This window comes from Micromonospora cynarisoli (assembly GCF_030518815.1).
Classification (GTDB): Bacteria; Actinomycetota; Actinomycetes; order Mycobacteriales; family Micromonosporaceae; genus Micromonospora; species Micromonospora wenchangensis.
This window is the reverse complement of record NZ_CP130426.1, coordinates 6,176,091-6,233,761: the sequence shown is the minus strand read 5'-3', so window position 1 is coordinate 6,233,761 and position 57,671 is coordinate 6,176,091. Positions and strand designations below refer to the sequence as shown.

General features: G+C 69.4%; 46 protein-coding genes, 1 pseudogene and 1 CRISPR repeat array (2 of these 48 cut by a window edge). Of the genes and pseudogenes, 24 read left to right on the top strand and 23 right to left on the bottom strand.

What is annotated here, in order from left to right:
- Window positions 1-62, bottom strand: the start of a protein-coding gene (locus Q2K16_RS27460) for a GNAT family N-acetyltransferase (RefSeq protein ID WP_302741031.1). 601 nt of this gene lie to the left of the window's left edge; the window shows 62 of its 663 coding nt (coding positions 1-62); the start codon lies at window positions 60-62; its stop codon lies beyond the left edge, outside the window.
- Window positions 63-258: 196 nt separating this feature from the next.
- On the opposite strand from Q2K16_RS27460, the gene Q2K16_RS27455 reads away from it, so the two are divergent.
- Complete coding sequence (locus tag Q2K16_RS27455) at window positions 259-459, top strand: DNA repair protein (protein ID WP_302741030.1); 201 nt, start codon at window positions 259-261, stop codon at window positions 457-459.
- A gap of 176 nt (window positions 460-635) precedes the next feature.
- A complete protein-coding gene (locus tag Q2K16_RS27450; RefSeq protein ID WP_302741029.1) occupies window positions 636-1,154 on the top strand; it encodes a hypothetical protein in 519 nt (172 codons plus the stop codon).
- Window positions 1,155-1,290: 136 nt separating this feature from the next.
- Here Q2K16_RS27450 and Q2K16_RS27445 read toward each other — a convergent pair whose 3' ends face one another.
- A complete protein-coding gene (locus Q2K16_RS27445; RefSeq protein WP_302741028.1) occupies window positions 1,291-2,019 on the bottom strand; it encodes a Clp protease N-terminal domain-containing protein in 729 nt (242 codons plus the stop codon).
- A gap of 157 nt (window positions 2,020-2,176) precedes the next feature.
- Here Q2K16_RS27445 and Q2K16_RS27440 point away from each other — a divergent pair, with 157 nt between their 5' ends.
- The 9 genes from Q2K16_RS27440 (at window position 2,177) to Q2K16_RS27395 (ending at window position 15,105) form a co-directional block, all read left to right on the top strand.
- Window positions 2,177-3,028, top strand: a complete 852-nt coding sequence (locus tag Q2K16_RS27440; RefSeq protein ID WP_489671815.1) for a DUF72 domain-containing protein — start codon at window positions 2,177-2,179, stop codon at window positions 3,026-3,028.
- Window positions 3,029-3,360: 332 nt separating this feature from the next.
- A complete protein-coding gene (locus Q2K16_RS27435) occupies window positions 3,361-3,963 on the top strand; it encodes a DUF4956 domain-containing protein (RefSeq protein ID WP_302741026.1) in 603 nt (200 codons plus the stop codon).
- Window positions 3,960-4,793, top strand: coding sequence for a polyphosphate polymerase domain-containing protein (locus tag Q2K16_RS27430; RefSeq protein ID WP_302741024.1), 834 nt, complete (start codon window positions 3,960-3,962; stop codon window positions 4,791-4,793). Before Q2K16_RS27435 ends, Q2K16_RS27430 begins: the two co-directional genes overlap by 4 nt.
- Window positions 4,784-6,916 carry a CotH kinase family protein gene (locus Q2K16_RS27425; RefSeq protein ID WP_489671814.1) on the top strand — a complete coding sequence of 711 codons (2,133 nt, stop codon included), beginning with the start codon at window positions 4,784-4,786 and terminating at the stop codon, window positions 6,914-6,916. Before Q2K16_RS27430 ends, Q2K16_RS27425 begins: the two co-directional genes overlap by 10 nt.
- Window positions 6,917-7,552: 636 nt before the next feature.
- Complete coding sequence (locus tag Q2K16_RS27415) at window positions 7,553-8,872, top strand: MFS transporter (protein ID WP_302741022.1); 1,320 nt, start codon at window positions 7,553-7,555, stop codon at window positions 8,870-8,872.
- A complete protein-coding gene (locus Q2K16_RS27410; RefSeq protein WP_302741020.1) occupies window positions 8,869-10,686 on the top strand; it encodes a prolyl oligopeptidase family serine peptidase in 1,818 nt (605 codons plus the stop codon). Before Q2K16_RS27415 ends, Q2K16_RS27410 begins: the two co-directional genes overlap by 4 nt.
- Before the next feature lie 246 nt (window positions 10,687-10,932).
- On the top strand, window positions 10,933-12,900 hold the full coding sequence (locus Q2K16_RS27405) for a RiPP maturation radical SAM C-methyltransferase (protein ID WP_302741019.1): 1,968 nt from the start codon (window positions 10,933-10,935) through the stop codon (window positions 12,898-12,900).
- Between the two features lie 11 nt (window positions 12,901-12,911).
- Complete coding sequence (locus Q2K16_RS27400) at window positions 12,912-13,595, top strand: DUF5825 family protein (RefSeq protein WP_302741018.1); 684 nt, start codon at window positions 12,912-12,914, stop codon at window positions 13,593-13,595.
- A 478-nt stretch (window positions 13,596-14,073) separates the two neighbouring features.
- The gene (locus tag Q2K16_RS27395; RefSeq protein ID WP_302741017.1) at window positions 14,074-15,105 is read left to right on the top strand and encodes a glycoside hydrolase family 11 protein; all 1,032 of its coding nucleotides are present in this window, start codon (window positions 14,074-14,076) and stop codon (window positions 15,103-15,105) included.
- 82 nt (window positions 15,106-15,187) lie between these two features.
- Here the strand turns inward: Q2K16_RS27395 and Q2K16_RS27390 are convergent, their stop codons facing one another.
- From Q2K16_RS27390 to Q2K16_RS27365, 6 genes are all read right to left on the bottom strand, one after another.
- Window positions 15,188-17,638: a ricin-type beta-trefoil lectin domain protein gene (locus tag Q2K16_RS27390; RefSeq protein WP_489671813.1), complete on the bottom strand. Its 2,451-nt coding sequence runs from the start codon at window positions 17,636-17,638 to the stop codon at window positions 15,188-15,190.
- Between the two features lie 327 nt (window positions 17,639-17,965).
- A complete protein-coding gene (locus tag Q2K16_RS27385; protein WP_302741015.1) occupies window positions 17,966-19,201 on the bottom strand; it encodes an RCC1 domain-containing protein in 1,236 nt (411 codons plus the stop codon).
- Window positions 19,202-19,378: 177 nt separating this feature from the next.
- On the bottom strand, window positions 19,379-20,746 hold the full coding sequence (locus Q2K16_RS27380) for a lectin (protein ID WP_302741014.1): 1,368 nt from the start codon (window positions 20,744-20,746) through the stop codon (window positions 19,379-19,381).
- A 429-nt stretch (window positions 20,747-21,175) separates the two neighbouring features.
- Window positions 21,176-23,875 carry a ricin-type beta-trefoil lectin domain protein gene (locus Q2K16_RS27375; RefSeq protein ID WP_302741013.1) on the bottom strand — a complete coding sequence of 900 codons (2,700 nt, stop codon included), beginning with the start codon at window positions 23,873-23,875 and terminating at the stop codon, window positions 21,176-21,178.
- A 458-nt stretch (window positions 23,876-24,333) separates the two neighbouring features.
- Entirely contained in the window at window positions 24,334-26,748 is a 2,415-nt protein-coding gene (locus tag Q2K16_RS27370) for a UvrD-helicase domain-containing protein (RefSeq protein ID WP_302741012.1), read from the bottom strand.
- Between the two features lie 267 nt (window positions 26,749-27,015).
- On the bottom strand, window positions 27,016-30,468 hold the full coding sequence (locus Q2K16_RS27365) for an AAA domain-containing protein (protein ID WP_302741011.1): 3,453 nt from the start codon (window positions 30,466-30,468) through the stop codon (window positions 27,016-27,018).
- 302 nt (window positions 30,469-30,770) lie between these two features.
- Here Q2K16_RS27365 and Q2K16_RS27360 point away from each other — a divergent pair, with 302 nt between their 5' ends.
- Complete coding sequence (locus Q2K16_RS27360; RefSeq protein ID WP_302741010.1) at window positions 30,771-30,989, top strand: hypothetical protein; 219 nt, start codon at window positions 30,771-30,773, stop codon at window positions 30,987-30,989.
- Between the two features lie 83 nt (window positions 30,990-31,072).
- Here Q2K16_RS27360 and Q2K16_RS27355 read toward each other — a convergent pair whose 3' ends face one another.
- The 6 genes and pseudogenes from Q2K16_RS27355 to Q2K16_RS27330 form a co-directional block, all read right to left on the bottom strand.
- The gene (locus Q2K16_RS27355) at window positions 31,073-31,483 is read right to left on the bottom strand and encodes a nitroreductase family deazaflavin-dependent oxidoreductase (RefSeq protein WP_302741009.1); all 411 of its coding nucleotides are present in this window, start codon (window positions 31,481-31,483) and stop codon (window positions 31,073-31,075) included.
- 531 nt (window positions 31,484-32,014) lie between these two features.
- A complete protein-coding gene (locus Q2K16_RS27350) occupies window positions 32,015-32,353 on the bottom strand; it encodes a hypothetical protein (protein ID WP_302741008.1) in 339 nt (112 codons plus the stop codon).
- A gap of 368 nt (window positions 32,354-32,721) precedes the next feature.
- Entirely contained in the window at window positions 32,722-33,384 is a 663-nt protein-coding gene (locus Q2K16_RS27345; RefSeq protein ID WP_302741007.1) for a pentapeptide repeat-containing protein, read from the bottom strand.
- Between the two features lie 76 nt (window positions 33,385-33,460).
- The gene (gene amcA, locus Q2K16_RS27340; protein ID WP_278132250.1) at window positions 33,461-33,646 is read right to left on the bottom strand and encodes a multiple cyclophane-containing RiPP AmcA; all 186 of its coding nucleotides are present in this window, start codon (window positions 33,644-33,646) and stop codon (window positions 33,461-33,463) included.
- A pseudogene (locus Q2K16_RS27335) lies at window positions 33,643-33,992 on the bottom strand (cyclophane-forming radical SAM peptide maturase AmcB); the annotation flags it as partial. The gene amcA (Q2K16_RS27340) and the pseudogene Q2K16_RS27335, both read right to left, overlap by 4 nt.
- 36 nt (window positions 33,993-34,028) lie before the next feature.
- A CRISPR array of direct repeats spans window positions 34,029-34,652; the repeat unit is 37 nt; unit sequence GTTGCGATCCTCGCCCGGCGCGGTGGCCGGGCGCAGC.
- 185 nt (window positions 34,653-34,837) lie between these two features.
- A complete protein-coding gene (locus Q2K16_RS27330; protein WP_302741005.1) occupies window positions 34,838-35,113 on the bottom strand; it encodes a hypothetical protein in 276 nt (91 codons plus the stop codon).
- Window positions 35,114-35,446: 333 nt separating this feature from the next.
- Between Q2K16_RS27330 and Q2K16_RS27325 the strand changes: the two genes are divergently transcribed.
- On the top strand, window positions 35,447-36,103 hold the full coding sequence (locus Q2K16_RS27325) for an HAD family hydrolase (protein WP_302741003.1): 657 nt from the start codon (window positions 35,447-35,449) through the stop codon (window positions 36,101-36,103).
- Here Q2K16_RS27325 and Q2K16_RS27320 read toward each other — a convergent pair.
- On the bottom strand, window positions 36,100-37,434 hold the full coding sequence (locus tag Q2K16_RS27320) for a helix-turn-helix domain-containing protein (RefSeq protein ID WP_302741001.1): 1,335 nt from the start codon (window positions 37,432-37,434) through the stop codon (window positions 36,100-36,102). The genes Q2K16_RS27325 and Q2K16_RS27320 overlap by 4 nt on opposite strands.
- A 484-nt stretch (window positions 37,435-37,918) precedes the next feature.
- On the opposite strand from Q2K16_RS27320, the gene amcA (Q2K16_RS33140) reads away from it, so the two are divergent.
- From amcA (Q2K16_RS33140) to Q2K16_RS27300, 5 genes are all read left to right on the top strand, one after another.
- The gene (gene amcA, locus Q2K16_RS33140; RefSeq protein ID WP_368052517.1) at window positions 37,919-38,101 is read left to right on the top strand and encodes a multiple cyclophane-containing RiPP AmcA; all 183 of its coding nucleotides are present in this window, start codon (window positions 37,919-37,921) and stop codon (window positions 38,099-38,101) included.
- Between the two features lie 322 nt (window positions 38,102-38,423).
- A complete protein-coding gene (locus Q2K16_RS27315) occupies window positions 38,424-39,269 on the top strand; it encodes a hypothetical protein (RefSeq protein WP_302741000.1) in 846 nt (281 codons plus the stop codon).
- A 14-nt stretch (window positions 39,270-39,283) separates the two neighbouring features.
- Window positions 39,284-40,276, top strand: coding sequence for a nucleotidyl transferase family protein (locus tag Q2K16_RS27310; RefSeq protein ID WP_302740999.1), 993 nt, complete (start codon window positions 39,284-39,286; stop codon window positions 40,274-40,276).
- Between the two features lie 227 nt (window positions 40,277-40,503).
- Window positions 40,504-41,010 carry a hypothetical protein gene (locus Q2K16_RS27305; RefSeq protein ID WP_302740998.1) on the top strand — a complete coding sequence of 169 codons (507 nt, stop codon included), beginning with the start codon at window positions 40,504-40,506 and terminating at the stop codon, window positions 41,008-41,010.
- Window positions 41,011-41,143: 133 nt separating this feature from the next.
- Window positions 41,144-42,166, top strand: a complete 1,023-nt coding sequence (locus Q2K16_RS27300; protein ID WP_302740997.1) for an NAD(P)/FAD-dependent oxidoreductase — start codon at window positions 41,144-41,146, stop codon at window positions 42,164-42,166.
- A gap of 15 nt (window positions 42,167-42,181) precedes the next feature.
- Here the strand turns inward: Q2K16_RS27300 and Q2K16_RS27295 are convergent, their stop codons facing one another.
- The 8 genes from Q2K16_RS27295 to Q2K16_RS27260 all read right to left on the bottom strand — a co-directional run bounded on the left by Q2K16_RS27295 (window position 42,182) and on the right by Q2K16_RS27260 (window position 48,962).
- The gene (locus Q2K16_RS27295; RefSeq protein ID WP_302740996.1) at window positions 42,182-43,201 is read right to left on the bottom strand and encodes a tryptophan--tRNA ligase; all 1,020 of its coding nucleotides are present in this window, start codon (window positions 43,199-43,201) and stop codon (window positions 42,182-42,184) included.
- A gap of 40 nt (window positions 43,202-43,241) precedes the next feature.
- Window positions 43,242-43,922 (bottom strand): HAD family hydrolase, encoded by a 681-nt coding sequence (locus Q2K16_RS27290; RefSeq protein ID WP_302740995.1) that lies wholly within the window; start codon window positions 43,920-43,922, stop codon window positions 43,242-43,244.
- 418 nt (window positions 43,923-44,340) lie between these two features.
- Window positions 44,341-45,249, bottom strand: coding sequence for an ImmA/IrrE family metallo-endopeptidase (locus Q2K16_RS27285; RefSeq protein WP_302740994.1), 909 nt, complete (start codon window positions 45,247-45,249; stop codon window positions 44,341-44,343).
- A 416-nt stretch (window positions 45,250-45,665) separates the two neighbouring features.
- Entirely contained in the window at window positions 45,666-46,052 is a 387-nt protein-coding gene (locus Q2K16_RS27280; protein ID WP_302740993.1) for a hypothetical protein, read from the bottom strand.
- Window positions 46,053-46,732: 680 nt separating this feature from the next.
- Window positions 46,733-47,185 (bottom strand): SitI3 family protein, encoded by a 453-nt coding sequence (locus Q2K16_RS27275; protein WP_302740992.1) that lies wholly within the window; start codon window positions 47,183-47,185, stop codon window positions 46,733-46,735.
- A gap of 10 nt (window positions 47,186-47,195) precedes the next feature.
- Window positions 47,196-47,594, bottom strand: a complete 399-nt coding sequence (locus Q2K16_RS27270) for a CdiA C-terminal domain-containing protein (protein WP_302740991.1) — start codon at window positions 47,592-47,594, stop codon at window positions 47,196-47,198.
- Window positions 47,595-47,752: 158 nt separating this feature from the next.
- Window positions 47,753-48,280: a DUF6244 family protein gene (locus Q2K16_RS27265; protein ID WP_302746630.1), complete on the bottom strand. Its 528-nt coding sequence runs from the start codon at window positions 48,278-48,280 to the stop codon at window positions 47,753-47,755.
- Window positions 48,281-48,563: 283 nt separating this feature from the next.
- Window positions 48,564-48,962 carry a DUF5662 family protein gene (locus Q2K16_RS27260; RefSeq protein ID WP_302746629.1) on the bottom strand — a complete coding sequence of 133 codons (399 nt, stop codon included), beginning with the start codon at window positions 48,960-48,962 and terminating at the stop codon, window positions 48,564-48,566.
- A gap of 443 nt (window positions 48,963-49,405) precedes the next feature.
- Here Q2K16_RS27260 and Q2K16_RS27255 point away from each other — a divergent pair, with 443 nt between their 5' ends.
- The 6 genes from Q2K16_RS27255 to yhhB all read left to right on the top strand — a co-directional run.
- On the top strand, window positions 49,406-50,176 hold the full coding sequence (locus Q2K16_RS27255; protein WP_302740990.1) for a DUF429 domain-containing protein: 771 nt from the start codon (window positions 49,406-49,408) through the stop codon (window positions 50,174-50,176).
- Window positions 50,173-51,396 carry a DUF6361 family protein gene (locus tag Q2K16_RS27250; RefSeq protein WP_302740989.1) on the top strand — a complete coding sequence of 408 codons (1,224 nt, stop codon included), beginning with the start codon at window positions 50,173-50,175 and terminating at the stop codon, window positions 51,394-51,396. The genes Q2K16_RS27255 and Q2K16_RS27250 overlap by 4 nt, the downstream gene beginning before the upstream one ends.
- A gap of 61 nt (window positions 51,397-51,457) precedes the next feature.
- On the top strand, window positions 51,458-53,134 hold the full coding sequence (locus tag Q2K16_RS27245; RefSeq protein WP_302740988.1) for a phospholipase D family protein: 1,677 nt from the start codon (window positions 51,458-51,460) through the stop codon (window positions 53,132-53,134).
- Window positions 53,131-56,235, top strand: a complete 3,105-nt coding sequence (locus Q2K16_RS27240; RefSeq protein WP_302740986.1) for a C-terminal helicase domain-containing protein — start codon at window positions 53,131-53,133, stop codon at window positions 56,233-56,235. Before Q2K16_RS27245 ends, Q2K16_RS27240 begins: the two co-directional genes overlap by 4 nt.
- 212 nt (window positions 56,236-56,447) lie before the next feature.
- Complete coding sequence (yhhA, locus tag Q2K16_RS33135) at window positions 56,448-56,675, top strand: YhhA family cyclophane-containing RiPP (protein ID WP_368052516.1); 228 nt, start codon at window positions 56,448-56,450, stop codon at window positions 56,673-56,675.
- Between the two features lie 30 nt (window positions 56,676-56,705).
- On the top strand, window positions 56,706-57,671 hold the 5' portion of the coding sequence (yhhB, locus tag Q2K16_RS27235; protein WP_302740985.1) for a cyclophane-forming radical SAM/SPASM peptide maturase YhhB. 1,212 nt of this gene lie beyond the right edge of the window; only the first 966 of its 2,178 coding nucleotides appear in the window; it begins with the start codon at window positions 56,706-56,708; the stop codon falls past the right edge of the window.

The following is a 57,671-nucleotide window of genomic DNA, read 5'->3' as shown; positions in this document are numbered from 1 at the left end:
GGCGGTGCCGGCCACTGCCCGAGCCAGGTCGCCAGGTGCAGGTACAGCCGCCGGTCCAGCACCGCCCGCCCCTCTCACCCCGTGGGTCGCTTCATGATCCACGGTACGCCGGCCGTCCCGGCCGACGCCCGGTTGCCGGGCGCGCGTCACGGGTAGAGGGGAACCGGACCGTGAGCTGCCTCACCGGAACCTGGTCCATCGACCGTGCGTCATATCTATTTCCATACATGGACACCTTTCTTTGGGACGGTAATGGCCATGCCCATGCAGCCGAATGACCGGTACCAGCAGGACCTCGCCCGACTGTGGAACCCGGCGGGGGGTGCCGGCCGGTCCCCGGCCCAGCCGCGCTACCGGGAGGCCCGGTGCGGTCGCGGCGTCGACGCCCGACTGTCCTGGGGCGAGTTGGACACCCTCCCCGCCGGCACCTCCTCCCGACGCGGCCTCACCGCACACTGACCCGGCACAGCGCGCCCGCGACGACGGCCCCGGTCCGTCCCCCGCGGCCACCGGCGGACGCGCCCGGGCCGGTGACCGACGACCGCGCCGACCGGGGTGTCCGGCCGGGGCGTTCGCACACCTGTCGGGTAGCGTCTTGTGGTCGATTCCGGCCAGCGACAGGAGAAACGCAGCGCATGGGCAAGAAGACGATCCAGGTCTCCGACTTCAGCGGCACGGTGCTGCGTCCCGACGACGAGGTGGTCCGGGTCGTCGTGCTGGAGCACCCCGACCTGGTGGCCGGGCCCGTGCAGTTGGACGCCACCGTGACCGAGGTGGAGAGCATCGACGACGCCGCGCTCGACGTGGCGGTGGTCGAGATCCACGACCGGCACGCCGGTGGGGAACCGCGCCGGGTGGTGTTGACCGCCAGCGAGTTCGACGCGATGGCGACCGACACCCCGATGGCCCAGTTGCTGCGTACCGCCGAGCGGGTCCGCCCGCCGAAGGCCCGCAAGAGCGCCGAGAAGATCGACTACGGCACCCTCGACCACGCCGGCAAGCCGCACCGGGGGCGGGTCACCGAGGAGGAGGCCCGGCTGGTGCGCGAGCAGCTTGACGAGGTCAACAAGCGCCTCGCCGACGCCGGCATCAGGCAGATCGACCCGGCCGACCCGGAGCACGCGCTGCGCTACGGCTTCCCCACCGCTGACTGACAGTCGGCCGGCCGGGCGCGCCCCCGGTGCCGCGCCCGGCCCCGGCCTGCCACGCCGGACGGCCCACGGCCCCGACGGCCCGCGGCACCGTGGCCGCCCCTGGCCGCATCGGTCGGTCGGTGACCCGGCGCGGCCGTCACCTGCCGGCGGCGAAGCCGGCGAGGGCGGCGGCCACGTGGGCCTCGGCCCGTTCCTTGGTCAGGCCCAGTCCGGACAGCACGCCCGTGCCGTCCTCCAGTTCGAGCAGGGCCAGCAGGATGTGCTCGGTGCCGACGTAGTTGTGCCCGAGCCGCAGCGCCTCGCGGAAGGTGAGTTCGAGGGCCTTCTTGCCCTGCGCGTCGTACGGGATCAGGTCGGGGACCTGGTCGGACGCGGCGGGCAGCGCCGCGGTGACGGCCTCCCGGACGGCCTCCGGGCCCAGCCCCTCGGCGACGATGGCCTTGGCGGCGAGGCCGTCGGGTTCGGCGAGCAGGCCGAGCACCAGGTGTTCCGGGCGGATCTCCGCGTTGCCGGCGCCCCGGGCCTCCTCCTGCGAGGCGATCACCACGTTGCGGGCGCGCGGGGTGAAGCGGCTGAAGCCGGCGTTGGGGTCCAGGGTCGCGGCCGCGTCGGCCTTGGCGGCGGAGCGCTTCTGGGCGGCCTGCTTGCTCACCCCCATGCTGTTGCCGATCTCGGTCCAGGAGGCTCCGGAGCGGCGGGCCTGGTCGACGAAGTGGCCGATCAGGTGGTCGGCGAGGTCGCCGAGGTGGTCGGCGACGAGCACTGCGTCACTGAGTTGGTCGAGCGCGTCCGGGCGGGCCTTCTTGATGGCCTGGATCAGCTCGTCGAGGCGGACCGGGTGCGGGAGCTGGGTGGATTCCGTCATGCGTCAACCATAGGTTGACGTATCCGCATCGTCAACCGGAAGTTGACGATCGCGACCTCCGGGGTAGGTGCGCCGGACCGCCCGTGGACGTCGTCGCCCGCTCCGATAGCGTGCGGCGACGGACCGGATCGGGCGGCGTTGCGGGAGGATCGGGAGCATGCGGTTGCACGTCGGCTGCGCGATGTGGACCCACAGGTCCTGGCAGGGGCGGCTGATCGCCCACCCGCTGCCGGTGCACGAGCGGCTGCGGCACTACGCCGGCTGGTGCGACGCGGTCGAGGGGAACACCACGTTCTACGCCACCCCGACCCGGGAGACCGTGGAGTCCTGGGCCCGGCAGACCGGACCCGACTTCCGGTTCGTCCTCAAGCTACCGAAGGCGGTCACCCACGAACGGCGGCTCGTCGACGCCGACGCGCCGCTGCGGGCCTACTTCGACGCGATCGCCCCGCTCGGCGGCCGGACGCACGCCCTGTGGATCCAACTGCCAGGGTCGTTCACCCCGACGGACGTCCCCGTGCTCGCCGACTTCCTGCGCCGACTGCCGGCCGGACACCGGCACGCCGTCGAGGTCCGGCACCCCGCCTTCTTCCGGGAGCCCCGCGCGACGCGACTGCTGGAGGCGGTGCTCGCCGACGCCTCGGCCGAGTGGGTGCCCTTCGACACCACCGCGTTCTTCCGCACCCCGCCGACCAGCGACGCGGAACGGGAGGCGTGGACGAAGAAGCCCCGCCTGCCGTTGCGGACGGCGGCGCTGACGGACACGCCGATCGTCAGGTACCTCGGCCGGGACGCCGAGGCGGAGACCGTGGCGGGCTGGCAGCGCTGGGTCGAGATCACCGCCGGCTGGCTGCGGGAGGGCCGTTCGCCCACCGTGTTCGTGCACACCCCGGACAACGCCGACGCGCCGCTGCTCGCCCGCCGGTTCCACGACGAGGTGCGGGCCCGGGTGCCCGCCCTGGCCCCACTGCCCGAGCCGATCCCGGTCGGGCCGCTCACCCTGTTCTGACACCCGCACCACGTACCGTCGACGGGTCCGGGCCACCGCGCGCCGACCGGAACCGAAAGTTTCGAATCCCCGGCCCGGGACGCCCCGCCGAGCGCGGCCCCGACCAACCACCCCTCCCCCGCCCGGGAGAAGGCGTCTCGTCAGCGTCTCACCACGTCACCCACACAGGACATTTGATTGACGTTTCTCAATGTTATGCCTACAGTTCCGAAAGAGTAACCGAAAGTTTACCGAAAAGATGATCGGCTCCGGCTGTCCGCCGTGGCTTCTCCCCGAGCTGACGCAGGCGGTGCCGGACCGGCACGCCGACCGAGCCAGGAGGAACCAGAGACATGACGCAGGTCGTCCTGTTCGCGATCGACATCTGCGCGGTGGCGCTGCTCGTGTTCGGGCTCTACTTCCCCCGACATCGACGCCGTGACCTCGTCGTCGCCTACCTGGGGGTCAACGTCGGGGTCCTCGCGGTGGCCAGCGCCCTGAGCGCCAGCAACGTCGGCGCCGGACTGGGGCTGGGGATGGCCCTGTTCGGGGTGCTGTCCATCATCCGGCTCCGCTCGACAGAACTGGACCAGCACGAGGTGGCGTACTACTTCTCGGCGCTCGCGCTGGGCATCCTCGGCGCGCTGGGCACCCGCTCGGTCTGGCTCAACGGCGGCCTGATGGCGCTCATCGTCGCGGTGATGTTCCTCGGGGACCACCGCCGCGTGTTCCGGCACTACCGGCACCAGATCCTGGTGCTCGACTCGGCCGTCACCGACCACGTCGCCCTCGTCGCCCACCTGGAACAGCTGCTCAACGCCCGGGTGCACGTCGCCACCGCCCAGCGGGTCGACCTGGTCAACGAGACCACAGTGGTCGACGTGCGCTACTCGGTGGCCCGCCGCACCCCGGCGTCCACCCCCGGTTCGCCGGTGCCGGCGGGAGCACGTCGATGACCCCGCCGCCGTTCGCGTCGGCGCTGGCCGGCCTGCCCCCGGTCGGGCTCGCCGAGCTGATCGACCGGGCCGCGCTACAGAGCCGGGTGGACCGCAAGTACGTCGTCCCGCTGGACGAGCTGCCCGGCCTGCTCGACCGGATCGCCCCGTCCGCCCGGGTGCTGGACATCGGCGGCACCCGCACCTTCCGCTACGAGTCGGTGTACTTCGACACCCCGTCCCTGGCCAGCTACCACTGCGCGGCGTACCGGCGGCGGCGACGGTTCAAGGTGCGTACCCGCACCTATCTCGACTCGGCGGAGTGCTGGCTGGAAGTCAAGATCAGCGGAGCCCGGGGGCTGGTCACCAAGCACCGGCTGCCCTACCGGTCGGAGGACCGTCGTACCGTCGGGTCGGGGCGGGACTTCGTCGACGAGGCGCTCGACCGCGAGTCGGTCCGGCCCGCTCCCGCCGGTGGACCTCTCGAACCCGTGCTGGTGACCGGCTACCGGCGTACCACGCTGCTGCTGCCGGCGACCGCGAGCCGGGTCACCATCGACACCGACCTGCACTGGCAGGACGACCGGCGTGCCCTGGGTCTGCCCGGGGTCGCCGTGGTCGAGACCAAGAGCCGGTCGGCCGCCGGCCCGGTCGACCGGCTGCTGTGGCAGCGCGGCACCCGGCCCGCCCGCATCTCGAAGTACGCGACAGGCCTGGCCGCCCTGCGACCGGACCTGCCGGACGCGCCGTGGCGACGGACGCTGCGCCGCCACTTCCGCGACGCCACCGGGTCGGCGGCACCGGCATCCACCACCGTCCCCCGAGTCACCCAGGAGACATCGTGCGTCTGACCGTTCGCCCGCCCACCCGACGTACCGTCGGAATCGCGGCCGTGGCCATGCTCCTCACCGGGCTCCTCGTGCCGCACACGGCACAGGCCGGCCCCTCCACCGCGACCACCGACCCGCCCCCCGCCCGCGCCGGCGTCACCACCGGCCTGGACACCTCCGCCGCCGACGCCGCCGCCGCCGGTGCGGCGGACGACCTGGTCGGCGACATCGTCTTCTCCCGGCCGAGCGGCACCTTCCAGGGGGAGGTGACGGTCTCGCTGAGCACCGCGATCGGCGGAGCGCAGTTGCGTTACACCACCGACGGCCGGCTGCCCACCGCGCAGTCGCCGGTGTACGCGGACACACCGCTCCGGTTCACCAGGACCACCCAGTTGCGCGTGCAGGCATTCATCGGCCAGACCGCCTCCGGTGCGCCCGGGACCGCCATGTACGTCGCCCAGAACGTCGCCACCGCCCACGACCTGCCGGTGGTCCTGCTCGACTCGTACGGTGCCGGCAAGCCCGGCCGCGAGTACCTCGACGCCACCGCCATGGTCTTCGAGCCGGGCGGCGGTGGCACCACCTCGCTGGCCGCGACCCCGACGGTCGCCACCCGTGCCGGGTTCCACCTGCGCGGCCAGTCGTCGGCGTCGTTCGAGAAGACGCCGTACCGCGTCGAACTGCGCGGCAACGACAACGACGACGCCGACTACCCCATGCTCGGCATGCCTGCCGACTCCGACTGGGTGCTGCGCGGGCCGTTCAGCGACAAGGCGCTGATCCGGGAGGCGCTCGTCTACGATCTCGGGCGCGAGATGGGCATGCCGGCACCGCGGTACCGGTTCGTGGAGTTCTACCTGAACACCGACGCCGCCCCGGTGGCCGCCGGGGACTACATGGGCGTCTACATGCTGGTGGAGACGATCAAGAACTCGAAGAACCGGCTCGACCTCAAACAGCTCGACGAGGACGACCTGACCCTGCCCAAGATCCAGGGCGGGTACATCTGGAGCTTCGAGTGGCTGGCCGCCGAGGAGCCGACGCTGACCTGCACCGGTGCGGCGGCGACCTGCTGGAACTATCTGGAGGTGCGGGACCCCTCACCGTTGCAGGCACCCCAGCGGGACTGGCTGCGCGGCTACGTCCAGGAGTTCCACGACGTGCTCCGGGCGGCGAACTCCGCCGACCCGGTCACCGGCTACCGGAAGTACATCGACGTCGACTCGTTCGTGGACCAGATGGTCCTCAACGAACTCAGCCGGGAGATGGACTCCTACATCCGCAGCGCGTACTTCTACAAGGACCGCGACACCAAGATCTTCGCCGGTCCGCTGTGGGACTACGACCTCACCTTCGGCGTCGGTGGCTACTTCGGCAACGACCAGATCGCCGGTTGGCAGTACCAGCAGACCCGGCAGCCGCTGGCCAACGACTGGTTCCCGCAACTGGTGCGCGATCCGGCCTTCGTCAACCAGCTCCGGTCCCGCTGGCAGACGCTGCGCCGGGGCCTGCTCGCCGACACCGCCCTGCAGACCCGGATCAACGCGCTGGCCGCACCGTTGACCAACGCCGCGCAGCGCAACTTCCAGCGCTGGCCCAACCTGACCGCGCCGATGGTCGGCCCGTTCTACACCCCGACCGCGTCCACCTGGCAGGGCCAGGTCCAGGCCATGCGGGACTGGATGCTGCGCCGGGCGGCCTGGTTGGACTCCGCCGCCGGCTGGGGTGGCCCGGTCACCACGCCACCCCCGTCGCCCACCCCGACCACCCCACCGCCCACCACCACCCCACCGCCGACCACCACCACCCCGCCGCCACCCACCACGACCCCGCCCCCGAGCGCCGCGCGCTGCACCGCGACGTACACCGTGACCAGCCAGTGGACAGGCGGATTCCAGGGCGAGGTACGGGTCACCGCCGGCGCCTCGGCGATCAGCAACTGGACCGTGACCTGGGCGTACGCCAACGGCGAGCGGGTCACCCAGGCCTGGAACGCGACCGTGACCAGCCAGGGTACGTCGGTCACCGCCCGCAACGTCGCCTACAACGGCGCGCTCGCGGCCGGTGCCAGCACCTCGTTCGGGTTCCTCGGCTCGTCCAGCGGCAGCCCCGGCGTCCCGGTGCCGAGCTGCACCACGGGTTGACCCCGGGCCACCTGGCACCGGCCGGTCTCTTCCGCCGGTGCCAGGTGGCATCGGATCGCCAGTCCTCGGCCGCGGTCCCGGTCGCGGCCCGGTTCAGCCGCTCCCGGACCCGGGCGGCGTCCGGGTGGCCGAGGTCGTCGAGATCCCACCGCCCGGAAGGCACCGGCCGACCTGGTGGCGACCAGCCGGGCCATCGTGCCGACCGGGGTGCTGCCCGCCGCGTACTCCCGACGGAGCTGGACGTCGCGGCGGCCATGCTGCGTCGCCCGGCCGGGGACAGGATTCACAGAATCGTCGACCGGAGGACGGCATCATCTTGTGACATCGTCACACGTCACTAATTGACAACGAATCCCACTGGATGGAAAACAGCAGGCACCCGGACCGGTCGGAGGCTCGGCGCGTAGTGCAGATTCTTTGACAGAGGCACACAAGTCACCCATCATCCCCACAACCGAATAACTGCCATAACTGAGCGTATTTGAATCCTTGCTTTCTGCACACGACATTGTTAGCCTCGTGGGCACCCCACTCGACATTGGGGTCTGAATTGTCACCCCGGATCATGCGAAACCTTTAACGGACAGACCTCGCACACAGATTTGGGAAAATCATGGAAACTGTGCGGCCGGGGCTATGACAGCCGCCCCCACCCAGGACGTGAAGCCGGGCGACAATCCCCACCGGGGCGGCGATTTCCACCGTTACTGGATCGCCGGGGCGATCGACCAGATCGGATCTCAGGCCACCGGCATCGTGCTCCCGCTGGTCACCCTGGCCGTGACCCGGTCACCGGCGGCAGCCGGGCTGGTGGGCGCGCTGGCCCTCACCGGTCGACTCGTCGCCGCGCCGGTGACGGGGGTGCTGGCCGACCGGCTGCCGCGCAAACGCATGATGATCGTCTCGCTGCTGGTCGCGGCCGGCGCGATGACCGCGATCCTCGTCTCCGTCGCGGCCGGCGTGCCGACCCTCGGGTTGCTGGCCGCCGCCGCGTTCGTCGAGGGGGTCGCGCAGAGCGGTTACGAGGCGGCCGGTTCCGGCGCCATCCGGCGGCTGCTGCCCACCGACGACCAGAAGGCGCTGGCCCGGCTGGAGGCCCGCAACAACGCCGCCCGGATCGTCGGCCCGCTGCTCGGCGGCGCGCTCTACCAGCTCGCGCGCTGGCTGCCGTTCCTGGCGGACGTGGTGTCCTACCTGTTCGCGGCGGGGCTGGTGGCCACCATCCGCACCGACCTCACCCCCGAGCGCGCCCAGCGCACCTCGTTCCGCACCGACCTGCGGGAGGGGCTGCGGTTCGTCTGGGGGCAGCCGTTCCTGCGCTTCGTGACGATCTGGGCGGCCGGCATCAACTTCACCTTCGGCGCGCTCGTCTACTACGCCATCCTGACCGCCGGCCGGCAGGGCGCACCGGCCGCGTCGATCGGCCTGATCCTCACCATCGCCAGCGTCGGCGGCCTCAGCGGGGCGCTGGCCGCACCGATGATCTTCAGTCGGGTCCGGCCGGTCACCGTCATCGTGTTCGCCTCGTGGGCCATGGTCGGCCTGGTCGTCGCGATGTCCCAGGCCCGGCAGACCTGGAGCTACGGCCTGCTGTTCGGGCTGGTCTTCCTGCTCAGTCCGCTGCTCGGGGTGATCTTCCAGTCCCGGGTGATCGCGCTGACGCCCGACGAACTCCAGGGCCGGGTGGCCACCGTGATGGGCACCGTCGGCGAGGTGCTCCAGACGCCCGCACCGCTGCTGGCCGGGGTGCTGGTCGCCTGGTACAGCCCCGCCACGGTAGCCCTGGTGTTCGCCGCCGCGCTGGCGCTGCTGGCCACGTACACCACCCTCGTCGTGCGTCAGCTCCGCGCCGGCTCCGGCGCGACGGCCGGCACCGGCGACAGCGCCGCCGCCAACCCCGCCACCGCCGACGGCGACGCCGGGGCCAGCCCCGCCCCCGAGGAGGCCCACCGATGAGTCGCGGCCACCGGCTCTTCTACCCGGCACTGCCGGTCGTCGCCGAACACGCGCCGCACCGGGCCGTCTACGTCGGCGACGCCGACGGCCGCTGCGAGATCCTGGCCTGGGACCGGGCCGCCGGCACCGCCCGGCAGGTGACCGACCGCCCGGCCGGCACGGTCCGGGCGGCGCTCGACCCGGCGGGGGCCACCATCTGGTGGTTCGACGACGATCTCGGCGGCGTGGGCACCTGGCGGACGTGCGACTTCGACCGGCCCGACCGGTCGGTGGAGGCGCTGCCGTCGGTGCCGCCCGCCCGGCACGCCGGCATCGCGATGGCCGCCGACGGCACCACCGCCGTCGGCCTCTCCGACGACGGCGGGATGACAGTCCTCCTGCGTACCGGCGACGGTCGGGTCGGTGAACGGGTCCACGTCGGCGGCTACGCCTACCTGGTCGACCTCGACCCGGCCGGACGGCTGCTGGTGGTCGGCGGCGACGCCGCCACCGACCCGGCGGTGACGGTGTTCACCGCCGACGGCGCCCGGGTGGCCGGCATCCCCGGCGGGCCGGACCGTCGGGTGTGGGGGCTCGGCTTCGCCCCGGGCGTCGACCCGGCCCGGCTGCTGCTGGTGGTCGAGGACGAGGGCGGCTACCTCCCGGCCACCTGGACCGCCGCCGACGGGCTGGTCCGGCACGAGTGGTGCCGCTTCGACACCGAGATCACCGCCGGCTGGTACCCCGACGGGCAGCGCCTGCTCGTCCGGCAGGACCGGCACGCCCGCACCCTGCTGCACGAGGTGGACCTCGCCGCCGGTACCCGGGCGGTGGTCGACACCCCGCCGGGCAGCGTCCTGGACGCCGCCGTCTGGCCGGACGGTGACGTCGCGTACGTGTGGACCGACTCGGTGACCCCGCCGCAACTGCGCTCGGTGCGGGGGGTGGAGCTGCCCGAGCACCCCGGCGGCGGGCCCGACGCGGGCGGGCCGGCCCCCGTCGCGGCACCGGCGGGCCACCGCCGCGAGGAGATCCGGGTGCCCGGACCGGGCGGCCCGATCCCCGCCCTGGTGGCCCTCCCGACCGACCGGGAAGGCCCCCGGCCGGCCGTCTTCCTGGTCCACGGTGGACCCTTCCAGCACGCCCGCGACGCCTACGACCCGCTGGTCGAGATCCTGGTCAGCACCGGCTGCGCGGTGGTCCGGGTCAACTACCGGGGCTCCAGCGGGTACGGCGCGGCCTGGCGCAACGACTTCTCCGCCGGGGTCGGCCTCACCCAGTTGGAGGACCTCGCCGCGGTCCGGGCCCACCTGGTCGCCGAGGGGGTCGTCGAGGACCACCGCACCGCGCTGTGGGGCACCTCGTGGGGCGGCTACCTGACCCTGCTCGCGCTCGGCCGGCAACCGGAGCTGTGGCGGCTCGGGATCGCGATCAGCCCGGTGGCCGACTACGTCGCCGCGTTCGAGGCGGCCACCCCGGCGGTCCGGGCGCTGGACGTGCTGCTGTTCGGCGGCACCCCGGACGAGGTGCCGCAGCGCTACGCCAGGTCCTCGCCGGTCACCTACGTCGACCGGGTCCGGGCGCCGGTGCTGCTGGCCGTCTCCACCGGCGACGTGCGCTGCCCGCCGGCGCCTGTGGAGCACTACGCACGGCTGCTGGCCGAGCGGCGCGTCCCGCACCAGCTGGTCCGGCGGCGGGCCGGACACGAGGACTTCGACGCGCAGAGTCACCTGGCTCTGATGCAGACCGTGCTGCTGTTCATGCAGCGGCACTTCGACGGCGTGCAGGACGAAGGCACCCCGGTAGCGCTCGCGATGGCGCGCCCGGTGGGCTGACCCCGGCACGTGACCCGGTCCCCCCGATACGGAGAGGAGGTGAACGACATGCGCAAGAACGTTGTCGAGAACGACCCGATCAACGGCAACCGCGACCAGCTTCGGGCCTCGAACGTCACGGTCACGGTCACGGTCAAGGTCAGCTTCTAGCGGCCGTACGGGGTGCGGGCCAGCCGCCCAGGCAGGTGGCCCGCACCCCGTATCCCCCGTCATCCGGCCCGGACCTCACGAGAAAGGAGAGTTCACGTGCGGGTTCTGCTGGTCAATACGCCCTGGACTTCCATCGACGTCCCCTCGTTGGCGATTGGAATCCTCACCAACAGTGTCCGCCAGAAATTGCCGGACGCCGAGGTGGAGGCCGTCCACGCGAATCTCGACTTCGTCGACTGGGTGGTCGACCGGACGGAGTTCGGGCTGGGCGACTATTACTACTACTCGTTGTTCACCTATTTCGCCGGCTGCGGCGACTGGGTCTTCTCCTCCGCCCTGTACGGCGATCCGCAATGGCGCGTGAAAGAGTTCACCGACCGCGCCCGGGCCCAGATGACGGAGCGGGAACTCGCGCTCAACCTGGAGCTGCACCGGTTGGCGCCGGAGTTCGTCGCCGAGCTGGCCGACCGGATCGTCGCCCGGGCACCCGACGTGGTCGGCTTCACCTCCACGTTCCAGCAGAACGCCGCCGCGCTCGCCACCGCCCGGGCGGTCAAGAAGCGGGCACCGGGCATCCGCACGGTGATGGGCGGCGCGAACTGCGACGGCGAGCAGGGCGCCGCGATCCACCGCAACTTCTCGTTCGTCGACTACGTGGTCCGTGGCGAGGGCGAGGCGGTGTTCCCCCGGCTGCTCGCCGCGATCGACGCGACGCTGCCGCCGGCCGGCGCGGTGCCGACGCTGCCCACGGCCGGCGCGGTGCCGGCGGACGCGCTGACCGGCATCGAGGGGCTGTGCTGGGCCGACGCCGACGGTCGTTCGGTGGCGAACCCGATGAGCAGCAAGCCGCTGCCGCCCGCCGAGATCGTCGCCCCCGACTACGGGGGCTACTTCGAGCGGCTGGCCGCCTCCCGGGCCCGCAACTGGGTCGAGCCCCGGCTGGTCGTCGAGGGGGCGCGGGGCTGCTGGTGGGGCGAGAAGCACCACTGCACGTTCTGCGGCCTCAACGGGTCGTTCATGCAGTTCCGCAGCAAGCACCCGGGCAGGTTCTACGACGAGATCATCGAACTGGTCGAGCGGCACCAGGTGCTGGACATGTTCGTCGTGGACAACATCCTCGACATGAGCTACGTGACCTCGCTGCTGCCCCGGCTCACCGAGTCCGACTACGACCTGCGGTTGCAGTACGAGATCAAGTCGAACATGAAGGGCCCGCAGGTGCAGGCGCTGGCCGACGCCGGCCTGGTCAGCGTGCAGCCAGGTATCGAGAGCCTGAGCAGCCGGGTGCTCAAGCTGATGGACAAGGGGGTCAGCGGCTGCCTCAACATCCGGATGCTGCGCGACGCCGAGACCAGCGGTATCACCATCGCCTGGAACTACCTGTACGGGTTCCCGGGCGAGACCGACGCCGACTACCTGCCGGTCATCGAGCAGATGCCGGCGCTGCACCACCTGTGCCCGGCCGACGGCAGCACCCGGATCGCCATCGAACGGTTCAGCCCGTTCTTCGTCCGCCCCGACCTCGGGTTCACCGACCTGCGGCCGGCGGCGCAGTACCGGCTGATCTACGACCTGCCCGAGTCGGAGCTGATGGACCTGGCGTACCTGTTCGACGTCCCGCCGCAGGGCATCGACGGCGAGACGGCCGGCCGACTGGACCGGGCGGTCACCGAGTGGCAGCACGAGTACGCCCGCAGCCGGCTCACCCACCACGACCTCGGCGACGAGATCGTGCTGGTCAGCCGGCGCAAGCACTTCGACTGGCACGTGCTGCGGCTGACCGACCCGGTGGAGCTGGCCGTCTTCCGGCAGCTCGACCAGCCGCACAGCGTCGCCGCGTTGAGCCGGCGGCTGTCGGTCGACGAGCCGGTCCTGGCGGCGCTGCTGCGGCGCTGGCGCGATCTCGGCCTCGTCTACGAGGACGCGGGGCAGTTCATCCAGATCGCGCCGCAGGCGATGAACCAGGATCTGCTGCGGATCGACCACCTGCACCTGGAACGCGAGGCCGCGGAGACCCGGGCCGCCGCCGAGGCGGGCGAGCCGGCCGTGCTCACCGCGGTCTGAGGGGAGGGAACGTGTCCACCACCGACACCGGTCTGCGGCCCATCCTGGTCGGTCTCGCCCGGGACCACGACCCGGCCGTCCTGTCCATCCCCGGCATGACCATCGGTCCGGCCGAGCTGCGCGAGCCGGCCGCCGACGCGGTCGCCCGGTGGCGTTGCGAGGGGGTCCGCCGGGTCGACCTTCCCGACGCGGTGGACCTGACGGTCACCGGGGACGACGCGACGGCCGCCGACACGGTCCGCCGACTGGTGCTGGTCCGGGAGCTGACCAGCCACGGCATCGCCGTCGACTGGCGGCTGCGGCTGCCCGGCGTCGAGGCCGACGAGTGGCTCCCGTACAGCCACCTACGGACGCCTGTCGAGCTGCTCCCCGCGCCGGGGGGCGTGGGTGACCCGGCCGGGCAGCTCGACGCCTGGGTCAGGGGTTTCTACTTCGACAAGTGCACCTACCGTCGGGGGCCGGGGTTCGTCCAGGTGCGGGACCGCCGTTCCGGCCGGTTGAACCTGCTGACCATCGACGATCCGGCCTACCTGGCGGTGCTCGACCAGTTGCTGGACGGTGCCGCCGTCACCGCGGTCGACCTCGCCATCGCCCGTGACTTCGGCGCGGAGGGCCTGGTCACGAAGATCGGCGAGTTGCTGGTGTGGCTGCCACACCGGCTGCGCCGCTGGCCCCTGCCGTCGATGGTGATCTGACCGACCGACGCCGGCCGCGTCACCCACCGCCCGTCCACCCGCCCGCGACCCCGGGCCGGTGGGCGGGCGGTCCGCGTTCGCCCCGGCTGGCGGTGCTCGAAACTTTCGGGTATACAGGGGAGGCACGCCCCTCGACGCCGAATTGATACACGCCCGTCACGGGCCCATCTCGGTGACAGCCGACGTCAACCCGTCGAAATCGGCCCCGCGCCCGACAGCTGCTCAGGGCGATGTTTCGGGAAGATTTCCGAAACTTGTTGACAGGCGGAGTATCGACACCCTACCGTCGCCATCGACGGCATTCGATGCTGTCGACACCACCCACCGCGACCCGTCCCCCCGGTTCTGCTGGACGACCGGCCCACCACCGCGTGGTGGCACACGCGCAATGACCGGCTGCCGCACCTGGCCACGGACAGTCCACCGGGTCGTACCGCGTCGCTGGCGTCCGCCAGCTGTCACGAGGAGGAACACGTACATGAGCGACACCTCGACCCGACCGCGAAGGAGCGGTCGCCTGCGGCTGCTGCTCAGCGCCGCGTGCGCCGCGGCGCTCGCCGTCACCGGCACGTTCATCGCCTCGCCCAACGCGTACGCGGAGAACGACCGGACCCTCACCTCCAACCTCACCGGCACGCACAACGGCTACTTCTTCTCGTTCTGGAAGGACAGCGGCAACGCCAGCATGACGCTGCGTGCCGACGGCCGCTACAGCAGCAGCTGGGACCGGAGCACCAACAACTGGGTCGGCGGCAAGGGCTGGGCCACCGGCACCCGGCGGACGGTCAGCTACTCGGGCAACTACAACCCGGGCAACAACAACACCTACCTGGCCCTGTACGGCTGGACCCGCAACCCGCTCATCGAGTACTACGTGGTGGAGAACTTCGGCAGCTACAACCCGAGCAGCGGCGCCACCCGGCTGGGCACGGTGACCACCGACGGCGGCACCTACGACATCCTGCGCAGCCTGCGGACCAACGCCCCGTCGATCGACGGCAACCAGACGTTCTACCAGTACTGGAGCGTCCGGCAGCAGAAGCGCAGCAGCGGCACCATCACCACCGCCAACCACTTCGACGCCTGGGCCCGCGCCGGCCTGAACCTCGGCACCAACCACAGCTACCAGATCATGGCGACCGAGGGCTACCAGAGCCAGGGCAGCTCCGACATCACCGTCACCGAGGGTGGCAGCGGCAACCCGACCAGCGGGCCGACCGGCAACCCGACCACCCCGCCCGCCGGCGGCAACTGCACCGCGGTGCTCTCGGCCGCCGAGCAGTGGGGTGACCGGTTCAATCTCAACGTCGCAGTCAGCGGCACCAGCAACTGGGTGGTCAGCCTCGGCCTCAACGGTGGCCAGAGCATCCAGAACAGTTGGAACGCCTCGGTCAGCGGCACCACCGGCACCGTCACCGCCAGGCCGAACGGTAACGGCAACAACTTCGGCATCACCATCATGGCGAACGGCAACTGGACCTGGCCCACGGTCAGCTGTCGAACGGCCTGACCCGACCGGTTCCTGAGCGCACCGAAACGGCGGGCGGTCCCGGTGCCACCGGGACCGCCCGCTCGTGCGTCACTGTCGCTGCTCAGCCACGTATCCACTGCTGGTTGCTGCCGCCGTTGCAGGTCCAGAGCTGGACGGCGGAACCGTTGGCGGTGGCCCCGCCGTTGATGTCCAGGCACAGCCCCGAGGCGACCCCGACGATGGTGCCGTCGGCGTTGAGCCGCCACTGCTGGTTGGTGCCGCCGGTGCAGCTCCAGATCCGGGCCCGGGTGCCTGACGCGGCGCTCGCCACGTCCAGGCACTTGTTGCCGTAGACGGTGAGCTGGTTGGTCGAGGTGAGTGACCAGCGCTGGTTGGCACCGCCGTTGCAGTCCCAGATCTGCACCACCGCGCCGTCGGTCTGGCTGGCCCCGTTGACGTCCAGGCACCGGTTCGAGCCCGCGCCCCGGATCTCACCGGTGGGGGTGCCCGGGGAGCCGACGGCGGTCACCGAGAGGTTGTCGAACTGGGCGGTGACCCCCTGGCCGGTGCCGTACCCGATCTGGCCGGCGACCCAGGTCGAGTCGGTGGCCGTGCCGACGGTGGTGCCGTCGATGGCGGCGGTCAGGGTGCTGCCGTTGAGCGTGAACGCCAGGTTGTGCCACCGCCCGGTGCCCAGCGCCGAGGTGTTGCCGCTGGCCAGGGTGCGCCAGTTGCCGCTGGTGTTGTTGCTGCGGATCGACCAGGCCCCGCCGTCGGTGACCCGGAAGTAGTACCCGTTCATGTTCTGCGGGCCCTGGTGGTTGTAGGTGTTGCCGCGCCCGATGAGCTGCGCGTAGCCGGACTTCTCCAGCAGCACGTCGGAGGAGACCGTGTAGTTGCGCCAGGTCAGGTCGCCCAGCAGGGTGTACGGCTCGGCCTGGCCGGAGGTCCAGTAGATCGGGGCCTGCTCGGACATCTGCCTGACGCACTGCCCGCTGCGGCCGGCGGCGCACCCGACGATCTCGAACGAGCCCTGCTGGTCCATCAGGTACCGCGCCTCACGGCCGGTGGCGTACGAGTCGAAGGTGTCGGTGTACGGCAGCTTCAGGTTGCCCTGCGCCGGGCTGACCGCCGTGCCCTTGCCCTGCCCGCTGGTGGTGGTGATGCTGTAGACGTAGCCGGGCTGGACGGTGAGCGAGAAGCGCCCGCCGCTCGGGGTGATGTCGCTGCCCCGCACGAAGTGGTCGGCGCTGTTGTTGGAGCGCACGTTCGTCGACCAGACCCGTACCGTGCCGGTGGACAGGCCGCCGGTGACGGTGAAGTCGAGGGTCTGCGCCCCGCCGGCGTCCATCGTCTCGATGATGGTGCTGTAGTCGCTGTTGTTGGTCGACTTCAGCGAGACGTAGCTGCCGTTGTTGCGGTTGCCGCCGAGGTACCCGCTCGACGCGTCGAGGTAGCGCCAGCCCGGTGCGGTGAACTGGGTGGTCTGCGCCATCACCCAGGCGTTCTTGCCGATCGAGTAGGCCCCGGACCACGGCTGCTGGGCCACCGCCACGCCCGTGGTCGCCCACGGGATGTTGGGGGTGATGGCGGCGATGACCGGCCAGTTGATGTAGGCGGTCATCTTGCCGTCGAGGTAGCCCCGGTTGATGCCCCGGGCGAGCGCCTGCGCGCCGGCGTTGTAGTCGTCGGAGCCGTTCTCGCTGGCCCACAGCGACTTGCCGGTGGACACCGCGTTGGCGGAGCTGGGGCAGCTGGTCTGGGCGCTGCGGTAGCCGCAGACGTAGTGGCTGCCGAAGACCTGCACGGCGTTGCCGAAGGCCGGGTCGCGCAGCGAGTCGTCGGCGGCCCCCCAGCCGAAGTCGTCCGAGGCGACGATCTTCACGTTGCCGTAGCCGCGGGCGTTGAGGGTGGAGCGCAGGTTCTTGTACCAGGTGGTGTTGTAGCCCTTCTCGTTCCACCCGCCCAGGTAGTTGATGGTCAGCCCGTGGGTGCCCGCGCAGTCCAGCCAGGCCACCAGGTAGTCGATCGAGTCGTTGGACCAGAAGTTGCCGTTGCCGATCCAGCCGGGCGCGCCCCAGGCCAGGCCGACCAGGGCGATGTTGGGGTTGCGGGCCCGGGCCTGCTCCATCATCCACCACTCGTAGCCCCGGTTGCAGTTGATGCTGCCCCGGGTGTGCTCGTGGCTGGGCTCGGCGCCTGAGGTGGAGTTGGTGTCGCCGCCGATCTCCACCTTCATCAGCTGCATCGCCGCGCCGTAGCCCGGCTTGAACAGGTAGTCCAGGATGTCGCTGCGCTGCGGCTCGGGGTAGTCGACGAGCAGCCGGCTGTTGCCGCCGCCGCCGCTGACCGCGCCGATGCCGTCCAGCGCCCGGCCGCCGGACCCGCCGTTGATCGTGATGGCGGTCGCCGCCTGGGCGGGCGAGGCGAACCCGGTGAGCACGGCCGCCGCCGCGACCGTCGCCCCGAGCAACGATGCGGCCCACCGGCGCGGACGCCACCCGCTGTGCCACGGTCCGCGCGGTGCCCCGCCGCCACCCACACTCCGTCGACGACCTGTTGAACTGAACATTCGACTCGCCTCCCCAGCCGGTCTCCGGCCCCGAAGCTCTGCGGCGCGGGACGGGGCGCTGCCCGTGACCCGCGCAGCCCTGACATCGTTGATCATCGATGATCAGACGTCACATGTTAGGCACCGTAACGCGCGCCGGTCAACGTCGCCAGTGGAGCGAAACCGCCGATCAACGCGCCTGTCGGCGGCCACGGCCGGCGGGAGACTTTCGTAATGATCAGACGAATGTGCCGGCGGAGGCCCCACACCGACAGGAGGCGGGCACACCGCCGACCCGGCCGTCGCCGGATCGGCGGCGGCGCGGGTCGGCGGCGCGCCTCCTGCGGATCAGCCCGGCAGGACCAGCTGCGCCGGGGTCGACCGGTGGGTGGTGGTGCCGTCACCCAACTGCCCCGACATATTGTTGCCCCAGCACCACAGGCTCCCGTCGGTGCGCACGCCGCAGCTGTGGTAGCTGACGGCCAGGTTCGGCGTCCAGGTGGTCAGGGTGCCGACGCGCAGCGGGGCGGACCGGTGGGTGGTGGTGCCGTCACCCAACTGCCCGAACCCGTTGTTGCCCCAGCACCACAGGCTCCCGTCGGTACGCACCGCGCACGACGAGTCCACGCTGGCGTCCACCTTCGTCCAGGTGGTCGCGGTGCCGACCTGGATCGGGCTGGTCTGCACGCCGGTGCCGGCGCCGACCTGGCCGTACCCGTTCTCGCCCCAGCACCACAGCGTCCCGTCGGTGCGGTTCGCGCAGGTGTGCGCGTGCCCGGCCGTCACGCCGGCCCACGAGGTCGCGGTGCCCACCTGCGCCGGGGTGGCCCGGTAGCCGAGGATGCCGACGCCGAGCTGCCCGTCGGTGCTGTCGCCCCAGCACCACAGGGTGCCGCCGGTACGCACGCCGCAGCTGTGCGCGTATCCGGTGGTGACGCTCGTCCAGGTGGTCTCCGTGCCCACCTGCACCGGGCTCGTCGCCCGGGAGGGGGACGTGCCGACGCCGAGCTGCGCGTTGCGGTTCAGGCCCCAGCACCACAGGGTGCCGGTGGTCTGCACGCCACAGGTGTGGTTGGCGCCCGCGCTGACGCTGGCCCAGGTGGTGGCGGTGCCGACCTGCACCGGGGTGCTCCGGCTGGTGGTGGTGCCGTCACCGAGCTGCCCGTTGTAGTTGCCGCCCCAGCACCACAGCGTGCCGTCGGTGCGGATCGCGCAGGTGTTGCTGGTGCCCGCGTCGACCTTCGACCAGGTGGTGGCGGTGCCGACCTGCACCGGGGTGGTGCGGTTGGTGGTGGTGCCGTCACCGAGCTTGCCGCCGTAGTTGTCCCCCCAGCACCACAGCGTCCCGTCGGTACGGATCGCACAGGTGTGCAGGTCACCCGTGGTGATCTGGGAGACCGAGGCGGCGGCGAGCGCGACGCCGGACGCGCCCTGCCCGGTGACGCCGACGCCCGCGACGGCCGCACCCGCCGAGAAGCCCACCGCGAGCGTGGCGGCCCCGAGCGAGACCGCCGCCACGGCGACGGCGGCGCGGGCCGCCCGCCGCCATCGGGCCCACAGCCGACTGTCCTGTTGTTCGTTCATGTTCTGCTCTCTCCCCAGACAAACGTCGATTTCTGCACGCTGGAGGCGGCGTCGCCCCGGCGGGTCGGCATCGACCCACCTCGTACACAGTGACCCTATGCATTGAGTCGCATCAATGCGAGGTCCCGCCGGGGCGACCTTGGTCCTACCGGTGTCCTGCGTTGACGTCCGCCCGGCTCAGCTCCGGCTCCACCGCTGACCGGCGCTGCCGTTGCAGTCCCAGATCTGGGTACGCGTGCCGTTGGCCGTACCGCTGCCCACCACGTCCAGGCAGCGGCCCGAGCCGACGGCGGTGATCGTGCCGTCGGCGTTGAACCGCCACCGCTGGTTGGCCTGCCCGTTGCAGTCCCAGATGATCACCGAGCTGCCGTTGGCGGTGGCCGCGCCGTTGACGTCCAGGCACTTGCCGCCGAAGACCCGCAGCTCCTGGGCGGCCGTCGAGGTCCAGCTCTGGTTGGCCTGCCCGTGGCAGTCCCAGATGATCGCCGCCGAGCCGTTGGTCTGCGTGCCGCCGTTGACGTCCAGGCAGCGCCCGGAGGACGAGTTGCGTACGGCGCCCGTGCCGCCCGGGGGCGGGGTGGTCGGGTTGCCGGTCGGCGAGACCGTCGGGCTCGGCGTCGGCTCGGTGCCACCGAACTGGGTGAAGAACCGCCACACCTCGACCTTGGTCCAGGTCCGCACGCCGCTGTCCCCGCCCCCGTCGACCGGGCCCGGGGTGTGCCCGCCGTCGAAGGCGGCCCACACGACCGGGTAGCCGGAGCGGCAGCCGGAGTAGGTGGTGGTGATGTGGGTCAGGCTGCCGGCGCGCGGCTCGGGCGGGCTCTGCGCCGTACACCCGTTGTTGCGCACGAAGGTGTCCCGCAGGGACCGGCCGGCCGAGACGTTGAGCACCGGGTCCCCGATGCCGTGGATGCCCATGTAGGCGATCGGCTGGGTGCCGCCGCTGCACCCGCTGAGCTGCCCGCCGGAGTAGACCGCGACGGCCCGGAAGACGTTTGCCCGGGAGCAGGCCAGCGAGTAGCTCATCCCGCCGCCGTAGCTGAAGCCCAGCGCGAACAGCTGCGTCGTGTCGACGCACAGGTCGTTCTCGATCAGCCGGACCATGTCGTCGACGAAGGTGACGTCCTGGCCGCCGGGGTTGGCCCAGCCGTTGCCGTTGCCCTGGGGGGCCACGAAGATCGTGCTGTTGTTCGCCTGCTGGCGCAGCCCGTAGTAGGACCAGGCGGCCCCGTCCGACCCGCCCCCGTCCACGTCGTTGGCGGTGCCGCCGTTCCAGTGGAAGCCGAAGATCAGCCGGTACTGGTGGTTGCGGTCGTAGTTGTCGGGGATACGCAGGATGAAGCTGCGGTTCTGGCCGCTGCTCTGGATGGTCCGCGGGCCGCTGGTCAACGTGGGTGCCTTGCCGCACCCGGCGGTCGCGGCGGCCGCCGAGACACCTGCCGCCGAGGCGGTGGCGTCGGGGCCGCCGGCGAGGGTCGTCGCCCCCACGGTCACGACGAGGGCCGCCGCCGCGAGGGAACCGAGGATGGATCTGCGCCTTGTCATGATGGGGCTCCTGCCACTCGGCATGACTGCTTCGGGGTACGGGGTCCACGACGGTTCCGACGTGTCGCGCCCGACGTGCTCCCGCCGACCGCACCCGCCAAGGACGGCCCACCAGGAGACGCGTGGTGCGCGTACGACGCCGACCGGCCCGTCGCCGCAGCTGCCAGCCTTGCGGGGTCCCGCTGCCCGGGCGGGACCGGCTGGTCGTCGAATCGACAGGTGGTCCACGTCGTGCCCGAACGCCACCCGGCGAGGCCCGGTGCCGTGGCGCCGGACGTCGAATCGATTCGGCAAGACCCTAGGTCGGATAGTGAAATATGTCAATGCTGTGTCGGGCGGGTTGCGGCCCGGGGTCGCCTACCCGGGGAGCGAACCGCAGGTCACGGAGCGGCTCCCCGGGGCCGGTCGACCCGGCCCCGGGGATGCCGGTCAGTTGCGCAGGCTCCACTGCTGGTTCGGCCCGCCGTTGCAGGACCAGAGGATGAGCTTCGTACCGTTGGCGGTGGCCGCGCCGTTCGCGTCGAGGCAGAGCCCCGACAGGGCGTTGGTCAGGGTGCCGTTGGCGTTGAGGTTCCACTGCTGGTTGGTGCCGCCGTGGCAGTCCCAGATGATGACCGTGGTGCCGTTCGTCGTACCCGCGCCGTTCGCGTCCAGGCACTTGTTGCCGTACGCGGTCAGCTGCTTGCCGCTGGTGTACGTCCACTGCTGCCCGGTGCCGCCCGTGCAGTCCCACAACTGCACCTGGGTGCCGTTGGTGGTGCTCGCGTTGGGCACGTCGACGCAGCGGCCGGACTGCCCGCCCACCAGTCGGCCACCCTGCTGTCCGGTGCCGGTGCCCTGCTGGCGGACCACCGACGTGGACTCGGCCGACCGGCCGCCCTGGGCGTCCACCACGAACAACCGGTACTCGCCCTGGTTCGACGGCACCGCGATGGAGGTGGCGGTGCCCGCCGCCCGGGTCATCGTCGGGCCGGCGGCGAAGGTGGTCGTGCCGGCGGGGGCCAGCCAGACCGTCCGGGACGCGTCGCCGGTGCTGCGGATCGGGATGGTCGCCGAGGCGCTGGTGACGAAGGTGCTGGCGGGCAGCACGTAGTTCGGCAGGGACAGGTTGACCGCCGGGACGATGTCCCGGTACGCGTCCTCCAGCCCGGAGTTGGCGGCGATGCCGTACGCCGCCGCCGGCCAGACGTAGTCGGACGAGACCAAGATGTCGTTGACAGTGCTGTTGGGTAGGTTCTTGTTCGACACCTTGTTGATCGGGCCGTAGATCTGGGTGATGCTCAGGTCGTGCTTGCGCCCGAAGTCGTCGGAGTTGATCATCCAGGTGATGTTCTTGTCCACGCTCAGCACGTTGTCCCGGAACGTGATGTACGCCGACCCCTCGTCCGGGTGCAGGCCGTACTTGTGCCCGGACGGCACGCCCTGGAGGTAGTTGTTGGTGATCGTCGTCCCCGGCTGCGCGCCGAGGGTGTAGATGGGGGCGGTGTCGCTGAGCCGCTGCACCGTGTCGATGATGTGGTTGTAGCTGATGGTGTTGTTCCGGGCCGTCGTGGTGGGCCGGTTCGGCGCGATCGAGCCCGATGACCCGTCGAAGTTCCACCAGCCCCAGCCGAGCGTGATGCCCGACCACGGCGACTTCTCGATCCGGTTGCGTTGGATCGTCAGGGTGTCCACGAAGTACGCCGAGATGGGGCTGTGCCCGTTGAACAGCACCGCGCTGTCGTACAGGTAGTTGTTCCTGATGTCGATGTTCTTCGGCAGCCCCTCGACCTGCGGCAGCCACTTCTCCCGGTTGGTCGACGTGCCGTCGCCGATGTAGACGTGCTGCGGGTGGCCGACGGTGACCGCGGAACCCGCTATGTCGTTGGTGACGTTCCCGGTCAACTGGCTGTTCTGCACGTCGTTGACCATGTTGACGCCGTCGGCGCCGCTGTGCTGGATGCGGTTGCGGCTGAACAGGATGCCGTCGGCGTTCTCCACCTGGATCATGCCCGGGGTGACGTCGACGTTGCGGTAGTAGTAGTCGTGGAAGTTCCGCTTCGCGTACGCCTGCGCCCCGAGGTTGCCCTGCTGCGCCTGCTTGAACGACGAGCCGGCGACGGTGAACAGGTTCCAGTCGGAGTGCTGCACGGTGAGCCCGGCGAAGGTGAGGTTGCGGGCGTGGCTGCCCGTCGAGGTGCCGGCGACCCGCAGCAGGGTGGTCACGTTGTTCGGCGCGAACACCGACGCGGTAGCCATGTTCTCGGCGCTGCTCTTGTAGTAATAGAGGGTCTTGCTGCCCTTGTCGAAGAAGAACTCACCAGGCGCGTCCAGGAACTCGTAGGCGTTCATCAGCTTGTGGCTGCCGCCGCTCTGGGCGTTGCCATTGAACGCGCCCTGGGCGATGGCGGCACCCGGCTGCTGGAACAGCGCCACCCGGTTCGCGCCGTCGGAACTCGTGGTGACCTGACGTACCCCGACGATGGCGGTGGTCCAGGTGGTCGCCGTCTCGATCTCGATGTCGTCGGCGTTGCGGGCGACGGCCGGGAAGTCGTTCAGGTTGTACTTCGCGCCGTCGCACTGCGAGCCCGACTCCCAGGCCCACGCGGCCTGCCCGGCCGTGACGGTGTACGTCCCGTAGCAGCCCGCCGAGTTCACCGTCTTCGACGCCATGACGGCCCGCTTGTCGTTGACGTAGAGCGCGCGCAGTTTGTTGGCCCGGTCCAGCGGGGCCTTCCAGATGTTCCCACTGTGCTGGGTCCACCCGGTGACCGGCACGCCCCCGTCGAGCACCGGGGTCTCGTCGGGGTAGGCGGCATAGCTGACCCGGTAGCCGTTGCTGCCGGAGTCGGCCGCGCCGAACTCGATGGTGCTGCTCACCGGATACCGGCCACCCCGCAGGTAGACCTGGATGTCCCCGGTCATGTTCACGTTCACAGTACGCACCACGTCCCGTGCGCGTTGCAGCGTCCGGAACGGCGACTGGAGGGTGCCCGGGTTGCTGTCACTGCCGTCCGGCGCGACGTAGTACGTCGCCTGGACGGCGGCCGAGGCTGCCAGCGGGTGCGCGATCACGGCCGGCGCGGCGGCGGCGACGAGCAGCGCACCTGCCAGCAGCGACCGTCGCGCGACGGAGAGGGCTGATTTCACGAACCTGTCCTTTCGCATGCCGCCCACAGCCATGTCCGCTGGACACTCGTCCCGGGGGTGCGACAGTGGACCCGCCGTCCGAACATGGACCGACCCGTCGGGAGGCGTGCGCGCTTCCGGCGGTTCGACAGTTGGCGGGTTCCTGGGGAAGATGCCGTGACCGACGACGGCAGGGTGTCGAGCGATCGGGTCGTTCCCTGCCACCGGGAAGCCCGCCGCCCGCGCACACGCTCCTGGCCGTGGTCACGGAATGCTGCCCTGAAGCGTAGGCGGCGGAATCGGCGGAGGCAACCATCAATTGTCAACCGCCTATGCGTAATCGTGACCCGCGGCACCGTTCACGCCAGGCAGACCGAGCCACCCACCTGGGCCCGCTCCACCGCCAGCCTCGCCCTGCACGACGCTTGCGGCCGTGCGCGGGGTCGGCGCGACGCCCTGTCAGGCGCGACGGTCGCCGGCTACGGGCGGGCCGCCCGACGGTCGCCGCGCCGGAGGTGGAGGTGTTCCCGCAGCCGCCGGCGCAGGTCACCGAGCGGACCGGTGGCACCGAGCCGACGCAGGAAGTCCGGCACGCTCCAGGTGACGAGGGCACCCTGGCGGGACAGGTACAGGCCGACCCGGTCGATGCGGTACCGGTCGTCGTAGTCCAGCAGCAGGTAGCTGACGAGCTGGTAGACCTCGTCACGACCCAGCCGGTGGGGCCGGATGGTCGCCTTGCAGTCCAGCAGCAGGCCGTCGAGGATGAAGTCGGCGTCCGCTCCGCCGATGTCCCGGCTGCCGGCGAACGTCGGCCCGCAGACCCGGGCGGCGATCGGCAGTTCGAGGAACGGCCCGAAGGACTCCTCGGCGATCGCCAACTGCTGGTTGACGTCCTCGATGGCATAGTCGGGGACCGCCGCCAAGAGGTCGTCCAAAGTGGTGCTGGCGGTGGCGTCGGTCAACATGCTGTACCTGCGGATCTCACCGGTCCGGTAGACGTCCTCGTAGTAGGCGGCCACGAAGCACAGGCGATCCAGGACCTCCCCGTCGACGCCGTCGTCGCCGCGCAGGTACGCGTCCACCATTGCGGTCAGCTCGTCGCCGGCCCGGTGCAGCGCCCTCCGTACGGCCGGCGCGGGCGCGCCCCGCAGCGGCCGGTCGCTGCCGACGGCGGCGACGCCGCTGTCGACCGACGCGCCGAGCGGGCTGCCCAGGCAGAGCCGGAACCGGAAGTCGATGGCGTGGCCGAGCGCCGACCAGTCGGGGTACCTCACGTCCAGTGGCTGCACCGGGCGGGGCAGGTCGACGATCCGCCGGAGGTAGTCCTGCACGACGGCCGTGCTGTTCGGCAGGTGCCGGGTCACGAACTGCGACATCGGGGAGTTCGGGTACCTCAGCTGGCGGGTCAGGCTCAGCTCGATCATCGGCCGGCCGGCCACCGTGCCGTCGCCCGCCGCCTCGGCGGCCTTCTCGTACTCGTCGATCCAGGTGATCCCCGCCGGGTCGAGCTGGTGCCGGGCCCGGGTGACCGCCACGTAGATCAGGCGGGCGTCGCTGGGCCGCAGCGGGCGCGGCATCCCGTGGTCGTCGACCGACGGTGCCGCGAAGCCGTGCCCGATCCGTACCCGCGACCACTCCCGGCCCTTGGCCCGGTGCGCCGTGGACACCGTGACCTTCGCGGACCGCTCGTCGGCGAGCCTGTCGACCGCGTCGATGATCACATCCGGCCCGTACGCGTCGACAAGCGTCACGATCGCCCTGAGGTCCTGGCCGGCGGTGTCGTTCTCGGCGTACTCCTGCACGTCGGCCCAGGAGGTGAACAGGAACAGCTCCGGATGGGTGGTACGCCGACCGGACCTCAACGCCTGGGCGGCCTGCGCGATGTTCCGCAGCGCGTCACCGCCGCCGGTGAGCGCGACAGGTACGCCCCGTTTCAGGAAGCCGAGAACCTCCTGCATCGCGTCGGCGTTCCCCCGGCACAGCACGGCATCGATCTCCGCCGCGGAGCCGACGCGGGAGTCGGTCGCGCTGTTCCCGGTCAGGTGCAGATCCGACTCGGCGTGCCGCAGCCACCGGTTGGCCGTCCGGGCGATGCGGGGGCCGAACCGGAACGACTTCGTCAGATACAGGTGGTCCGCGGGGAAGCCGGTCATCACGTCCCGGGCGCTGCGCCAGGCGTAGATCTGCTGGGCCGGATCGCCGACGCACACCCGCTGCGCGTGCTGGGCGAGGAAGACCTCCTCCAGCACCGGGTTGGTGTCCTGCGCCTCGTCGAGCAGGACGAAGTCCCCCTCCAGCCTGGGCTCGGTCAGCGCCCACATCTTCAGGTAGTGGTCGTGTTCGAAGCGCAGCCTGCCGTCAGGTGCGCAGATGTCGTCCCAGGCGCGGACCGCATACGGCAGGAGCACCCGGGCGAGCTGCTCCTGGGCCACCGGGTCCAGCCCGTTGACCCGATCCAGATGCCGGACCGTCAACTGCCGGTCGGTGCTGTGGCAAAACCGACGGATCATGCCCATCACCAGGCGCGCCTGGTGTCCACAACTGATCGGGCGAGTGCTGACCGACAGATCCTGACGGATGCCGAGCAGCCGCGCGGTCTCCTTCGACGGGATGCGGGCCGACCGGCTCAGCCGGTCCTGGTACCTGCGCCCGACGGCCCGGTGCGCCAGCGAATGCGCCGTACGGCAGTCGACGTTCGCCCCGAAACGCTGCCTGGCCTCGTCGGCGATCGACTTGTTGAACGCCACGTAGAGGCCACGCTTCCTGGTGACCCCGGCCATCAGCACCAGCGTGGAGGTCTTGCCGGTGCCGGCCCCGGCCACCAGGGCCAGTTCCCTGCCCGCGAGGAACGTGTCCCGGGCGGCGAGCTGCTCCTCGGTCGGCCTGACGTCCATACTCCCCTTCCAGGACCGGTTCCGTGCGCACACCGTCGTGATCGGACGGACCAACGGGCGGTTCCACCCGCCCCGACAGCCGCTCGGGAACCAGTGGAGCCTACTGCCATAGCGAGCGCGATGTGATCACTCCGCTACCGGCGGCCCGAGCGATCCGCCGTCTCACCAGGCGATCGGAGAGGAGAAAAACTCGACGGCGACCGCGCCCCGCTCCGTCCCCGGGCCGACAGGCAACGGCACTCGGCCCCCGTGCGCCGGCCGTGGCCGCTAGGGTCGGACCGGGCCCTGGTGCGGCAGCTCGGCTGAGAGGACCTTGAAGTAGCGCAACGGCGACCAGATCTGCCGGTCACCGATGACATAGAGCCGGCGCTTGGCCCGGCTCACCGCGACGTTGAGCAGGTTGGGCCTGCTCGACGCCCACCGGCGGGCACCCACCCGGTCCGGCGCACCGCCGAGCACCAGCACGACGACGTCGGCCTGCTTGCCCTGTGCCGTGTGGACGGTGCCGGCGACCAGACCGGGATACCGCCGGGCCCGCCTGCCGACCTCGCGGGCGACGTCCCGGAAGGGGCCGATCACCATGACCTCGGACATGTCGAAGTCCAGCTCGGCGAGGGTGGCGAGGATACGGTCGAGCTGCCGGCCCTCGTCGGGAATCCAGTGGCCCTGCGCGCCGGTGCCCGCGACGTCGATCCACTTCGACGGGGGCAGCGTCGGATAGGCGAGCTGGAAGCGGTCCCGCGCCCCGGTGCCGGTACCGTCGATCATCAGACCGCCGTAGGCGACCCGGTTGACGATGTCGAACATCGGCTGGTCGCAGCGTCGGTGCACGGTCAGCGGCACGCCCACCCAGGTCGGGTCGCCGTCACCGTCACCGGCCAGCCAGGTGCCCAGCAGCGTGAGCCGGTCGGCGAGGCGCTGGACGGAGGTACGGCTGGTCAGCCACTGCTCGTCCACCGCCTGCTCAGTCCGGATCGCCTGTTCGGTGCGGAACGGCAGGGTGGTGATCGGCTCCAGTTGCAACGGGTCGCCGACCACCACCGCCCGCCTGGTGCGCCAGAGCGCCCCGACCGCGTTCTGTGGCGTCGCCTGCCCGGCCTCGTCGATGAGCAGCCAACCGAGCGCCTCCCTGCCGAGGTGACCGAACACCCGGTCGTACGAGGCGAAGGTGGTGGACACCACCGGCACCACGAAGAAGAGGCTCTGCCAGGCCGCCAACGCCGCATCGGGGGCCAGGTCGGCGGGCGCGTCGCCGCCGACGAGATCCATCGCGGCCTGCAGGTTGCGTCGCAGCCGGGTGGCGTTGTGTCGCAGGAACGCCTTGTGCAGCGCCAGGGCCGCCAGGAACAGGGCGCTGCGTGCCTCGTTCCACTTCCTGTCGGTCCAGAGCGCCGCCGACTCCCGGCGCTGGCGGTCGGCGTGCCATTCGGGGTCGGGAAAGTGCCGGCCGAGCGCGCTCGCCGCCCGACCCAGCCGCGCCTGGAGGGCGGAGAGGTCGGCCTCGGCCGCCCGGACCGCGTCCTCGGCCGCGCGGTGGCTCCGGACGGCGGTGGAGAGTTCCTGTTCCGCCGACGCCACCGTCCGCCGGGCCGCAGTCAGCGGCGCGTGGTCGACCTGCGGCCTGGGTACGCCCGCCGCCAGCACGCGTCGGATCTCGTCAGCCTGCTGCCGGGCGGTGTCCACCGCCCGCTGTACCACGTCGATCTCCACCTGCACGGCGGCCCGCTCCGCGCGGGCCGCGTCCAGCGCGGTCTGGGCCTGACGGACCCCGGCCAGGAGCTGACCGTCGTGGTACGACCAGCGCCGTTGTGCCTCGCCGAGGGTGCGCAACCACTCCCACAGGCCAGGCTGCGCCCGCTGGTGCGCCGCCTGCGCGGTCAACCACCGGCTCAGCTCCGCCTCACACGACCAGAGGGTCCGCTCGGCGGTGGCCCTGCGGCCGGTGCTCAGGTGCTCGACCTGACGCTCGGCCGTGGCGAGGGTCTGGTCGGCAGCCGCCGCGCGACGACGGGCGTCCCGTTCGGCCCCGGCCTGGAGCGCGGACGCGATCCGGTCGGCCTCGGCCGCCCGCTCGCGCTCGGCATCCAACGCCGCCCCGTGCCGGAGCCGTGCCGACTCGACCGCGTCCGCCGCCACCTTCACGGCGTGGCGCAGGTCGGCGAGGTGGATCTCGGGGTGCTCCCGGCGTTCGACGTCGCGGTACACCTCGGCCCGCTTCGTACGCACCGCCTCGACCCGCGCCTCGGCGGCGCGGAACCGTGACACCGCAGTCGACCAGCCGACGTCCGGACCAGTCTGCTCGTACCCCTTGAGCACCGCCAGCAGGCCGGACCAGGTGTGGCCCTCGCTGGAATCCTTCCGGGACTCGTCCGGGGTGTGGTACCAGAACGTGTTGACGAACCGGCTCCGGTTGGCTTTGTTCCCCAGCCGCGCCGCGACCAGGGCCCACGCCCGCTCGGCGGCCTGCGGTTGCTCGGCGTCCGGCTGACCGGCCAGCAGGGCCGTGGCGATGTCGGGGAAGTAGTCGGCCGCCGCCGCCCGTTCCCGCCACGAGTCGTCGATCGCGTCGGCGGCGGGGATCTCGTCGGTGACGTTCTGCACGGCACCGTTGTTGGCCGAGGCGACAACCATCTCGAAGCCGGTGAGGTCGGGCTGCCACACGTCGACGACCCGCGTGCGTTGCCCCGTGCTCCAGCGCAACTGCCGACCGGTGAACGCCCGGGCCGGGTCGGTCAGCGCGGCCAGCCGCCGAGCCCGCTCGACGACGAGCGCCGCGACGAGGTCGCGCAGCATGGTGGTCTTGCCGGTGCCCGGCGGGCCGTTGACGCCGAGAATCCCGGCGGTCATGCCCAGCGCGGTGCAGACTGCCAACTGCTGGTTGAGCGCGAGCGCGTGCTCGGGATGGCTGGGCCACCGCCCCGCCGGCACCTCCCGTGGTGCCGTCGCCGCCGACACGGCGTCGATTCGGTCGCGCACGTCCACCCGACCGGCGGTGGCGAGGGCGGCCTCGGGTCGCAGATAGTCGCGCAGTGCGACGCCGACGTCGCCCTTGTCGATCTTTTCCGCGACCCGCTCCAGGTCGTACATGATGAAGCTGTTGAGAAACGCGGAGCCTGCGGCGCTGTCCGCGTTGCGACGGGCCACGAGCTGGCTCTTGACCCGGATGTCGGTACAGGGCAGGGCCGCACCGACCCCGGCCACCCCCAGGGCCAGATCCAGGCAGTCGGCGAGCAGGCCGTGGTCCACCACCCGGGGAACCATCTGCGGCGTCTGGTCCTCCGTACCGTCGATGGTCACCGTCACCAGTTCCTGGAGCGACTCGCGGAGGTCCGCGGTGGCGGACTCGAACCGCGCGAGCCAGTCGCCTCTGGCGCGCCTGTCCCGCACCAACCGGCCGGTCGCCCAGGCGCAGCTCGACAGCACCAGCGAGTCGGGCACCACGTGCCCGTGCTCGTCGACCGTCAGAGCGGCGACGGCGCTCTCCCCCGCCGGCCGCTCGTCATAGCTGTCCGGGTCCGGTTCGAACATCCGGGACAGCACCTCGAACAGTTCGTCGAGACGGTGGATGCCCAGGTACACGACGTGCCGCCAGGTCTGGTTCGGGCGCAGCTTCCACCGCGATAGCTCATGGCCCGCCTCCCACGGCAACGGCTGGCCCGGCTGGACCGCGAAGACCAGCCGGTCCCGGCTGACCCGCTCGACGCTCTGCGGACTGAACATCTCCACGGTCCGCCAGAACCTGACAACCTCTGCCTGTGCCGCCTGCGCGCTCCGTCGCAACACCACTCCGATCGTCGATCGATCGTGCCCGGGCGGAGGATCGTACCGTTCGCAGAACGCCGACGGGCATCCCGACCGCACCGAACGCCGCGACAGGAGTCGGCCCTGTCGCGGGCACGGAGGAGTTCGGCGTTTTCCGTGTTCGGGTCTGTGATGTGATCGATGCCGTTGGCATGGTGATCCGGTCGTCGTAGGCGAGGATCAGGGCGTCGAATGCCTTTGCCCAACCGCAGACCCGGCCGGTGACGCTGCTTCAGCGGGGCCAGGCCTGCTCGATCGCGCATTCCCCTGAGGCCGTCGGCGCCGACCAGGGCGGCTGCCGCCATGCCTCCCTCTCCTCCAAGCTGGCCGCGTCGAGCGGGCCCTTCAGCAATCGAGCGGAGAACCTTTTGGTGGCAAGGACTTCGGAGTCACGCTGGGAGGCCAAACTCACCGCACTGATGAATCTCCAGCGCGTATGAAAGGCCAAGCCGGTCTCGGTGTCGGTCCATCAGGGGCGACCACGCCTTCGGGAGATCGTGAACAGATCTTCCAACGTCTCCACCTACGGCGCGGGTTCCAACACGACGACGGGGATCTGGCGGGTGGTCTTCCGCTCGTAGTCTGCGAAACCCGGGTACGCGGCCTTCTGCGCGTTCCAGATCCCTTCCCGCTCCTCCCCTGTGGCGACCCTGGCGACCAACTCGACCGTTTCCGTACCGATCTCCGCTCGGACATGCGGATGGACCAGCAGGTTGTGGTACCAGTCGGGATTGGTCGGCGCACCGGCCTTGGAGGCGAACACGGCGTACCCGCCGCCGTCCAGTTTCTGGTACATCATCGGGTTCACCCGAGGCTGGCCGCTCCTGGCGCCGACGGTGTGCAACAGCAGCAACGGGGCACCAGCGAACTGGCCGCCCACCTCTCCACCGTTGGCGCGGAACTCGGAAACTATCTTGTCGTTCCAGTCACTCACTGACTACTCCTCGCTCCAACCGGCCGCTTCCCGTACCACCATCCTGTCAGCTCCCGCCCGTGCGAGACGACCTGACCGTCTGCCGCCATAGCGGCTGGCGTGCGGGCTTGTTCGTATTCGGCGGAGCTGAGGTAGCCGAATGCGGAGTGACGTCGTCGGTGGTTCGTAGAAGGCGATCCACCGGAACACGTCACGGCGGGCTCTTCGTACACAGGCGATGGCCCGGACCGTCTGCCCGGCCCCGGCGTGCCGTTGCAGACCCCACCCGACGCGGCGAGATAACCGGACAATCGAATATCAGGGATCACTGAACGGGCAGAGCCACAGGGAAGGCGGCAAGATCAGATTGACTATCATGCCGCGGGCGGGCATGGCGGGGAAGCCTTGCCATACCGCGCGACGTGGCGCTCGCGCCAGCAGCCCTCACCGCTTGCCCGGCAGGCTTACGTGTGGTGATCTGGAGCGTCGAAGAGCACAGACCCGACGAACTCCAGCCACCCATGGCCGACTGCGTGACCCGCACATCCGTCATCAGTTCCGCCGGTCCGGAAGCCGATACACCTGGCGAGGACCGGCCGCAATAATAGACGGCACACTGGGTCCAGCCGCGAGGCGGTCATGCGCGACATCCGACGGTTCGATCATCACTTCGACGGGCCCGGCGAGGACCGCGACAGCGCCGGTCGTGTCGTCGTGGCGGACCAGAGTCGTGACAGTCTCGGTGTGAACGCTCACGGTCACCCGCACCGCCGCCGCGCGGGCGATGATGACCGGACCGTCGGCCGCCGCTATTGATACCTCGCGACCCGGGTCGGCACCGAAAGCCGGTGATGTCCGGCTCCGTTCTGGTCCTGGTTCCTCCGGGCTCATCTCAGGATCGTGGGTGTGTCCCTGAATGATGAAGAACCCGAGTTCGGCGTTGGTGGTTTTGCCGAGGACCTCCCGCAGTGCCGTGCGGTTCGGCTCGAACGGCCACCGGTGCTCCCCTCGTTCGAGCTTGCCGATGTAGCGAGCGTCGACGGCGCTGCGGCAACCCGCGTGCGCGTGGTGTAAGCGTTGACCGCGTCGGCCAACTCCTGCCGGGACATCGGCCGCCCCGAACCCGACGGAAACGGCAGCGCCAGCCGAGCCGCGCGAAGCAGGTTGTTCGGCCCTGGGTGATAGGCCACGACGTCGTTCTCCTGATGTGTTCGTGTGCTGTGCAGCGGGCGACCGGCAGGGCATGAGAACCGGACCTGTCACCGCTTGCATACGGTCAGGTGGAGATCTTGAACGGCCAGGTGGGTGAGGTCGGGTAGCTGGTCCTCGTCGAGGGTGACCCCGCGCAGGTTACCGAGACCGGTCCTCAGGTCGTGTAGGCCGTTGCCTCGCAGGTCAGCGCCATAGAGGTGGCAGGAGTCGAGTTCCAGGCGGGCCAGTTGGCAGGACCGCAGGACGATGTTGGGTAGGCGGCAGGACGACCAGGTGGCGTCGGTGAGAAGGCAGTCCACGAAGGCCACGGCTCCGGCTGCGGCGACCCGGGTGAACGACGCGTAGTCGAATCGACAGCCCTCGAACAGCACGTCCTTCAACCGAACATCAGTCAGGCGGATGCCGGTGAACCGCGAGCCCGTGACGGCGCAGCGCTCCATGCCGACGCCGGACACGATGGCACCAGAGAAGTCCATACGGGTGATCTCGCAGCCGAAGAGGGAACCGCCCTCCCAACCACTCTCGCTCACGTCGACACCGACGAGCCGGCTGCCACGGATGGTGACGCCGTCCAGGGTGACGCCACGCCACAAGGCATCCTCGATGGTGGCGTCGCTGAGGTCGTCGGTTGGCTCGCTGATGGTGTCGAGATCGTCAGGGTCGAGTTCCGGGAGCAGTATCCGCAGTTCGCCGACTGTCGTGGTCCGCATGTGTTCCTTTACCTGTTTCCGAGGGTGGTGCGAGACGGGCCGGCCGCCGCATCACCCGAGTGTCGGGAGTTCGCTGTCAGCGCTTCTTCTTGTCCCAGTTGTCCCAGCCGGGGCGGCTGTCGAATTTGCCACGGTTGTCCCAGGTGGGTCGGTTGTCGAACTTCGCGGCGTCGATCGACGCTACCGCCTGGGACGGTGCGACACCGAGACGGTCGAGGTGGTGCGGTGGAGCGTTGACGAGTGCGGCGAGGGCGTCGTTCATGCTGGTCCTCCGGTCGGGGTGAGGTGGTCCGCGGTGGCGCGGACGAGGGCCTGTCGGGTGGTGCGGCAGAAGTTGGTCTCGCGGACGGTGAAGGTGTGGTGTTCGAAGTAGCGGTTGCCGGCCTGTCCGCCACGGCAGAAGTCGTAGAACGCGCACCGGTCGGCGCAGTCGTTGAGCGCGGTGACGAACTCGGTCACGTAACGCAGACCGCCGGCCCGGGCGAGCATCGCGGTAATCGGTTCCTCGACCACGTTGCCGGCAATGAAGTCCCCGTACTCGGGAGCAGTGATGCCGAGCAGTTCCGGTGACAGGAGCCGACCTGGCCGTCCCAGGACACCGTGGGAATCGTCACCAGCGTCTTTTCCAACGCCGGCTTTGCCGGGTTGCGATCCTCGCCCGGCGCGGTGGCCGGGCGCAGCCGCCGTCGACGGCCGGAACATCGACCTCGTCGTCATCGTTGCGATCCTCGCCCGGCGCGGTGGCCGGGCGCAGCCCGACTGGTTCGACGCGGCGGCCGAGCGGGCGAAGTTGCGATCCTCGCCCGGCGCGGTGGCCGGGCGCAGCCCGCGCCAGGCGGCATGTGCTTCGACGTGGCCAGCCCGTTGCGATCCTCGCCCGGCGCGGTGGCCGGGCGCAGCGTCCGGGGTGTCCGCGTCGCCCGCCCCGATCGTCAGGTTGCGATCCTCGCCCGGCGCGGTGGCCGGGCGCAGCCCGCGGCACCGTCCTGCTCGACCCCCCCGATCAAACGCGTTGCGATCCTCGCCCGGCGCGGTGGCCGGGCGCAGCCGCCCCCGAGTCCGCCCAGTGGTGCGCCACCGCCGACGTTGCGATCCTCGCCCGGCGCGGTGGCCGGGCGCAGCTCGAGGAGTTGGTGGGTGAACACGAGCAGCCGCCAGTTGCGATCCTCGCCCGGCGCGGTGGCCGGGCGCAGCGATGATTCACGCCCCGCATCCCGGGTCGACAGTGCGGGTTGCGATCCTCGCCCGGCGCGGTGGCCGGGCGCAGCGGCTCCTCAACAGCGAATATAGCAACCCGACGATGCGTCATCGACTTAATCGAGGTCCGTTTTGTTCATCTAATCCAGATATTCTCCCTCGGAACCTTCCGGGGTTCCGGCGTCCACTGGAGGTTCCTAGATCATTAAAGCTTCGCACAGGTTGAGGGGACGAACCTCCAAGGTCAGCCCGATATTCAACACGAGAGAATCATCCCACCACCGCTCTCGCAGCACGCCCAACGCCTGCACGTCGGCCACCGTTTCGATGCGTCGAGCGGCAGGTACGCCTGTCGGCCGTGGTCGAGCAGGCGTGAGGCCGGCCCGGCGCCGAGCAGCACCCCGGAGTCGAACGCCTCGTGGGAGGTCAGCGACGGGGTGGGAACCACGGCCGCCCGCTCGCTGGCCACGAAGAACCTCTCCGGAGCCAACGAGTCCTCCTCGATACCGAGGTTGAGCGTCTTAACGCCCAAGCTGCGGTCTCGCGGGTCACGGATTTCCAAGAGCCGGACGCACGGACACCCGCCAAGACGTGCCAGTCTCCATCTGGACGGAGTCCCTGCGAAAATGGCAGAAAAATCTTGGCCCTCCCGTTCAGCTATCTCATTTTGTGAGACAGCGCTCCCGCTAAACGAGCGGTCCAGGGTAGAGGTCGCCGAGGGCACCCTCGGCGAGGCGGACTCGCAGGGCTTCCAGCCCCGGGTCGTACTCGGTGTGGCCGACGGCTCGGCACTGACCCGCCGGACGGCTCGGCTCGGCTCGCCGTACACGTTGATCCTGATGGGAGCACCAGGCACAATCGCCGGGTGATCGCGAGCGTGTTCTTCGATGTGGGCGAGACCATCGTCGACGAGTCCCGGGAGTACGGGACGTGGGCGGACTGGCTCGGGGTACCGCGCCACACGTTCTCGGCTGTCTTCGGGGCGATCATCGCTCGCGGCCTGGACTACCGGGAGACGTTCCAGGTTTTCCGGCCAGGATTCGACCTGGCCGAGGAGCGGGAGCGCCGGACGGCGGCGGGACAGCCGGAGTCCTTCACCGAGGAGGACCTCTATCCGGATGTGCGGCCGTGCCTGGCCGCGCTGCGCGAGTCGGGGCTACAGGTCGGTCTGGCCGGCAACCAGACGGCGCGGGCGGAGACGATCCTGCGTGCCCTGGGCCTACCGGTCGACGTGATCGGCACCTCGGACGGCTGGGGCGTGGAGAAGCCGTCTGCCGCGTTCTTCGACCGCGTGATCGCCGAGGCGGGATGCCCGGCTGACCAGGTGCTCTACGTCGGGGACCGGTTGGACAACGACATCCGGCCGGCGCAGGAGGCGGGTATCGCGACCGCCCTGGTCCGCCGCGGCCCGTGGGGTTACCTCCTTGGCGACAAAGAGGTCAGCGATCGGTGCCTGTTCCAGCTCGACTCGCTGGCTGAGCTGCCTGACCTCGTACGCAAGCACAACGAGTCGGCGCGCTAACTACCCGGCAGGGCGGCGCGGCCGGCGGTGAGGGCGGCGACCCGTTCGTCCAGCAGGTTGCCGTGTCGACTGTCGCCGAGCACGGTACGGACGGCTCGGACCCGGTCGAGGCCGACGCCGTACCAGTCGTTCTGCAGGGCGTCGACAGCCTGGTTGAGGTAGTCGGCGGCCCGGTCGCCGTCGCCACGATGAGCGGTGGCGAGGTCGGCGAGCACGACGCTGCGCTGCTTGGCACCGGTGGTGGTGAGCGCGGCGAGTGCCTGGTTGAGCTGGCCGGCGGCTTCGCTGTGGTCGCCGCAGGCGAGGGCCGCGTAACCAGCGAACGAGTGCAGGCGGCCGTTGTCGTAGAAGTCGAGCCATTCGGGCGGGGTGCCATCACCGTTGACCGCACCTGCGGCGAGGTCGATGTGGCGACGGCTGGCGGCTGCGGCTCCGGCACGCGCCTCGACCTCCGAGGCGACGCAGTGCAGCCATGACCGGACCATGGGGCTGACGCCGTGCCAGGTGTACTGGAGAGCCCCGTCGATCAGCGGCCGAGCGTTGGCCGGCTGGTGGCCGAAGGCAGGAACGAACGCCATGTGGCCGAGGACAGCGGCGGCCAAGGCGTGGTCACCGGCCTCACGGGTGGCAGCGAGGGCGACGTCGTAGCAGCGTTCGGCGATGGCGGGTTGGCTGAGGTCGAAGAAGGCAAGCCGGGCGGTGAGCAGCGCGGACTCCGCGAGAGCGGAGGCAAGACTGTTCCGGCTGCCACCGGTGGCAGCGCGCAGGAGCCCGATCCCGAGCTGGGTGTGGGCGTAGGCGGCCTCGTAGAGGGGCCGGGCCGGGCAGGTCCAGTACAGCTCGCGTTGGCAGCTCACAATTCGCCGGTACGAGTCGGGGTCGACGGTTTTGCCGTCGGCGTGTGCGGCTTCCGGGTCGAGGGATAGCAGGGGCGCGACCAGGGGCAGCATGCTGGCGCCGACCAGTGCGCGTAGCACGGACGCACGGTCCCAACCGTTGCCGTTGTTATCTCCGGTGAGCATGTCCCACAACCTCCTGAACTCGTGCAGTGTTTCCTCGTCCGGGCGTACGGCCAACTCGTCGGGAGTGAGTAGGCCGAGGTCGCTGGCCGGCTTACCGAACATCGCGACCAGATGCTTGCGGTACCGGGGATCCGGCCGCCGCTCGCCGATCTCCCACCGCCGGACGGTGTTGGCGTTGAGCCCGGTGTCGGTCTCACCGGCGCGGCTCATCTCGGTGCGGATGCGTTCGGCGACCTCCTCGTAGGACCAACCGCGTTGGAGTCTCTCCCACGCTAGCCGCCGGTTCGAGGGGTAGCGCCGTCCCGCCATCGCGCACCTCCGGGCATCGCCTGTCGACATCGATCACGCTAGCCAGTCTGGCTACAGGTCGTCACCACTTGGTCGCGATTGGACGGGTAGTGGACGGTACCGGTCTGCTGCCGTGGACGGTTCGCTATTGCCGAACATCGAAGCCGCCTGCTCCGGGCTGGCCTCGATGGTCGCCGACCAGTCCCGTCAACGGCGTGAGGTTCATGGTGGACATGTCGCACCGACCCGACAGCGCGTCGCCCCGACCGGACCCGATTGCCACAACGGCGGTCGGCTTCGGTGCCGTGAGGTTGACTCCGCGCCCGCGTACTGCCAACGAGGCTGCGCAGGCGAGTGACCGGCGAGATTCCCCCACTCGCCGCCTCCCGGTTGCGGGCCCGCCAGGCTCCCGGCGGGCCCGCCACATCGGCAGCCGACGTCCCACGACCGACAGCCGGCCACACCAGCCCGAGCACGGTACGGCGCACGTGGGGGCACAGCGGCGATGACTCTTTACATCTCCCGCCATGCCACGGCAACGACTGCCGACAACTCCACCAGACCGGTCCGTTCTGAACCCGTGCTCACGGCCGAGCGACTCGACCTGCCTCGCATCGACCCGCCCCTGTTCAACCACGTCTGGCAGCGAATTTTCGAGCAAACCATGCGGAAGGAAGAGCAACGATGATGTCTCGGGCCCCTATCACCGGTGCCGCCGGATTCATCGGCTTTCACCTCGCGACCCGGCCGGGCGTACGGCTGCCCCGACGCACGCGCGGCGAATCCCGTCCCGAGCTGTGCGATGCTCGCCAGAACGGCATGTCGGCCTTGTGGTGGTCGGCGTGAGAGCCCGGCAGGTCACCGCCCCGACCGGCCCGTGGTCCCCGAACGTTCTGCACACGCTCCTACGGGACGCCTCACCGTCGGCAGATGAGCGATGGCGACGCTGGTGCGCCGATCTGCTCCTCGCGGATCGCCTCGGTCCGGCGGAGCTGTCCGAGTGGTGGAAGGTGATCATCGAGTTCGACGAGGTGCTGGGTGGCTACGCCGAGCAGCCGCTGGACGTGCCCGAGGGCTCCGTTGTCATGGCGGGCAGCGGCAAGGAGCAGTTCAAGACCTTCAACGTCAGCACCGCCGCCGCGATCCTCGCCGCCGCCAGCGGCACGTCTGTGGTCAAAGGGATCTCGCGATCGGTGTCGGCGGTTTCTGGAGCCGCCGACATTCTGGATGTGCTGGACATCCGTGCCGTCGACCGGCCGGATGCCATTCCCGAGATGCTGGCTCGATTCGGGATCGCCTTTGTCTCGTATCCCTTGTTCTGCCCGCGCTACGCGGCTCGATACGACGGCGTCTTCGACGCCTTGAATCCGGCGAGCTTCTTCATGCCGGTTGCCACCATCTGCGTACGCGCCAGGGGATACGTGTTGGGCCTAGCCCACCGAGACGTCACCCTCGCCGCAGCAGCTCTCCTGAAGATCAGGCCGGATCTCACCACGGGCGTCGTCGCGTCCACGGAGCTGTCCCCCGGCGAGATGATCGACGAGCACGGCGACGTCGGTACCAGAAGGCTGGCGCGTCTCGCCGACGGATTCATCACCTGCGGGATCCGCCAGGGACATGAGCCGGCCCAATCCTGGCGTCACGCGGTTGCCCACCGGCCCACTCACCGTGGTAACGCCGCACTCGTGGCCTCCGCGCTCAAGCCCGGAGACGACACGCCCGTCACCGCACTTGTCGAGCTGAACGCCGCCCTCGTCGTCGCAGCGAGCGGGACAGACATCGACGAGGCGGTCGACCTGGTCCGCCATGCTCGCCGGGCTGGGCACGCCATCCGTCTGCTGAGCACGCTCACCTGATCGAAGGAGCCGCCATGCCCGCCATGTCTATCGACGCCGAATCAGCAGCAATCCTGACCGAACGGCTTGGACCGACCGCTCTCCGGTTCACCCACACCGACGACGCAGTGTGGGTCTTGCATCCCGACCGACGCGAGTCGTTGGCGATCGTGACGGGCTTCGGCCCGACCAATGCACCAACCGCCGGCACCTTGTCGGTCATGCTCGGCGCGGTCGAGTTGCAGCGACGACTCGGTGTGCCGATGACGGTCGTCATCTCCGACCTCGGGGCATGGAACTCTCGCAACGTCTCATGGTCGGCTCTGGTGCGGGTTCGCGACCAGATGCTCGCGTTCCTTGTCGAGCTCGGCCTGGGTCCACACAAAGCCGAGCTGCGGTCCCACCTTGAGCACGACAACCTCGTGCGTGCCGGCCGGATCGCCCGCTATCTGTCCCGGGCTGACTTTCAGGAGCACCGTGAGAGCCTCTTGGAGCTTTACGCCGAGCACGGCTTGCTCGGCAGCGAGACCGGCGTGGTGGTCGACTCGCTGTACACGGTCGCTGACGTGCTCGGCCCCTTCGACAACGGCGCCGGCAACGTCCTCATGGTGTCGGGTATGGAGGAGGCGTACTTCACGGATCTGGCCCGTCTGGTGCTACAACGACAAGCGCACGCCGGTGAGCTGGGGCTCGGCTGGAACGGCCGGATCGGCGGTCTGTACTTCCGGGTCCTCGAAGGGCTTGCCGGCTACCCCAAGATGTCCAAGAGCATCCCCGCGTCGAGCATTCACCTCAACATGACCGAGGCCGAGATCACCGACCGGGTGATGGGCGACGAGGAGTCTTCCCAGCCCGCGTTGCTGTCGGCGATCGAGCTCAGCAGCGGCTGGGACGCCGCGGATGTCGCCCGCGCCCGCGAGACGTTCGCAGAACGTGTCCTACGTCCGGACAGTTGGCGCCAGGCTCGCCGAGAGTTCTGCCAGTCGTTTGCCCAATTGGCGGTGATGTGGCAGCGATGCGCTCGGTGAGCCCGGTCCTCGTCCTCCTCGGTGCGTCGGGACGCCTCGGCTGTGCAGTCCAGCCGCTGGCCGTCGCCGCCGGATTCCACGTCGTAGCGGTCGCACGGACGCCGCCGGCTCAGCCGAAATCGGGCAGCAGCACTCAATGGATTGGCGCAGACTTGACGGTCGTCCGGGACCGCGCCCGAGTTGCCGCCGTTACAAATCGGACCGCCTCATCCGGTCCTATCTACGTCGTGGACGTCGTTCTCGACCGTAGAGGGGTAGACGCCATGCACCGCAGCATCCGAGGCGCGACCGAAGGCGTGCTGCAGCTACGGACCGAGTTTCGTGCTGCTGGCCAGGAAACGACGCTCATCGCCGCGAGTACGACCGCTGTGCTCGCTCCCGGGCTGTATCAGACGCCGTACGGGCTCGCGAAGCGCAGACAGGTCGTCACCTATGCCCGCTCCGGCGTCGCGGGCGCGGCGCTACTGCTCCCCCAACTCGGCCCGGGAACGGGCACCGCATCGAAACCTCAACCGACCTGGTCCTTCGGGCAGGCCGCTCAAACATTGGTCAGCGCCGTGTCGGCCGCACCGCACCACGGCTTCACAGTGCGCGTGCCCGCCCTCGATGCCGACGACAGGAGCAGCCACGTGGCTGTCAACGGCAGCATACTCCTGGCCCATCTCCAGAGTCTTGTGCTCGACCGCGACTCCATGCTCGCCCATCGAGCGGCAGCCCGGGGCCGGCTGACCTAGACTCCCGATCGGCTGCGGCTCCGCTTCGATCATCACCACGCACCGGCGGAACTGGTACGCCGGTTCGCCAGTCGATACCACCTTGTCGTTGTCGATGAGCGGTCCGGCTGCGGTCCTATTCCTTGGGGGAGTCATGATTGACGACAGCGTCGATGTCCTTGTCATCGGGTCGGGACTCTGCGGCCTCACCATCGCCGTCACCGCCGCGCGACACGGGCTGCGCGTTCGCTGCCTCGGCGACGGACGCCCCGGGGCCTCGCTGGCCAACTTCGGCCAGTTGCACTCCGGCGCCGTCTACGCCCCGGTGCTCCCCGCACTCAGCACAGCCTGTTGGGAGCAGCGGGACCGCTGGCACGACTTGGCCAGGCCCGCGCAGTTCGGGGAGGCTACCGGGCTCGCGCTGTTTCACTCAGCAGATGCCGTGCAGCGCTACCTGGACGCCTGGAAGCAGATCGGTATCCACGCCTCGGAGATGGACCCGCACGGCGCGGGAAGGTTCCCGTCGCCGGCAGCCGCCTTTCGCATCCCGGACTACAGCGTCAACATGTCGGTCCTCAACGCCGGCCTCGTCGATCTGGCACGGACCAGCGGCGTACCAGATGTGCAGCGGTACACCGCCGTCCTGCGCCGCGATCAGGAGAGCGCCCCCGTCTCGATCGCGCCTCCAGCGCCGCGACCGCAGATCGTGGTGCTGGCAGCCGGCGCCGGCACACCGACCTTGCTGTCCAACGCCGGAATCCAGCACACCCTGCACAACCGCCGAATTGCCTGGGGCCGATTACAGCCCGGGCTTGCGGCAGAGGGTGTGACCTACTGGCTGGACGGCGATCTGCTCGCCATCAGTCCGGATCGTGGCGGCATCAGCGTGGGCTTGCCCAGCGTGAAGGATGGATACGGCACAACAGCGGAAGAGCGTGCCCGACTACTAGAAGCGCTCGATCGACACCGTCTCCACCACTCCCGCCCGGACCTCAGCCTGATCTGGGGGACCGTGTGCGAGCCGACCAGTCCGCAAGCTGACCCATCCAGCCTTGTCGTGGACCTCCGACAGCCTCCGGACGGGTGGACGCCCACTGGGAACCTGCTCGTTGCGCTGCCCGGCAAATGGACCACCGCCTGGCACTGCGCCGACCGGGTGGTCGACGCACTCATCTGACAGACGGGACCCGAGCTATCCGATGCCGATGGCGTCCCTCACCCGCTCCAGCAACGGCCTGGTCTGCTTCCGCGCCTTGTCCGCGCCGTGGGCAAGCAGGTCGTCCAGCTCACTACCCTGCGCCATCAACGCCTCGTAGCGCTCCCGAAGCGGCGCGAACTCAGCGACAAGTGCGTCGGCGAGCTGCGCCTTCACCTCTCCCCAGCCCATCCCACCGGCCGACAGCCGCGCCCGTGTCTCGGAGACCACGTCAGCCGCACCGAACCGCTCAAGCAGCTTGAACACGGCAGCCGTGTCGGGGTCCTTCGGTTCCTCCACCGGCACGCTGTCGGTCGGGATACGCCGAGTCAGCTTCCGCAGGCTCGGCTCTGGCGCGAACAGAGGAATCGTGTTGCCGTACGACTTGCTCATCTTGCGACCGTCGGTGCCGGGCAGCGTGTGCGCCGACCCCTCATCCGGAATGACAGCAGCGGGGATCTTGAACTTGAACCGGTCCCCGTACACAGCGTTGAAAGAGCCAGCGATGTCCGCGGCGTACTCGACATGCTGGACTTGGTCGCGGCCCACGGGCACCACATCGGCGTCCATGATGAGGATGTCGACCGCCATCAGCACCGGGTAGTTGAACAGGCCCATGTTCACGCCGGCGTCAAGATCCTCCTTGCCGGCCTCCCGGTTACGGTCACGCGACGCCTTGTAGGCGTGCGCCCGGTTCATCAGGCCCTTACTGGCCATGCACGCAAGGATCCAGTTCAGCTCGAAGATCTCCGGGATGTCCGACTGGCGGTAGAACGTGGTGCGATCCGGGTCGAGCCCGGCAGCCAACCAGGTGGCCGCCACGGAGCGGGTGTAGTGCCGCAACTGATCACGGTCGCGGATCGTCGTCAGCGCGTGATAGTCCGCGATGAAATACAGCGACTCGTAGCTGTCGGCCAATCGCAGCGCCGGCAGGATCGCGCCGATGTAGTTGCCCAGATGCGGCTCACCGGTCGGCTTGATGCCGGTCAGCGATACCCTTCGCGCCGTCGAACCCATGGGCATGACCTTACCGTGACCAGCCATCGATCTTCCGTCCTCATTGCCTATCGCCGCGGACCGAGATGCTCCTGTTGCCGTTGGCAAGGCCGAGCAACGACGGCAACTCCGCCATACTCCTGAAGGCTCCAACCGACCCTGACGTGGAGCCATCGGGCGCGTACCGCAGCGCGCGCATCCCCGCGCTACGTGCGGCCGCCACCCCGGATTCACTGTCCTCGACAACGACGCAGCTGGCAGGCGGGACGCCCATCCTAGACGCGGCCAGCAGAAACAGGTCAGGAGCCGGTTTGCCGCGGGCGACCTCGGCGGCCGTGAAGATCCGACCCTCGAAGTACGCCGCCAGGCCGCAGGCACCCAGGGTCAACGCGACCTTCTCGGGCCGCCCGTTCGACGCCACGCAGAAGGGGACCCGAAGCTGCTGCAGCACCGGCACGATGCCGGGCACCGGCGCCACCTGGGCACGCAGCGCGGCATCAACCGCGACGGTCAGCGCGTCGAACCAACCGGGAGGCACAGCACCACCAAGGCGACCGGCGATCAACCGGGCCGCCGCCGCTTGATCGAGTCCAGCGAACGCACGACTGCACTCCTGGTCGGTGATCTGGATTCCCAGCTGCCGCATCCGGTCGGCGAGTACCCGGCCGACGATCGGCTCGCTGTCCACCAGCACCCCGTCACAGTCGAAGATGACGAGATCGACCCGACCACGATCGCCCATCGGTGATCGCCTCCCTTCCAGGCCGCGTCGCACCAGTAACGGCCGGTCCCAGCATCGCCGGCAGGGTCCAACGGCTCCCGAGCACCCACCGAGCGACCACCCACCACCGGCGTACGCAAAAAAGGCCCCTACCGGCAGATAACCGCCAGGTCAGGGCCTTTTTGTGGTGCGCCGCCAGGGACTCGAACCCCGAACCCGCGGATTAAGAGGTTGATCTTGGTTGAGTCATTGGGTCCAAACGGGGCCGCGTGAGTCCATCTGTTCGCGGTCAGGCCCCAGCTTCAGCGGGACAACGTCCGGCCAAGTCCATAGTATGCCGGCCCGTCCATCGCGCCGGAGCACCCACGGAGCACCCCCACGAGACGCCGAAAGAACTTGAGTTCGGAGACGTGTGGAAGCTGTTGCGGATGGTAAGCGGTCACCGCAAGATTTGGTTGTCAAGCTGATGTTGCACAATCATCGGAGAAACCTGATACTTCCTCGCAAGTTCCTCTATCTCACGCTCCTCAACCCCTAAATGAATGGAGTCAACGGAAAGTTGTCCGGCGATTCCCTCCGCAGGCGCGAGCAGCTCGGCCGCGAACGCCCGCTCCACCTTCTGCAGGTCCGTATAGGCCGTTGTAACCAAGAACCGGGATTCACTTTGCCAAAGTAGATGCCACAGCGCTCTCGCAATGGTGAATCGCCTTGCTGCCTCGGGCTGATGATTTCCGACGATGACCAACGCAGGCGTGTCGGGGTCCTTGCCACCAAGTGCCTGCAGCCCTCTCGGGGGGACTGCACGAGCGGAGGCCCGGAGAATACCTTGCAGCTCAAACGGATCCGCCGCATCGATCCCAAGAGTTCCTCGCACCCGACGCGCTTGCGCCCACCCTCTCTCCCAAGGGCGAAGGTGGGACCAGTCGGGGCTCGGGGACAACTCGGATCTGAGCGCCTCTACTTCATCGGCGGCTGGGGCGGTAAGCCTCCGAATGTCCTCTTGCGCAGCAGCTACCCACTCTAGGGCTACCGAAATTTTGTCTGGCTGCACCACATCCATGAAATCGTCCAGCAACTGATCATCCAATTGATCTGCTGCTTGGAGAATATCTGCCTCGTACTTATCCGCTTCTGAATAGGGGTCAAGGCCTAGACGTGCGGAAGTCAGACAGAAGGCTGCCTCTTGCGGTTCCGTGCTCTGAATGGCCGCCCATTCAACTTGAAGTTGCGTGTCCCGGATTCCCGTCTCAGCAAGCCGCGAGACTACTACCTCAACGAAGTCGGTAAGGCGTTGCTGCAACAGAGAGCTTTCAATAACAACTTCGCCGCTGGTAAGGAATCGAATCACTTGGCTAGCGACATCCGGAGGGTCTGCACGCCAAACGAGGCGCGTCGTACCCCCTTCGGGAAGTATGAATAGATTGGGCCAGAGGAATCCGTCGCCTGCGCTTCGGACGTTGTGTCGCTGTCGCTGAAGAAAGCGGTCTGAGGCCGACCGCGCATAAGAGCGGCTCTTCGACAGGGTGGACGCCGGCCTGGAGTGAGCCCTTAGGAACCACCAGTTAAAGGCGATCCACTCAGCCAGAGGGTACAAAGAGCAGTAGATTGACCTGCGGGAGCTGCCAGACTCCTTGTCCTCGACCAAAGTCAGCGTTTCGCCGCCGACATGAATCTCAAGACGAGCCCACGTTGCTCTTAGCTCGGCGGCCTTGACACTCGGCGCCGCCAGCCACTCCCACCGTATTTCAATATCTTGATACTCGCTCATTTCAACCCCTCTGGGTACTGATCCGGCTCGAGGGGGTAGCCCTTGTACTGGCCGAGCTCCTGGTTTACCAGCCTACCCTCGTAGACAACCTCGGACTCGCGATGCCAGACATAGCGGGGGTAGCTACCTTCCCAAGGCTCGCCGACATTGCCTGCTGCTATGGCGGCCTGCAGCCACGCGGTTAGCTCCTCTGGGTCTGCTAGGCGCGGATCGCACTTGCTCGCATCTGCGCGTAGCCGTGGCTGTCCGGCAAATGAGGGGTAACTCTTATGCTCGCTGCTGCCCACATATCGGACGTTCTCGGCGAGTCGGGCAAGCTCAACCTCCGCGGGAGGACTCGCAAGAGATCTTCTTAGTGGTCGACGCCGCCGTGTGGCACGCATGTCCTCAGTATGGCTTGGAAGCGCCGATGATGCGAACCCTGCCTACCTGTGCCGTTGAAGCGCACCGCAAGAACATCGGCCGCTTCCACGAACTTCATGCGGGCAGCGTCCGCCAGAAGGCCACCTCGTCTAGATCGGGCACTCCACCTCTGTGGAAGTCTCGCATCTGAGCAGATCAGCGGCCACGACTGCCGGTCGGCATCCGAACGGGATCGAACGACTCTTGACGCCCAGTCGACTCACGACCAACGGTGACCTCTCAGAGGACGTCCGATTCACACACTTCGCATGCTTTGGGGCTTTAGGGGCTTTAGGGGCTTGGGGGGGTTCGGCAGTGAGGCGCTTGGCGAGGTGGTTCGGCATGCCCATCAGCAACCTCATCCCCTACGAAATGGTCGCTCCAGAGCCGATCCCGCCTCAAGACATAGGGTAATGGTCCATGATCCCGCGGACCGAGCCTGGGCGCACAAAAGCCCTATGCGGACTGCCATACAGGCCCACCCATCCGCTGGACAGCCATCAAGGGACTGAGCCGGCGGCTCCTCGCCCTCATCGTGGTGAACCCCTGCCGCCCCACGGCGCCGGGCGGCACCACCGGGTGATGGAGGTTCCCCTGCACGCGAACCCACCGAAGTCCCCCTCGCCAGCAGCGTAATCGGCAACGACCGGCTCCATGCCACTCATCGCCCGACAAGGTCTTCCCCGCCGTGAACGCCCCACCAACTCGGCGAGTGCCTGCACAGGTTTCCCGAGAAGCGGGTCAGCAGCAGCCAGTCGGCGTCGAGGATCAGCGCGGCGTCCTCCGCCCGCTCGCCCAGTACCCGGGCCACAGACGCCAGCATCTCCCGCGTCGCCCGGTCGGAGGATTCGCCCTTACCCAGTCGGAAGCCGATGGTGACGTACCGCTCCGGTTCCCACTCCCACACCGAGCCGTCACCATCCTCGGCCTCGAAGTAGCCATGGGAACCGGCGTAGATGCTCACCGTGTAACCACACCGATCACTGAGGTCCGCACTCAACACCCGGGGCCTGCCATCTACCGCCGACTCCTCGACACCCTCCGGAGCGACGACGCCGGCCAGCACATCGAGAGGAACATCGCCGGCCAGCGTCAAGCGGTACTCGGTCGCCATGTATAGCCCTTCAGTCTCGTCGCAGGATCTGGATTATCGCCCCGCTGCGCGTCACCGCCACCAGTTCCTTCAACCCTGCGATCGGCCAGTCGTCGAACTGCTTCTGCAACGCCGCGAGATCGCCGCGCCAGTCGTGGAGGTTGACCACCACCCGTTGGGTCTGCTCACTGGCGATCTTGTCGGCAACCCCGCTCCACACGCCTCGCACGCTCTTCGCCGGCGTCGGGGAGTAGCAGTCGAAGACATGTCCCTCGATCAGATAGTCGGGATCCTTGCCCGGTTTACCGGAATCACCGGTACCGAGCCGGGCGTCAGCGACCTCCTGCCTGGTCGGGTTCTGGTGGAGCAGGTATCCCTCAGCGGCGACGGTATCGGCGCATTCGTTCTCCAGCTCCAGGGAGCGCCGCACGCGTTCGTCCTCCTTCGGAGGAATCCGGGTACGCCGACCGGTAGGCGAGCCGCCGCGCTCTCCGGTGGGCCTGCGCGTCCACGGCGTCGTCACACCCGCGCCGGCAGACGGTGTGGAAACTGAGGCAGGGCTGGCCGGTACGACACCGCCAGCCCCGCTCAGTTTCCCGAGGACCCCAGCTGTCGCGCCTCGGCGATCGCCACGTCAACCACCTGGCGGGTGGTAGCGGTGCGCTGGACCAGCACGACAAGCACCTGTTTGACGCTCTCCAGCGCCTGGAGGAGCGGCCCTGGCTGCCCACCCTGCAGAACCGCGACGACAAGCTGCTGCGCCTCACCGATGTGCGTGATCGTGGCGGCCGTCTGGTCGCGGATGCCGTCGACCGCACTCTGCGCCGGAGCCAAACCGTTGACTGTCTCCCCCGGACTGCCCTGCCGAGGGACACCAGCGGTCGCCTTCGTGGCATCACCGACGGCACCGGCGAGACCGCCCAGTCCGCCCCGGACAGTGGCGATGGCCCCGCGAATCCGCGCCACACCCGCAGCGACCGCAGCGAACCCGGCACCCGCAGCCCGCAGCCCGATCTCCTCCGCCTGCTGCTCAGCAGCGGCAGCCAGACCCTGCGCGCGTTCGACCCCGGCGGCCAGCGTACGCAGCTCTGCAGTGATCTTTTCGACGTGCGACACGCTGCCGGCTTCCTCCACCTGACGACGAGAGCCTCTCAGGAGATTGAACCTACCGGCACGGCACCGACGTCACCAGACGCCGCACAGCAGTAGGCGATGCCGGCGACGCCAACCGGTCCAACGGCTACGAGCACCCACCGAGCACCGGCTCGCAGTTCACGCGACCACTGCGGGCGCGACGGGGCCTCCCGGCCGACGTGAGCGTCGAGCGCTTGGCGGGCCGGTGTGGAGGGCTCAGGCGGTGCGGGTGGCCTGCAGATGCAGCGGGCGGGTCGCGGCGGTCCTATCGATCGGTGCGGATGGTTTCGTCGGCGATCCAGCCGAAGTGCCGGGCCGTGCTGGTCAGGATTTCGGCGAGTTGCGCGTCGATGCCGAACCGCTCGAAACTCTTCGGCATGCTGTCGGCGAGGTCGCTGCCGCGCCGTTCGGACGCGGCTCGCCAGTCGGCCAGCATCTTGATCAGGTCCACGAGAGTCATCCCGTTAATGCCACGGTCGTGGTGTTCCGGGTGATGCGCCTTGTGCGCGTAGTGGTGAGCGAGGCCGTCGCCCATCGCCGCAAGACAGGCTCGGTACTCGTCGCTGCCGTACACGGCCGCCTGGAGCTTCGGCACGTACTCGTCGTACGTCTCCACCTCGGGCGGCTCAAGCTTGGACAGGTCGTGCTGGGTGGACCGGGCGATCAGTTCCTTGATCGGGGCGCCCGAGGGTGCCGACGCGGAGGCTGTGGATAAGGGTGTCGGGGCGGCTGTCGTAGGTCACGGTGTCCTCCGGGGTCGGGTGGTGCGGATGAGGTTGATCTTGGTTGAATTGTCTGATCCAACGGGGTGACGTGAGTGCATCTGTTCACGGTCAGGCCCCAGCTTCACGGGACGGCGTCCGGCCCAGTCCATCGCGCGCTGGCGTCGTCCCATCGCGCCCGAGCACCCACGGAGACACCGCATGGATCATCAACAGCCAGTTGGCCACGGACTCACGGTAGGCCCTGGCCATGCTCGCGCAGAATCACTCACACGGACCGGGCCACTCTCACTCGCCGATCCGGGGGGCACGCGTACCTGAACGTCCTACAACGACGGTCGGTCGAGCCATGTCTCGACGCTTGGCCGGCACCTAGAGTGTTGCGGTGCTGACCCTCGGCGTCGACCTCGCAGCGGCGGACAAACGTACGGCGATGGCGACCATCGAATGGCTGTCGGACCGCGCAGTGGTGCGAAACCTGGTCCTCGACGTTGGTGACGCCCAGATCGTCAAGGCCAGCCAGGACGCGGACAATGTCGGGCTGGACTGCCCACTCGGCTGGCCCGAACCCTTCGTCGCGCTCGTCACCGCCCACCGGTCCGGACACGTCTCCGTCGACGACGGCGATGCCGCACGGTGGCGGCGTCGTCTGGCCTACCGGTTGACCGACGAGGTGGTACGCGAGACGGCCGGCATCATTCCGCTCAGCGTCGCTGCGGACCGCATCGCTCATGCCGCTTTCCGGTGCGCCGGGCTGTTGACGATGCTGGTCGCCGCCGGCCATGACGTCGACCGGTGCGGCGACGGCAAGATCGTCGAGGTGTACCCGGCCGCTGCCCTCTGCCGCTGGGGGCTGACGTACCGGGGTTACAAGGGACGGGGCCAGAAGACGCAGCATGCCGACCTCGTGACCGCGCTCTGCGCGGCCGCACCCTGGCTCGAGCTGGGCGCTTCCGAGGCGCTGTGTCGCCACAGCCACGACGCCTTCGACGCGGTCGTCGCGGCCCTCAACGCACGTGCCGCCGCCATAGGCAGGGCGACCCGGCCCGACGACGAGCAGCGGCAGGTCGCAGGGGTCGAGGGCTGGATCGCCCTGCCCACGGGGCCGCTCAGCGACCTTGTCGACGGCACCGGAGCAGGCGAGAGGCGTTCATGACCTCGAGGCTGAGTTGGCTGGACACTTCTCGCGAGGATCAGCAACGCATGCGCGAGTTGCTCAAACTCTTCAGCGACACGGAGAGCCGGGACGAGCTGGGCATCGGTCAGGTCCGTGACGCGTTCAGCGACCTGCTGTTTCCCGGCACGTCGGTCCTGCAGAACCGGGCACGGTACCTGTTGATCGTGCCCTGGTGCTACCAGGAGGCGCAAAAGCGTGGGCTACGTGGTGACCGTCTCGCCGCGCGGGTCGACCGCAACGAGCGGAAGGTGATCGCCGCTCTGCTGCGCGGAGAAGACACGGAGGGCATGATCGGCAGGCGTGCCGGGGTCGGGGTTCGCACCCTGCCCTCGAACATCTACGCCGTTGCTCTTCAGGAGTACGGCATCCGCAGCGGTGCGGATGACACGGCACCGGACCGACGGCTGGCCGAGGCTGACGAGCTGACCGACCGGTCGCGCGGCAGTTGGCATCCGACCCTGCCCGGGGCACCGGCGAACTTTCCGCAGGAGGTCGAGGGTGGGCTGAGGTTACACCCGGACGAGGCTCGTTGGCTGCGCGAGCGGATCATCGACGCGGTGCCTGGCACCCTGCTGGCGTACCTGCTCGATCCCGCGCATCGCCCTGGGTCGGAGGGTGATGCGCCGTGGGATGAGCCGGTGGCGCTGGCCGCGCCGGAGCCGATCGGTTCCCTGGTTCGGGACGCGCAGCGCTTCTCGCTGGCGATGCATGGTGCGGCGTTGTTGTACAACCTGCTCGTCGCCGAGCGGTACGAGCGGGCGGGCCTGTCCGAGCATGAGGAGCCGGCGGCTCGCTACCGCCACAGGCTGTCGGAATGGAGCGGGCGGGTGCCGGCGGAGCCGGGCCTCAAGGGCTGGGATAGGTCGGGGATGTGGACGCGGCTGATCGAGAGGAATCCGCGGATCAGCACGAACGTCAAGGCCCGGCAGTTCATCGAGCGGTGGCTCGACTCGGTGACCAGTGGGGCTGCTGGCGATGCCGCCGGCGACTCGACCTTGCGGGGCCTCGTCAGCGAGCGGGAGCGTTCGGTGAAGAAGGGCCAGTCGCGGTTGGTCAACGACAAGTTGTTGCGTACGTGGAGTGGCGCGTCGGGCAGTCGGCGGCTGGTGTTTCGTTGGCCGCAGGTTCGCCGGATCCTTGCCGACATCCACGACGGTTGCGCTGCGGGTCCTTCGGAGGCTGCCGATGCTCGCGCCTGACTCCCGCGCGCTGTTGCTCGACTCATTGCGCCCACCTCCGGGGGCGCGGTTGTGCCGAGCCGTGGCGTTGACGTTCACCCTGGATCTGGAGAGTCTGCTGGTCGCACCGTTGGCGTTCGCCGCGCATGGCCTGCGGGAGTCGGCGGACCCGATCGCGGTCATGGAGGGTGTACGGCGCTGCGCGGACCGGATCGACGTGTTCTGTCAGGCGGGGCAGATCGTGGTGCCGTCAGGGGCGTCGGCGCTGTTGGCGTTCGTCGAGCCGATGGTGCACCAGGTGCACCGGCCCAAGCCGGGTCACCTGTTCCACCCCAAGCTGTGGGCGCTGCGGTTCCTCGACGACACGACCGGAGAGGTGTCGCTGCGGCTGCTGGTGCTCAGCCGCAATCTGACCAAGGATCGTAGCTGGGACGTGTGCCTTCGGTTGGATGGCGTGCCAGGCACCCGCCCGAGGAAGGACAACCGGCCTCTGGTCGACCTTCTGCGGCATGCGGCGCGGCTGGCGGTCACGCCGCTACCGGCCGCCCGGCACGCGGCGATCGAGGCGCTGTGCGAGGACCTGCGTCGCGCCGATTGGGAACGACCTGAAGCTGCCCGAGACATGGTCTTCCATGCCTTCGGGGTGCCTGGTAGGCGCCCGCCGGAATTCGCGGGGACTCGTCACCTGGTCATCTCGCCGTTCTGCACGCCGGGTGGCCTGAACCGGTGCGCACCCAGCGGGGCGCTGTCGGTGGTGAGCCGGCAGGGGGCGCTCGACCGTCTGCCCGAGGGGAGCCTGGCCGGTTCCGAGGCATTCGTGGTCAGCGCCTTGGCCGGTCTGCCAGCCGAGGAGGCGCCGCCGGGTCAGGAGGTGCTGCACGGGTTGCACGCGAAGGTGTACGTGGTGGAGAAGGGCCACCAGGCGCGGGTCCTGCTCGGCTCGGCGAACGCCACCGACGCGGCGTTCGGCGGCAACGTCGAGTTGCTGGTGGAGCTGGTCGGCAGCCGGAAACGGTGGGGGATCAACGCCCTCCTCGGTCCCGACGCGGGTTTCCGGGAGATCCTCGAGCGGCACGAACGCCAGGACGTCACCGAGCAGGAACCCGACACCGGTTTGCTACGCGATCTCATCCGTGACATCGCCGCCATACCCATGTCGGCCACCGTCACGACCTCAGCCGGCGGCTACGAGTCCCGGCTCGACTCGCAGGAAGCCGTTCCTGAGGTGACGGGTGTACGGATCACCGCGCAGTTGCACACCCGCCGTGGGGAGGCTGTGCCGCTGGTTCCGGGCCAGCGGGTGTCCGCGGTGTTCGCCGGGCTCGCGTTGGCCGACATCACCCCGTTCGTCCTGGTGGTCGCCGAAGACCGTACGGGCCGGGAGCAGACCGTCGTCCTCGCCACCCTGATCGGTGACCCCGCCCACCGGCTCGACCACGTCCTCGCCCAGCAGATCGATACACCGGAGAAGTTCCTGCGGTTCCTGCTGTTGATGCTCGGACTCGGCACCGAAGCTACCGCCGCCGTGAGCGGCGACGCCGGCGGGCAGGGCATCTGGCGTACCGGCGGCACCGGCATCCTCGAACTGCTGCTCAACGCTCTCGTGGACCGCCCGGAGCAGCTCGACGACCTGGCCCGGTTGGTCGCCCGTATCGAAGCCGACGGCGACAGCAGACGGCTGCTGCCGCCCGGATTCACCGAGCTGTGGCGGGTCATCGACCAGGCACGGGACGCGAAGGCAGAGGCGGTGGGCCGGTGAAGCGGTACGACGCGGGGCCGGTCATGGCCGGCCTGAAGGACTTCCAGCGCGCCACCGTCGCGCATGTCGTCGACCGGTACTTCGGTGCCGACCCGACCCGCCGGTTCCTCGTCGCCGACGAGACCGGACTCGGCAAGAGCGTCGTCGCCCGGGGCGTCATCGCCCAGACCCTGCAACGGCTGCAGGACGACGACAGCGTGGAACGGGTCGACGTCATCTACGTCTGCTCCAACCAGGACGTCGCCCGGCAGAACATCGACCGGCTGCGGGTCACCGCCGACAAGACCGTCACCCTGTCCAGCCGGCTCACCCTGCTCGCCAAGCACGCACACAAGCTCAACGCCGCGACCGCCACCACCGGCAAGCCGATCAATCTGATCGCGTTCACCCCGGGCACCTCCTTCGACCAGGGCCGGCTAACCGGTGCCGCAGAGGAGCGGGCGCTGATCCTCCTGCTCCTCGAACAGGCCCACTCGTGGGGCGGCTGGCGAACCCGAGCCGCGCTGCGCGCGTTGCAGGCGACCGTCGCCACCCCTGAGAAGTTCGAGGATCAGTGCAACCGGCTCTGGGAACAGCTCGAAGGAGAGATCGACCCGACGATCGCCGAGGGGTTCCTGCGTCGTGCCCGCCACGGCGGCCTGCTCGACGAGTTCGACGCGCTACTCGACGGCATCGGTCGACGCCCCGCCCTGCCCGACGCGCTGCGGGAGAAGGCCCGCAAGCTCACCGGTGCCCTGCGAACGGCGTTGGCCACCGCCGGCGTCGAGGTCCTCGACCCGGACCTGGTCATCCTCGACGAGTTCCAGCGGTTCCGGGAGCTCCTCGACCCGGACGGTGGCGACAGCGCCGAACTCGCCCGGCACCTGTTCGACCATCGAGCCACCCGGGTGCTGCTGCTGTCGGCCACCCCGTACAAACCATTCACCTTCGCCGAGGAAGCCGGCGCCGGCGAGGACCACTACCGCGACTTCCGGCAGGTCCTGCGCTTCCTCACCGACGACGAGTCCTGGCACGCCGACGTGACGAAGACCTTCGAGGCGTACCGGGACGCCCTGGTCCGCGGCGAGCCCTGCAGCGACCTGCTCGACCGGCTGCGCGCCCTGTTGTTGCGGGTCATGTGCCGCACCGAACGGCCCGCGCTGGGCCAGGACGGGATGCTGAGCGAACACCTCGACCTCGCCGACGACCTCGACACCCGTGACGTGCGCGGCTACGTGGCGATGCGCCGGGTCGCCGACGCCGTCGACGCACGGATGTCGGTCGAGTACTGGAAGTCCGCCCCCTACTTCCTGAACTTCCTCGACGGCTACCAACTCGGCGACAAGGTCCGAAAAGCACTCGACGGCAAGCCGGACCCCGAAGTCACCGCGCTGCTGGCCACCGCGCAACTACTCGACGCCGACACGATCAACCAACGAGAACCCGTCGATCTCGGCAACGGCCGCCTACGGCGACTCGCCGCGGACACCGTCGACCGGGGCTGGTGGCAACTGCTGTGGCTGCCCCCGTCCCTGCCGTACCACACCCTCGACGAACCGTTCGCCACCGCAGCGGCCGAGGGCATCACCAAGCGGCTGCTGTTCTCCTCCTGGAACGCCACCCCCACCGCGGTGGCTGGACTACTCAGCTACGAGGCCGAACGCCGGCTCGGCGGCCACGGAAAGGAAAGCCGGCACCTCGACTACCGCACCGAACACAACCGCCCAGCCGCCATGAGCGCCCTGGCACTCTTCTGGCCCCATCCCGCCCTGGCGACACTGTGCGACCCGCTGGCCCTGGCCCGGCAGCGACCGGACGAGACCGCGCCGCTGGCCGTGTTCGAACGCGAGGTGCGGGAGCGGCTGCTCGCTCGCGCTTCCACCGATACGCCGGCCACCGACGCGACCCCCGCCGAACCGTGGGAACTGGTCTTCCGGTGGCCCGGCGCCGACCCCGGCTGCGACGACGCCGCTGCCGCCCTGGGTACCTCCGCCGACGAAGACGCAACAGCCACCGGCCTGGACCGGCACGTGGAACGAGCCCGTGAGCTGGCCAGCAACGCCCACTACCCGGCAACAGACCACCTCCACGGTCTACTCGACAGCGTCGCGGCGATCGGCATGCACGGGCCAGGCAACATCGCCTGGCGGGCACTGTCCCGACTGATCCACCCCGACGACGCGGTCACCTCCGCAGGGCACTGGCGCGCCGCGGCGATACTGGCCAACGGGCTGCGGTCCCTGTTCAACCGGCCTGAATCCGCCCAACTGCTCGACAGCCTGTCCATGGGCCCGGTCTACTGGCAGGCGGTACTGCGCTACTGCGCCGCCGGTGATCTACAGGCCGTCCTCGACGAGCACCTGCACACCCTACGCAGCGGCACCGCCGACACCCGCCTCGACGACGAGAGCCTCTGCCGACTCGCCGACGAGGCACGGCAGGCGATCGCCAGCCGACCGTCAACGTACGAAGCGTTCGACCCGCACCACCCCGCCGAGCGGATCAAACTGCCCGGCCGGTTCGCGCTGCGCTACGGCGGCCGCGGCGAAGAACAAGCCCAAGCCGACCGCAAAGCAGTCGTACGCCGAGCCTTCAACAGCCCCTTCTGGCCGTTCATCGTCGCCACCACCAGCGCCGGCCAGGAAGGCATCGACTTCCACCAGTGGTGCTCCGCCGTCGTGCACTGGAACACCCCCGCCAACCCCGTCGACTTCGAACAACGCGAAGGCCGCGTCCACCGCTTCGGCGGACACGCCGTACGCCGCAACATGGCCGCCGCTCACCGCGCCGAAGCCCTGCGCTCCCCCGAACCGGACGTGTGGAAAGCCCTCTACGACGCGGCACGAGCAGTTTCTGGAGAGCTTGGCGACTTCGCTCCGTACTGGGTGTTCCCCGGGCCGGCGAAGATCGAACGACACGTCCTGCCGTACCCACTCAGCCGCGACCGGACAAAACTCGACCGACTCAAGTCGGACCTGGCGGTGTACCGGCTGGCGTTCGGCCAACCCAGGCAGGAAGACCTCCTCAACCTGCTCCGACGCCACACCACCGACGCGACCGAGGTCCTGAACCTACGCCCTGCCGCGTCTCGCAAGGGCCGCGCTTCGGCAAAGGCACCATGAGCGACTCAATCCGCGGTCCTCGGCGGCCGCCGTGAGGAGCGAATATCCAGAGACGACTGGATCAAATTCCGGTGACTGTCACCGATACTGTCGATCAGAGTGTCGTGAAGACGACAGCCGAGTAGACCACCGACGTCGATGGCCCACTGAATCGATCACCACAGCACTCCCATTGATCAGACCCTTCCGCTTGAACACCTTGATCGGGCATCATGGTGCCGTCGACCTTTTCCCGCATCGTCGAAAATCAGATCGTGAGGGACACGATGGCTCCTGAGACCGCTACGCCCGTTGCCACGCAGGGAGGCTTGGCCGAGGAGTTGCGCGAGCACCTGCCCGAGCACCCGGCCCTCGCCCGGCTACATCAGAGGATGGTCAACTCGGAGGGTCAGCAGATCACAAGCTATGACCGTATGCACCACCGGCACAACCGATCCTGAAAGACAGGCAGTCCAACCACTATGGGCAGCTTGAAAGAACCCAACTTGCCGGTGATTGCCGTTCAGGGGATCAAGTTCACGTCGTTCCTGGTCAAGGTCGCGTCGCGGTGCAACATCAAGTGCGACTACTGCTACATGTACGAGCACAAGGATCAGGGGTGGCGAGACCAGCCCCACGTGATGAGCGCGGAGACACGCCGCAGGGTCGCCGGACGGCTCGGCGAGTACGCCACCGCAGCCGGGTTGGATCGGATGTTGGTCATCTTCCACGGCGGGGAGCCTCTCCTCGCGGGAGCGTCGACGCTGGCCGCGTTCGCCGAGGACGTCCGATCGAGGCTGCCGAAGTCGACGGAAGTCGACTTTTCGGTTCAAACCAATGGCGTGCTCCTCGATGATCACGCCGTTCGCATGCTGAGTTCTGCCGAGATCGCGGTTTCCTTGTCGCTCGACGGGCCGCAGCATGCCAACGACCGCCATCGGCTCGCCGCCTCGGGGGGCTCGACTTTCCCAGCGGTCGTCGAGGCAATGAGGCGGCTGGAGCAGCGGCCTGACATCTTCGCTGGCATTATCGCCGTCATAGACCCGGCGGTGGCTCCCGAGGATGTACTTGGCTACTTCGCAACACGTTCGCTGCCCGCCGTTGACCTGCTCCTGCCAGACGCCAACCACAAACGCCCGCCTGAGGGCCGCGGCGCCGAGCCAGATCGATACCGCGACTGGCTGATCGAGGCGTTCGACCTATGGTACGACCGATACCCTCACCTGGCAGTCCGCACGTTCGACGCGCTACTCGCGGCGGTTGCGGGCCTTCCCAGTGGCACTGACGCGTTCGGGTTCGGCGACGTCAGCCTACTGACCATCGAGACTGATGGCAGCTATCATGACCTCGACGTTCTCAAGATCACGCAGGCAGGGCAGACCGCGCTTGGTGCGGACGTCATCGGCATGTCAATCACGGACGTGGCAGACTCGCCGAAGCTGGCCGCGCACCGTCGG

What these genes read in the sequence shown, in the direction of transcription:
- Q2K16_RS27250 (WP_302740989.1), top strand. Translation starts at nt 50,173, where the DNA reads ATGACCTCGAGGCTGAGTTGGCTGGACACTTCTCGCGAGGATCAGCAA.
- Q2K16_RS27300 (WP_302740997.1), top strand. Translation starts at nt 41,144, where the DNA reads ATGATTGACGACAGCGTCGATGTCCTTGTCATCGGGTCGGGACTCTGC.
- Q2K16_RS27320 (WP_302741001.1), bottom strand. Translation starts at nt 37,434, where the DNA reads ATGGCGGGACGGCGCTACCCCTCGAACCGGCGGCTAGCGTGGGAGAGA.
- Q2K16_RS27435 (WP_302741026.1), top strand. Translation starts at nt 3,361, where the DNA reads ATGACGCAGGTCGTCCTGTTCGCGATCGACATCTGCGCGGTGGCGCTG.
- Q2K16_RS27430 (WP_302741024.1), top strand. Translation starts at nt 3,960, where the DNA reads ATGACCCCGCCGCCGTTCGCGTCGGCGCTGGCCGGCCTGCCCCCGGTC.
- amcA (WP_368052517.1), top strand. Translation starts at nt 37,919, where the DNA reads ATGACTCTTTACATCTCCCGCCATGCCACGGCAACGACTGCCGACAAC.
- Q2K16_RS27440 (WP_489671815.1), top strand. Translation starts at nt 2,177, where the DNA reads ATGCGGTTGCACGTCGGCTGCGCGATGTGGACCCACAGGTCCTGGCAG.
- Q2K16_RS27455 (WP_302741030.1), top strand. Translation starts at nt 259, where the DNA reads ATGCCCATGCAGCCGAATGACCGGTACCAGCAGGACCTCGCCCGACTG.
- Q2K16_RS27370 (WP_302741012.1), bottom strand. Translation starts at nt 26,748, where the DNA reads ATGGACGTCAGGCCGACCGAGGAGCAGCTCGCCGCCCGGGACACGTTC.
- Q2K16_RS27380 (WP_302741014.1), bottom strand. Translation starts at nt 20,746, where the DNA reads ATGACAAGGCGCAGATCCATCCTCGGTTCCCTCGCGGCGGCGGCCCTC.
- Q2K16_RS27410 (WP_302741020.1), top strand. Translation starts at nt 8,869, where the DNA reads ATGAGTCGCGGCCACCGGCTCTTCTACCCGGCACTGCCGGTCGTCGCC.
- Q2K16_RS27310 (WP_302740999.1), top strand. Translation starts at nt 39,284, where the DNA reads ATGCCCGCCATGTCTATCGACGCCGAATCAGCAGCAATCCTGACCGAA.
- Q2K16_RS27450 (WP_302741029.1), top strand. Translation starts at nt 636, where the DNA reads ATGGGCAAGAAGACGATCCAGGTCTCCGACTTCAGCGGCACGGTGCTG.
- Q2K16_RS27295 (WP_302740996.1), bottom strand. Translation starts at nt 43,201, where the DNA reads ATGGGTTCGACGGCGCGAAGGGTATCGCTGACCGGCATCAAGCCGACC.
- Q2K16_RS27350 (WP_302741008.1), bottom strand. Translation starts at nt 32,353, where the DNA reads ATGAGCCCGGAGGAACCAGGACCAGAACGGAGCCGGACATCACCGGCT.
- Q2K16_RS27275 (WP_302740992.1), bottom strand. Translation starts at nt 47,185, where the DNA reads ATGGCGACCGAGTACCGCTTGACGCTGGCCGGCGATGTTCCTCTCGAT.
- Q2K16_RS27365 (WP_302741011.1), bottom strand. Translation starts at nt 30,468, where the DNA reads ATGTTCAGTCCGCAGAGCGTCGAGCGGGTCAGCCGGGACCGGCTGGTC.
- yhhA (WP_368052516.1), top strand. Translation starts at nt 56,448, where the DNA reads ATGGTGCCGTCGACCTTTTCCCGCATCGTCGAAAATCAGATCGTGAGG.
- Q2K16_RS27280 (WP_302740993.1), bottom strand. Translation starts at nt 46,052, where the DNA reads ATGCGTGCCACACGGCGGCGTCGACCACTAAGAAGATCTCTTGCGAGT.
- Q2K16_RS27415 (WP_302741022.1), top strand. Translation starts at nt 7,553, where the DNA reads ATGACAGCCGCCCCCACCCAGGACGTGAAGCCGGGCGACAATCCCCAC.
- Q2K16_RS27395 (WP_302741017.1), top strand. Translation starts at nt 14,074, where the DNA reads ATGAGCGACACCTCGACCCGACCGCGAAGGAGCGGTCGCCTGCGGCTG.
- Q2K16_RS27445 (WP_302741028.1), bottom strand. Translation starts at nt 2,019, where the DNA reads ATGACGGAATCCACCCAGCTCCCGCACCCGGTCCGCCTCGACGAGCTG.
- Q2K16_RS27345 (WP_302741007.1), bottom strand. Translation starts at nt 33,384, where the DNA reads ATGCGGACCACGACAGTCGGCGAACTGCGGATACTGCTCCCGGAACTC.
- Q2K16_RS27390 (WP_489671813.1), bottom strand. Translation starts at nt 17,638, where the DNA reads ATGTTCAGTTCAACAGGTCGTCGACGGAGTGTGGGTGGCGGCGGGGCA.
- Q2K16_RS27290 (WP_302740995.1), bottom strand. Translation starts at nt 43,922, where the DNA reads ATGGGCGATCGTGGTCGGGTCGATCTCGTCATCTTCGACTGTGACGGG.
- Q2K16_RS27385 (WP_302741015.1), bottom strand. Translation starts at nt 19,201, where the DNA reads ATGAACGAACAACAGGACAGTCGGCTGTGGGCCCGATGGCGGCGGGCG.
- amcA (WP_278132250.1), bottom strand. Translation starts at nt 33,646, where the DNA reads ATGAACGACGCCCTCGCCGCACTCGTCAACGCTCCACCGCACCACCTC.